Origin of the sequence: Peptoniphilus olsenii, from assembly GCF_040545475.1 — a bacterium.
GTDB classification, from domain to species: Bacteria; Bacillota; Clostridia; order Tissierellales; family Peptoniphilaceae; genus Peptoniphilus_A; species Peptoniphilus_A olsenii.
Genome location: NZ_JBEPMA010000015.1, coordinates 1 through 42,261 on the forward strand (window position 1 = coordinate 1; position 42,261 = coordinate 42,261).

Consider the following 42,261-nt stretch of genomic DNA (forward strand, 5'->3'; position numbering starts at 1 on the left):
TGTCACCATGTGAAACTTGCAAGTTGCTATGGGATTCGTCGACAACTACGCTCCTTAGGGAATTTCACCCCAGCATTAGAACATGCCCGTCATACATAAAAAAGATGTTGCAAAATCACAACATCTTTTTATATCTTATTCTTCTTCTGAAGCAGCTATTTCTTCTTTTAATTCATTTTTGATTTCTTCTTTAGAAATAACTTCAGAATTTTCTAATATATCATAATCTTCTTTCAAGCTTTCGTCTATTCCTATTTGAACATTAGAATTAATACGAGCTCCTGTTCCTGCAGGAATAAGTTGACCGATGATTATATTTTCTTTTAGTCCTTGCAATGTGTCCTCTTTACCTTTTATTGCTGCATCTGTAAGAACTCTTGTTGTTTCTTGGAATGACGCTGCTGATAAGAATGAGTCTGTTGCAAGTGATGCTTTTGTAATACCTAGAAGGTTAACTTTACCTACAGCAGGTTCTTTGCCTTCTTCTTCAGCTTTTTTGTTTGCTAACTTATAATCAACAACATCAACAAGTGAGCCAGGGAGTAATTCTGTATCGCCTGCTTCTTCAATTTTACATTTTGACAGCATTTGTCTTACTATTATTTCAATGTGCTTGTCGTTGATGTCTACACCTTGAAGACGGTAAACTCTTTGTACTTCTTTTACAATATATTCTTGAACGCCTTTTTCGCCCTTGACACGAAGTAAATCTTGTGGGTATACGGAACCTTGTGTAAGTTCATCCCCTGCTTCTACTTCATCTCCTGTTTTGACTTTAAGTCTTGAACCATAAACTATATTGTATGAATCTACCGTGCCGTCTTTTGCAGTTATTACAACTTCTCTTTTCTTGTTTGACTCTGTTATCTCAACAACACCAGCATGTTCTGCTATTACTGCTAGACCTTTTGGTTTTCTAGCTTCAAAAAGCTCTTCAACCCTCGGAAGACCCTGAGTGATATCGGCTGCAGCCGCTACCCCACCAGTATGGAATGTTCTCATTGTAAGTTGTGTACCAGGTTCTCCAATGGATTGAGCTGCAATTACACCAACTGCTTCGCCAATTCCAACTTCAGATCCTGTTGCAAGGTTTCTGCCATAACAATGTGCACAAACTCCATTTTTAGTTTTACATCCAAGTACTGATCTTACTTTTACATCAGTTATTCCAACTTCTTCTATATAAGCTGCATCATCATCAGTTATTGTTTCATTAGCCTTAACTATAACTTCACCAGTTTCTGGATGAACTATATCTTCAAAAGCAAATCTTCCTTCAATTCTATCAGCAAGTGACTCAATAAGTTCTTTTCCATCTGTGAAAGCTCTAGCTACTAAATATTCATCAGTTCCACAATCTTCTTCGGTCACGATTACTTGTTGTGAAACATCTACAAGTCTTCTTGTTAAATATCCTGAATCGGCAGTTCTTAGGGCTGTATCTGCAAGTCCCTTTCTAGAACCGTGAGCTGACATATAAAACTCAAGTACAGTAAGTCCTTCTCTAAAGTTAGAAGTGATTGGAACTTCTATTGTTCTTCCTGATGGAGATGCCATAAGTCCACGCATACCTGCTAATTGTCTAATTTGGTTTTTAGAACCTCTGGCTCCAGAATCTGCCATTATATAGATATTATTAAGTGAATCGAAACCTTCCATTACATCATCAGTTAAGTCATCAGTAGCCTTATTCCAAATTTCGATTACTTTTTCATATCTTTCTTCATCAGATATTAAACCTCTTCTGAATGCTTTTTCATACTTGTCTACTTCTTTTTCTGCAACTTCTAGTATTTGAGGTTTTGTATCAGGAATTTGAACATCACCCATTGAAATCGAGATTGCCCCGATTGTTGAATAATGATAACCTGTAGCCTTAATATTGTCTAGAAGTGTTGCTGTAACTAAGTTTCCATGTTTTTTATAAGTTTTTTCTATAATTTTACCCAGTAATTTTTTATCAATTACACGGTCAATTTCTAGAGAATATTTATCCTCTTCACGATTAACAAATCCTAAATCTTGAGGTATAAATTCATTTACCAAAAATCTACCAACTGATGAAGAAATTATTTTACCTCTAGTGTCATTCTCGTCTGCAAATCTTCTAACTGATACATGAGATTGTAAATGCAAGAATCCTGATTCATATGCATGAAACATTTCATCATAATTTCTATACACTGAACCATCGCCAGGTAATTTTTCTTTTCTATCAAGTGTAAGGTAGTAACAACCCAAAACCATATCTTGAGTTGGAGTTGTAATTGGTTTACCATCTTTTAATGCCAAAATATTATTAGTTGAAAGCATCAAAAGCCTAGCTTCAGCTTGTGCTTCTGTAGAAAGTGGTAAATGGACAGCCATTTGGTCACCGTCAAAGTCGGCATTATACGCTGTACAACTTAGTGGATGAAGTTTTATTGCCTTACCCTCTACTAGCACTGGTTCAAATGCTTGAATACCAAGTCTGTGAAGTGTCGGTGCACGGTTAAGAAGTACTGGATGGTCTTTTATAACATCTTCAAGCACGTCCCATACTTCTTCTTTGCCTCTTTCTACCATTCTTTTTGCAGATTTTATATTATGTGCCAAATCTCTTGCCACTAGCTCTCTCATTACAAAAGGCTTAAATAGCTCAAGTGCCATATTTTTAGGCAAACCACATTGATAGAATTTTAACTCAGGTCCTACTACAATTACTGAACGCCCTGAATAGTCAACTCTCTTACCAAGAAGGTTTTGACGGAAACGACCTTGTTTACCTTTTAACATTTCTGAAAGTGATTTTAAAGGTCTGTTGCCAGGTCCAGTTACAGGACGACCACGTCTACCATTGTCAATAAGTGCATCTACAGATTCTTGAAGCATTCTTTTTTCATTTCTCACAATGATATCAGGTGCATTGATGTCCATTAGCTTTTTAAGTCTGTTATTTCTATTTACAATTCTTCTATATAAATCATTTAAGTCAGATGTTGCAAATCTACCACCATCTAATTGCACCATTGGTCTTAAATCAGGTGGTATTACTGGAATTGCATCTAGTATCATCCATTCAGGTTTGTTTCCTGATTGTATAAATGCATCAATAACTTCAAGTCTTCTAGTAATTCTTACTCTCTTTTGTCCAGTTGCAGTCTCAAGTTCTTCTGTCAATTCATCATTTACTTTTTGTAAATCTACTTTTTGAAGAAGTTCTCTTACTGCTTCTGCACCCATTTTGGCTTCAAATTTGTCGCCAAATTCTCTTTTAAATTCTCTATATTCTATTTCAGTTAATAACTGTTTATCATAAAGTGAAGTTTCGCCTGGTTCAACATATGTTACAACATATGAAGCAAAGTAAAGAACTTTTTCCAAAGCTCTTGGACTCATATCTAAAACAAGCCCCATTCTTGAAGGTATACCTTTAAAATACCAAATATGAGATACTGGGGCAGCAAGTTCAATATGTCCCATTCTCTCTCTACGCACTTTTGCTTTTGTGACTTCTACACCACATTTTTCGCAGACTACACCTTTATATCTAACTCTTTTATATTTGCCACAGGCACATTCCCAATCTTTAGTTGGTCCAAAGATTTTTTCGCAGAACAGCCCTTCTTTTTCCGGTTTTAACGTTCTGTAGTTAATTGTTTCCGGCTTTTTCACTTCTCCATAAGACCAAGATCTTATTTTTTGAGGTGAAGCTAAACCTATTTTTATTGAATGGAATAATTCATGTTCGCTCAAGGAGCACTCTCTCCTTTCCTAAAAACTATAAATACTTCGTATATTATTCTTCGTCGTCTTCGTCTTCGTAATAATGACTGCTCTCAAAAGATTCAACTTCCTCAGTAGAAATTGTTCTTATTCCAACTGTAGTATTTGCAGATGTCTGTTCGATTAATTCTGTAATATCTTCTTTTGGCTCTTCTGCTCTGTCGTCCATATTGTCAATTCTTGTAAGTTCATCTTCATCAGCTTCAAGGTCGACTTCGTATCCATCATTGTCTAAAACTCTTACATCTATGGCAAGAGATTCAAGTTCCTTTATTAAAACTTTGAAGGATTCAGGCACTCCTGGTTGAGGAATATTTTCACCTTTAACAATAGCTTCATAAGTTTTAACACGTCCTACTATATCATCAGATTTTACTGTTAACATTTCTTGAAGAGTATAAGAAGCGCCATAGGCTTCTAGAGCCCAAACTTCCATTTCTCCAAATCTTTGTCCACCAAATTGTGCCTTACCACCAAGTGGTTGTTGTGTTACAAGAGAGTAAGGACCAGTAGAACGAGCATGGATTTTTTCGTCCACCAAATGGTGAAGTTTTAACATATACATATATCCTACTGTAACAGGGTGATCAAACTCTTCACCTGTTCTACCGTCACGAAGTTGGATTTTACCATCACTTGAATAACCCGCTTTTTCAAGAGTTTCAAAGATATCTTTTTCGTTTGCGCCATCAAATACAGGAGTAGCTACATGCCAACCTAATTTTTTGGCAGCAAGACCAAGATGCACTTCAAGAACTTGTCCAAGATTCATACGAGAAGGAACGCCAAGTGGATTTAGTACAATTTGTATTGGAACACCGTCAGGAGTATAAGGCATATCTTCCTTAGGTAATACTCTAGATATAACCCCTTTATTACCGTGACGACCACACATTTTGTCCCCAACTTGAATTTTTCTCTTAGTTGCGATAAAGACTCTTACCATTTCATTTACGCCAGGTTGAAGTTCATCTCCTTCAACTCTATTAAATGTTTTAACATCTACAACTATACCATGTTCACCGTGAGGAAGTCTCAGAGAAGTATCTCTTACTTCTCTAGCTTTTTCACCAAAAATGGAACGAAGTAGTCTCTCTTCTGCAGAAAGTTCAGTTTCTCCTTTAGGAGTAACTTTACCAACTAGAATGTCCCCCGGCTTAACTTCAGCACCAACTCTTATAATTCCTCTTTCGTCAAGGTCTTTTAACATATCGTCCCCAACATTTGGGATATCTCGAGTTATCTCTTCAGACCCAAGCTTAGTATCGCGTGCTTCTGATTCATACTCTTCTATATGAAGTGATGTAAGAACATCATCTATTACAAGTTCTTCACTGACAAGCATGGCATCTTCGTAGTTATATCCTTCCCAGTTCATAAATGCTATGAGGATATTTTTGCCAAGAGCCATTTCACCCATATCAGTACTTGGACCATCGGCTATTATTTCGCCAGCATTTACCTTGTCACCAACATTTACTATTGGTCTTTGATTTATTGTAGTACCTTGGTTACCACCCATAAATTTATGAAGCTTATATCTATCTATAGACTTATCTACTTCATTTTCAATTTCTATATTTCTTGCATCAACCTTAACTACTTTGCCGGCATTTTTAGCAACAATTACTACACCAGAGTCTTTGGCAGCTCTATATTCTATGCCCGTACCAACAATTGGAGCCTCAGTTTTAAGAAGCGGAACAGCTTGTCTCTGCATGTTAGCTCCCATGAGTGCTCTGTTGGCGTCATCATTTTCTAGGAAAGGAATCATTGATGTACCTACAGCTACGATTTGTTGAGGTGAAACGTCCATGTAATTAACATCTTTAATATCAAAGATATCGGCATTACCACCATGACCTCTAGCAGCAATTCTATCTTCTAAAAATCTTCCATCTTCGTTTAATGCTTCATCTGCTTGAGCGATGATTTGCTCATACTCAACATCAGCAGTTAGGTAGTCAATCTGATCTGTTAGATATCCATCCACTACTTTTCTGTAAGGAGTTTCAATAAATCCATATTCATTTATTCTGGCATAGGTTGTTAGTGATGTTATAAGCCCTATATTTGGCCCTTCAGGGGTTTCAATAGGACACATTCTTCCATAGTGAGAGTTATGGACGTCACGCACTTCAAAACCCGCTCTATCTCTACTCAACCCACCAGGTCCAAGTGCAGATAACCTTCTTTTGTGAGTTAATTCTGATAGGGGATTGTTTTGATCCATAAATTGCGAAAGTTGTGAAGAGCCAAAAAATTCCTTAATAGCTGCAGTAACTGGTCTTATGTTAATTAGCGATTGAGGAGTTGTAGCATCAGCATCTTGCACACTCATTCTTTCACGAATGACTCTTTCCATTCTAGAAACACCAATTCTAAATTGGTTTTGTAATAATTCTCCAACTGAGCGAATTCTTCTATTGCCTAAATGGTCAATATCGTCATCTTCGCCAATTCCGTTTTCTAGTCCAAATTCATAATTTATACCAGCAATTATATCATCAACTAAAATGTGTTTTGGAGATAGCTCTTTATGAGCTTTTACAAGTTCTTTTTTAAACGTTTCAGTATCATCACCATATTCTTCAAATAATTGATCGAATAATGGTTTGTATACTTTTTCCTTAAAACCTAGTTCTTCCATATCGAAGTCCAAATCATAAGCTGTAGTAAATGTAAAATTATTACCTATTACTATAGTATGTTTTGAATCTTCTCCAGCAGTTTCTTCAGCCCTAACTAGAATTTTATTAAGACCAGAAGCTTCAATTTTTTGTGCTATAGGTCTGTCTATATATCCGCCCTCTTCTACTAGTATTTCACCAGTAAGTGGATCTACAACATCTTCAGCAGCAAATGTATCTTCTACTCTTGATGCAATACCTAGTTTTTTGTTGAATTTATATCTGCCAACTTTTGCCAAATCGTATCTTCTATCATCAAAAAACATATTTTCGAAAAGTGATACGGCAGAATCTATTGTTGGAGGTTCACCAGGTCTAAGTTTTTTGTAAATTTCAAGCATCGCTTCATTTCTATTAGAAGTGATGTCTTTTTCAAGTGTTTTTGAAAGTGCTTCACTTTCGCCCAACACATCTGTAATTTCTCTGTTAGATTCAACACCAATAGCACGCAGTAAAATTGTAATTGGAATTTTCCTAGTTCTATCGATTCTAACATTAATTACACCTTGAGCGTCAGTTTCAAATTCAAGCCAAGCTCCTCTATTTGGAATTAAAGTTGCAGAGTAAATTTTCTTACCTGTTTTGTCTCTTTCTTCCTTATAATAAGCACCTGGACTTCTTACTAATTGAGATACAACAACACGTTCAGCACCATTGATTACAAAAGTACCTGTTGGTGTCATAAGAGGAAGATCTCCCATAAAAACTTCTTGCTCTTTAACTTCACCAGTTTCAGTGTTAATAAGTCTAACCTTAACTTTTAAAGGTGCACTATAATTTGTATCTCTTTGTTTGGATTCGTCGATATCATATTTGATTTCATCAGAAACATAATAATCTCCAAATTCCAAAATCAAGTTACCAGAGTAATCCTCAATAGGTGAAACATCATCAAAAACTTCTCTTAACCCTTCATCAATTAACCATTGAAATGATGAAGTCTGCACGTCAAGCAAGTTTGGCAATGACATTACTTCTTCTACTCGAGAAAAACTCATTCTCTCACGTTTCCCATATTTCACAGGATGTACCATTAACTTTTCACCCTAGCCTTTCAAATGAGTTTAGTTACTAAATTAGAGAACACTACGCCACTCTAATTATTATTATGCAATTAGCTATTTTATCATTTAACGATAAAAATTTCAAGGAAAACTTATAATTTTTTTCTAAAAAAAATTCCACCCAACAGGCGGAATTTTCAAAATTCAAATTATTAATTTTACTATTTATATCAAATAAAAATATTTGAATGATTCTCAATCATTAAATAGTAGTAAGTACCAAATTAAAATGAATTTTTAATCTTCTTAAATTATAGTCTAATATAACCATAGCCTTCATTTTGTAATTTTACAATTTTAGTAATTACAAGTGGCTCTACCTGTATACCTTGAGGTAGCATATCAGGTGTCAGTCTATGTTCTTCAAGTGCTTTTTGGCCAATAGTTATATTTACTTTTGGGTTACCCATTATTCCACTGAAGTCTGTACCAGAATATGAACTAAATAAACTAGCTGCCTTTGACATTGCAATTATTTCAATACGGCAGTCAGGTTCAGTAGCTAGGATATCTCTAACATTGGATAAAACACTATCCCATTTGTCCTTATCTACAACGTGAAAAATTACTTTCATTATAGTCAACTCCTTTAGATTAATTCTTATAATATATTTTTACCCATTAAAGCAAAAATTAAAAGTATTTACCTAATTAAGCAAATATCCACGTAATACATTGTAAATATCAAACTGATTTTAGATTTATAATTGATATAATCATAAAGGAAATAATCCTTAACTTTTTTTTACAAAGCTATTATATAATTCTTTGATTTCATCAACTCTAAGAAGAATAAGGCTCAATAAATAAACTACACCAGCGACAAGTATTGCTGCAATTAAAGATAAATTTGAACCAAGCTTATCGTATAAAAAGTTGTAAAAATATTTAGATATAAAACTCATCAAAACTGAAGCAATAGTGATTTTTATAATATTTATTATAAACTTCTTGTCAAAAATATTGCCAATAAGTTTAGTAGAAGAAATATAAAGTGCAAATGCTCCAACTATAAATGATATTGTAGTCGCAAGTGCCAACCCTTTAATCCCTAAAATATTAGAAAAAATAAAAGACAATGCTATATTTATTCCAACTATTATTATTGAGTTTATTACAGGTGTCTTACTGTCATCTAGAGAATAAAAAACTCTAGATATTATTTCACGAATACCAATACCTATAACACCAAAAGCAAAGAATGATAATACTACAGCAGTTATCTTGGCATCTTTTAAAGTAAACTCTCCACCAACAAATAATAAATTGACAATTGGAAGAGAAAAAGTAAATAATCCAAAAGCTGCCGGTATAACTAAAATTAGCATAGTACTAAGCGCTTCAGTTACAGATGTTTTTAGTCCATCTTTATCTTTAATAGACCCAAACTTTGCAATTTTGGGATAAGTTGCAGTAATAATTGATGTTACAACAATACCTGTAACAAAGGACTGCAATTTATATGCATAATTTAAAGTAGAAATTCCACCCACAAAAAGTCCAGACGAAAGAGATCTAGATATCATGAAATTAATTTCAATAGCAGAAGTTGAAATTAAAATCGGAAGAATATCATGAAACATCTTCTTTATATTAGAATCTTTCATATCAATTGCAAGTCTGTATCTGTAGCCAGTCCTTCTAATAGGCAAAATAAATATAGAATATTGAAGTATAAAAGCCAGTAATATGCCAACCGCCAAATAATTTATGCCCATTTTATAAGAAATTGCCATGGCAGCTATTACGATAATATTCATCAGTATAGAATGCAAAACAGATACAATAAATTTTCCATATATTTGAAGATATGCCTTGTAAATTGAACTAACAGCAGTAATAGCAATTGATAGCATAGCAACACGGGATACAAAAACAGCCAGTTCAAGTTTTTCACCAGTAAAGCCTTCTGCCATAAGTTTAACCAATGGTTTGGCAAAAATTATGGAAAATACAGTAACAACTAAAGAAATCACAAATAAAATATTAGCAAGATTTGTAGTAAATTTATCGGCCTTCACTTTACCATCGTCACTTTTAATCCTGTCATACATTGGAATATATCCATTGGCAACAGCACCGCTTATTACATTAGTAAAAGTCATAGGAAGTTGAAAAGCGATTAAAAATATATCAGCAACAAGCCCTGCACCAAAAAAATAAGCTAGAGCTTTTTCCCTTAATAATCCAAAAACTTTAGACAGTATTGTGATTATCATAAGTATATAAGAAGTTTTCATATTATTCCTTTCAAAAATTTATCAATATTTTCATAACATTACCTAAAACATTATATATTTATTATTTAATTATTACAAGTAAGTTGTGATAGAATCACCTTTTAAGAAATGTTTAAAATATAGAAAAAAGGATAAATAAAAACTAGGTGATATTATGAAGAAAATCAAAAATTTTATAGATAGATTGGCAAAAGCAAATAAAAACACTTTTGGAAATAATACATTGAGTTGTTGTAATTTGGATAAAGATTGCGTCAAAACTACAAGAAACACTGATAAAGACAAGAAGTATAAATAAATATAGAAATCAAAACCGGCTTACAATGGATAATTCTCCACTGTTTAAGCCGGTTTTGAACTTATCAATAATTTATTCGTTTCTTATTAAATCAATAATTGGTTTTTTTAGTATATTACTTAGTGTCATCCTATAAATAATAATATTTAATCCATAAATTATCAAACTAAATAAAATAAAATATTTGTATTCAAAATATTTAGTCATAATTTTAAAGTTAATCGTAGGTGACAAAAATGCTATTATAGAAATTATAATAATGGTCAGTATTAAAACTATAATAAAAGATTTTAATTGTTCAAGACAAAACTCCTTTGTAAACTTATTTTTCAAATCATTTTTTTCAATTCCACAAGAACTCAAACTTCCTATCTCTCTCTTTCTACTTAATAGGCTTAGATTAATCGAAGAATAGCCATTTGTAACATTAAAAATAAATATTATAAATGCTATAAATAAAATCATTAAACTAAAAGTTTTGATATCTGTACTCTGACCTTCTTTAATCAAATCTCCAGTAATAATATTATAAGATTCATAATAAGAAATTGAACTATCTAATTTGTTATTTAATGTTTCTTTTAAAGAATCCAGATTGTCGTCATCAACTTTCATTCGAAGTTCGTAGGTATTTCTAAATTTTTCGTCATTATTTTCAATATAATACTTGTTCCATTCATCTAGCAGACTAAAATAAGTATCAAAATCAACAAATATTAACACATCATAAGGTAACAATCTTTGCCTATAATCTTTCAAATTATTTATTAATTTATCAATCTTTATTGAATAGCTATATTCCTTTTTTTGATTTATTGAATAATTTAATTTTTTTATATCCGAAAAATATTTTGTGTACTCTGCAGTAGATAGCGGTTCTGTAGGATCAGTTTGTACTTGGTTATAAAGAAGAGCTTCTCCTTTTGTACCTCCTAAATATTCAAATGTTTTATCATCAAGTGCCGTTATATATCCGTCGAGATATAAATCTTCACCTTGATCGAAATATTTTTGCATTTTCTCTTTAAGCTTTAAATCTTTAAATTCTTTAGAAAAATTTAAATTAGGGGCAAGGGATATATATTTTGTTGAGGATATAACTGCCTTATCGTTTTTGGTGTCTTGTATAATATTTTTTAATACTTCCGGCACATTTTCATCTTTGCTGTGATAATAAATATAAACATTTGTATCATATTCATAATAACTCTTAATCCTATTGTACTTTGCTAAAGTCAAAATAATTAGAAATATTGATATAATTAAAACTCCTAATGTTGAAATATAACGCTGCGAACTAATTGATTTTAGATTATTTATTCTCAATTCTTTCCATATATCTTTATTTCTTTTTAATTTTATGTCTTTTATATCAAAATTACCTTTTAATCCTTCTACAATATTTATCTTTGATATTCTTTTTGAAGGTGCAAATATCGCCACAAAAATAATTAAGAAACAGAACACAATAACTATAGCCGACAGAATAGGTTTAAATTCTATAAATTTTAGAACTTCGTCGTAGCCCTCCATTTTGCTGTAAATATTTTGTATCAAAATATACAATAAATTAATCGAAAAAAAACCTAATATATGACCTATAATTATTGGGATAAAGGATATCTTTATTCCTTCTTTTAGCAAGAGTTTAAATATTTGAAAATCAGTTGAACCTATAGATTTATACATGGAAATCTCTTTGATTTTTTTAAGACCCCATACAGTGAATATATTTTTCACAAAGAAAATGAAAATTGATAAAGTCACTAATACTGCAAAACCATCCATTATTTTATTTGTATTCTGTCTTATGAATGACTCATCAACATTATAATAATTTTTCATAGTATTACTAAATTCAAGTTCAACTTTATCTTTGTTTAAAATAGTTTTTAATTGTTGTTCGAGAATATCTTTTTTTTCGTATGCTTTTTTAAAATTTTCGAATCTAAAAAAAGTATATGCGGCTTTACTACCCTCTAAAGAAGTAGTGGCATAACTTATTTTCATATTTTTATTTACAGTATTTCTAGTAATCCCTGTTATCAAAAATTCCTTTATATAATCTGGTTTAAACTGTTCATCTTTAGTAACACTGGATACTGGATCAATGACAACACCCTTTGAGATTCTATCTCCAATTTGTAGTGCAATTTTATCTCCGACTTTCAAATTTAATTGGTCGGCTATATCATTAGAAATTGATATTTCATTATCTCGAGTTGGAAACTCCCCTTCTCTCAAGATGCCATCTTCTAGCATTTTATTAAAACCCAAATCTTGATAATTTAAAAATAGAGTTTTGTCATCTAGCTTTGCTGATTTATTGACGACTGCTAATTGTCCTACTTCTGCTATATTATCAATGTTTTTTAATTTGTCCACAACATCTGGTGTCGTCTGTGTTTTAATTTGAGCATCGTATATAGAGCTATTTCTATATGAATTATAATTATCTGTAAAATTTTTATAACCGAAATAAAAAACAAAAGTAAAAAATAAAGAAGTGATTAGTAAAGATATTGAAATAGAAATGTTTTTATTATTCATTTTTCTCATCACTCACTATCTTTCCATCTACAATTGTGATAACTCTTTGTGCTTCAAGATCCAAACTCTCATCATGAGTAATCATAATAATAGTTTGTTTTTGCATTCTATTAAAATATTTTAAAATTTCAAGAATTTCTCTCGAGTTCTTTCTATCTAAATTGCCTGTAGGTTCATCAGCCAATATTATAGAGGGATGATATATAAGACTTCTAGCTATAGCAACTCTTTGCTGTTGCCCACCAGAAAGAGTAGATGGAAAATTTTCTAATTTATCTCTTATTCCTAATTTATCAACGATATCTAATAATTGTTCTTCTTTAACTTTTTTGTTGTCTAGTTTGAGTGGAAGTTCTATATTATGTCTTACGGTAAGATTTGGTATTAGATTATAAAATTGATATATCAGTCCTACCTTTCTTCTACGAAATAGTGCAAGTTCTTTTGATGAATATTTAGATATATCATTATTATCAATATAAATTTTACCAGAAGTCGGATTATCAACTCCTCCCAATAAATGCAATAAAGTTGACTTGCCTGAACCACTTGGCCCAACTATAGCTACAAATTCACCTCTTTCCATACTTAGACTCACACCATCAATAGCACTGACTAAATTTTCTTTATCTCCATAGGTTTTGACTAAATTTTCTGTTCTAACTATTTCCATTCTATTAATTACCTCCCAATTTCACTTTAATGATAATAATTTAAAATGACATTTAGGTGACATTATAGAATTTTATATCAAAAACAGCTCCTTCTTCTGCATTTTTAACCGAGATATTACCATTATTGTTTTCAATAATTGTCTTTGCCATAGCAAGACCAATACCAAATCCGTTAGAGTCAGGAGTTTTATAAAAACGTTGAAATACTTTGTTTAAGCATTTTTCATCTATTCCACCGCCATCATCTTCTACTAAAATTTGTGTATATATGGGATTTTTACTAGCACTAACCTTTATGTATGAAATATTCTTTAAATTAATCGCATTTTTTAAAATATTAATAAAGGCTTCACAAACCCAATAATAATCCGCATTTATAATATAATTATGAACATCTGAAATAATGGAAATATTTTTATATTCTATATCATCTCGTAAAATATCAACTGTATAATCAATAACTTCTGAAATTAATACTTCTCTTTTTTGCATATTATCTACATTGGAATCCAAACTCGACAGCTTCAATAAAATATCAGAAAGTGAATTTAGTCTATTTAACTGAAATTCAATTCTACTTATTTTTTCTCTATTATCTTCATTTGTGCTGAGAGTTTCTAAATCAAATAGCATTGAAGTTATTGGCGTTTTAACTTGATGTGCAATGTTTTCTAGATTTTCAATTTGCTTTTTTGAATTTTTATCCAACTCTTCTCTTGATTCTATGAGTTGTGTGAATATTTTATAGATTTTATCCTCAAGTAAAGAAAATTCATCTTGAATCATTGGTATTGAATAGTCTTTTTTTCCTAACCTATCTATCAAATTTTCTAATTGCTTTATTCGGTTTTGTTTTTTCCTATTCAAAAAATAATATAAGAAAACCAGACTGAGTATGTATAATAAGTAAATCATTAGTCCAACCTATATCCAATTCCACGTATTGTTGTTATTATATCTCTCGAACTCTTATCTCTAATTCTTTTTATTGTTGCAGTAAGAGTATTGTCATTTACAAACCTTTCTCTTTTATCCCAAAATCTTTCGAGTAAATAATCTCTTGTAAATATTCTATTTGGATTATTGATAAAAAGAGACATTATTTCGTATTCTAAAGCAGTCAATTCGAGTGTCTGTTTTTTATAATAAACAATTGCCCTCTTTTTATCCAAGTATAAATCCTTAAAAATCACTTCATCTTCCATTATTGGTGCAGTTCTTAGAGTTTTATCTATCCTTGCCCTTAAAATTGAAAGTTTAAAAGGTTTTATTATATAATCATCTGCACCATTATCTAAAGCCTTAACAATAAATTTTTCATCATTTTTCACAGTTGTTATTATAACTCTTATATCATTTTCCCTAAGAATATTGAGTAAATTAATACCCTCATTATCTGGCAAATTGATATCTAAGAGAGCTAAATCATATTCAGAATTAACTTTATTTAGCACGTCTTTATAAGAATAACATTGAGTAACCTCATATAAATTTTCATTTAGATATGCATAAATTTGTTCTGATAAATTAGTATCATCTTCTATTAATAAAATTTTTTTCAAAATTATTCTCCTCTTATTAATCAATTTATATAAAATACAGTTGTCTTTATTATAGATTATATACTAAAACAAAATTAATTTAGATAATTTATTAATTTAGCTTAAAGGACTTTTAAACATAAAAACAGCTCTACCTAGTATGATAGAGCCATTTATTTTTTATACAAAATTATTCAATAAAAATTAAAATATGCAGTTTAATTATAATCCAATTATTTAGCTTGACTACTTGCATCATTAGCAGCTTCTACAAATTGGTTATAAGAAGAAGTTGCACCACTTATTGCTTCTACTTCGGATACTTCACCTTTTTCTGTAAGGCTTTTACCATATTCTTTAGAAGCTTCTAGTGTTTTTTGTGCTATTTTATATCCATCTTCTCCAGCTTCTTTTCCATAGTTTTCATCCTTTTCGGTTCCATCTTTGTTAAAATTTTTAACTTCTGTATCTGTTATTTCTCCACCGGAAACTGTTATTATAACTTCTACATGTCCACCGTGGTCATCTTCAGATGATTTACCTGTGTATTTACCATCTTTTAACTCTGGTGTTTCCACAGTTTCTTTTTTATTGTTAGTAACTTCTGTTGAAGTCTTTGTATTGTTTTCAGCTGCTTCATTTGCTTTTTTATTATTAGGTGATGAACACAATTGAAAGAGCTGTTGTAAGTGCTATAGTTATTATTTTTTTATTCATCTTTTTACCTCTTTATTTATTATTTTATTTTAAATAGTTATTTTTAAAAGTCTTCCCTTTCTTTTTTCTAAATCAAGCTCGACTAAATGAATACTTCCACGTGAAACTATTACATTTTCATTTGTCAATTCTCTTATCCAGTTAGAAATTAAAGGCTCATGACCTACCAATATATAGTTTGAATTAGGTTCAAAGTCATCTAAAATTTGATTTAATGGACCTGTTGCTAAATATTCTTTTATTCCAAAATCTTTTTTTAAATATTCGCTCAATATTTCTGCGGTCTGTTTTGCTCTATTAAGGGGAGAGCTATAAATTTTGTAATCTTCTAATTTTGAAAAAAATTTAGCAAAAGCTGCAAAAGTTTTGTGAAGTTTGATTCTGCCAGCAGTTGTTAGATTTCTTGTAAAATCATTTTCGTAAGAAGACTCAGCCTCTCCATGTCTTATAAAATATATTCTCATTATTTTAAATTGAAAAATGCGTCCATTCCAGGATATTTTGATAGGCCAGAAAGTTCATCTTCAATCCTCAAAAGTTCGTTATATTTAGCGACTCTCTCGCTTCGAGCAGGTGCGCCCGTTTTTATAAATCCTGCATTAGTTGCTACTGCAAAGTCTGCTATAGTTGAATCTTCACTTTCGCCTGATCTGTGAGAAATTATTGAAGTTATATTGTGAGTTTTGGCAAGTTCAATTGCATCCAAAGTTTCTGTTACAGTTCCTATTTGATTTAATTTAATAAGAATTGAATTTCCTGCTTTTTCATCGATACCTTTTTGAAGCCTCTTTGTATTAGTAACGAATAAGTCGTCTCCAACTAATTGAACTCTATCGCCCAATAACTCAGTTAAATTTTTCCAACCTTCCCAATCATCTTCATGAAGTCCGTCTTCAATAGAATAAATTGGATATTCATTTACTAATTCTTCATAAAACTTTGAAAGTTCTTCTGAAGTTAGTTCTTTGCCTTCACCTGCAAGTACATATTTTTTCTTATCATCATCATAAAATTCAGAAGCTGCAGCATCAATAGCAAGAACAATATCTTCGCCTGGAACAAGACCGGCTTTTTTTACGGCTTCAATTATACAATCAAAAGCTTTTTTATTGGAATCAAGGTTTGGAGCAAAACCACCTTCATCTCCAACACCTGTTGAAAGACCTTTTTCATTTAAAACTTTTTTGAGTGAGTGGTATACTTCAGCTCCCATTCTAAGAGCTTCTTTGAAGTTTTCTGCTCCAACTGGCATTATCATAAATTCTTGAATATCAACATTATTATCAGCATGTTCTCCACCATTTATGATATTCATCATTGGAATAGGAAGTACTTTTGCATTAATACCACCTATATATTGATATAGAGGAAGACCTGCTTCATTGGCAGCTGCTCTTGCCACTGCAAGTGATACACCAAGAATTGCATTAGCTCCAAGTTCAGTTTTATTTTCTGTGTTGTCGAGTTCAATTAACATTTGATCTATTCCAATTTGATCGAAACAGTCATAATACACGAGCTCTTCTGCGATTTTTACATTGACATTTTCTACAGCTTTTTCTACACCTTTGCCGCCATATCTTTCGTCTTTGTCACGCAATTCACATGCTTCGTGTATCCCAGTTGAAGCACCACTTGGAACAATTGCTCTTCCAAATCCGCCATTTTCTGTACCTATTTCTACTTCAACTGTAGGGTTGCCTCTTGAATCAAGCACTTCTCTTGCATAAACATAATCAATTAAACTCATTTTATCCTCCTAGAAATTAATGTTTTCCCTGTCATTTTTTCAGGTTTTTGAATATCCAATATATCTAAAATAGTTGGAGCAATATCACAAAGTGCTCCATCACCTCTAAGTTCTACATCCATTCCCTTTACAAAAAGAGGGACTGGATTAGTACTATGGCGTGTAACCTTATTACCTTTATCATCTAACATATATTCACAATTACCATGATCTGCTGTGATTAATGCTACTCCACCAATTTTTTCAAGTTCATCTAAAATTTTGGCAAGTTCTCTATCTACAGTTTCTACAGCTTTTATAGCAGCATCTATATCTCCAGTATGCCCAACCATATCTGGGTTGGCAAAGTTCAATATTATTACACCATATTTATTTGAAGCTATACCTTCCCTTACTTTTTGAGAAACTTCTTCGGCACTCATTTCAGGTTTTAAGTCGTAAGTGGCAACTTTTGGTGAAGGGACAAGTATTCTATCTTCGCCTTCAAAAGGTACTTCTCTACCTCCATTGAAAAAAAATGTCACATGAGCATATTTTTCTGTTTCAGCGATTCGAAGCTGTCTAATTTTGTTTTTTTCCAAAACTTCACCTAAAGTATCTTCTGGAATTTCATCCTCAAATGCTACTATTTTATTTGTTATTGTCTTATCATATTCAGTCATTGTAACTGTAACTAAATCATTTATCTTTTGTCTAATAAAACCTGTAAATTTTTCATCTGTAATAGCTCTTGTTATTTGCCTTGCTCTATCAGGACGGAAATTAAAAAATATTACAGAGTCATTAGTTTTAATATCAGAACCCTCTACAAATTTAGCTGGTTCTAAAAATTCATCTGTGATTTCATTATCATAAGACGACTCAATATACTCAAAAACATTTTTGCCAGTTAAATATATATCTGAAGTCAAATTATTATAATATTTTTCAGTTCTTTCCCAACGATTGTCCCTATCCATGGCAAAATATCTGCCTGAAATTGTCGCAATCTCACCTATACCAATTTCATTTAATTCATTTTCAAATTCTTTTATATCATCACGAGAAGCAAATGGTGATACATCACGCCCATCTGTAATTGCATGTATATAAACTTTTTTGATATCATTTTTTTTCATTAGTTTGACAAGTGCAATTAAATGATCCATGTGAGAATGCACTCCACCCTTAGAAAGGAGTCCTATTAAATGCATACTTGAGTTATTTTTATTTACATTATCCATTGCCATTTTAAATTTTGGATTTTTGTCAAAAATACCAGATTTAATGGCAGCAGTTATTTTTGTCAAATCTTGATATATAACTCTGCCTGCACCAATATTTAAATGACCAACTTCAGAATTACCCATTTGGCCAGCAGGTAGCCCTACATACTCTCCACTCGCCATAATTTGTGTGTTACTTGTTTGTGCAAAGAGTTTATCTAAAGTAGGTGTGTGGGAAAGTTTTACCGCATTTCCTGGATAGTCTTTGTTTAAACCCAAACCATCCAAGATTATTAACATAACCGGTTTCATGATTGCTCCTTATAATTTATTATTCGAACAAAATCGTCAACTTCTAAACTTGCTCCACCAACCAAAACGCCGTCTATATTATCCATACCGAGAATTTTATTTGCATTATTTGGTTTTACAGAACCACCATAAAGGATTCTTAAATCTTGTGCAATATCTCCAAAATTATCTTTAATAGTTTTCCTGATATTTGCACACATTTTTTCTGCATCAGAAGCTTCACAAGTTTTACCTGTACCAATTGCCCATATAGGCTCATAAGCTATTGTCAGTTTGTCAGATGGACAAACTCCTCGTAATGCTTTTTTTAATTGGTCGCTGACATAATCAAAATGTTTTTGCTCATCTCTAATTTTTCCTGTCTCGCCAACACAAAGTATCACATTCATATCATCATCTAAAGCACGCTTAACTTTCGCATTTATCATATCGTCTTTTTCACCAAAGATTTCACGGCGTTCAGAATGTCCTATTATCACATCAAAAACTCCAATAGCCTTTAACATACCTGTTGAAATCTCTCCAGTATATGCTCCATCACTAAATTGTGAAACATTTTGTGCTGCAATTTTTATATTGCCATCTATATGTTTTTTTAAACATTTTAAATTTGTAAAAGGTGCAGCTATTAAAATATCTACATCGTTTAATTCTTTATTATTAATCTCATCAGCAAAAACCTTAGAATCATCAATAGTCTTGTTCATCTTCCAGTTTCCACAAATATATTTTTTACGCATTTTCTCCCTCTTCTACAGCATCAATGCCCGGCAATATTTTGCCTTCAAGCATCTCAAGACTTGCTCCTCCGCCAGTTGAAATATGTGTTAAAGCATCCGCAACACCAGCTTTTTCAACAGCAGAAACAGAATCTCCACCTCCAACAATTACAGTTTCATCAAGATTTGCCAAAATTTTTGCAAGTTCAATTGTGCCATGTGAAAACTGTTCTATTTCAAAAACACCACATGGTCCATTTAATATCACAGTTTTAGCATTTTCTAGTTTATCTTTTATGTTTGCAACAGATTTAGGACCAATATCCAAAATCATATCATCTAAACTTACATCATCAACTTCCACAGTTTTTGCTTTAGCTTCTTCGGATACTTCAGCAGCAACAACTGCATCAACAGGAATTATTAAATCTACAGATTTTTCAATTGCATTTGCCATTATACTTCTTGCTAAATCAAGTTTATCATTTTCAACCAAAGATTTACCAACTTCAAGTCCCTTTGATTTCAAGAAAGTATTAGCCATCGCACCCACAATTACAAGAGAGTCAACTTTATCTAATAGATTTTCGATAACTCCTATCTTGTCAGAAACTTTAGAACCACCTAGAATAGCAACAAATGGTCTTTGAGGATTTTTTAAAGCCTCATCAAAATATTTAATTTCTTTTTCAATCAAAAATCCCGCTGCTGAAGGCAAATATTCAGTAACGCCAACATTAGAAGCATGAGCTCTATGAGCTGTGCCAAATGCATCATTTACAAATATATCTCCAAGAGATGCCAATTTTTTTGAAAAATCACTATCATTTTTTTCTTCACCAGGATTAAATCTCAAATTTTCAAGAAGAGCAACTTCACCAGCTTTAAGATTCTTTACTTCTTCCAATACTTTTTCATCAATAACCTCTTTAGATGCAATAAATTTAACATCTTTTCCCAATAATTCAGAAGTTTTTTTAGCCACTGCTTCCATTGACATATCTTTGTTGTACTTGCCCTTCGGTCGTCCCAAGTGACTCATAAGAACAACTTTTGCACCATTATCCAATAAATAATTTATTGTTGGAATTGCCTTTACAATTCTGTCATCACCTGTAACGACACCATCTTTTAAAGGTACATTAAAATCTACTCTAACTAAGGCAGTCTTGCCATTAAAATCATAATCTCTAATAGTTTTTTTCACGTCACACCTCTAGTTTATTTAATCATCATTATTTAAATTATAACACAAGAAAACTGTGTTTATAAAACATTGTAAAGTTTTATTATTAAAAAAACTCCGATCCAAAATGAATCGGAGTAAATATTAACAAATTTCAGCTTTTATTTTTTCTGCTCTTTCAATTAATTTATCTTTTCCTATTAGATAAATAATATTTTGCATTTCAGGGCCATGTACATTTCCTGATATAGCAGCTCTAACTGGCATGTAAAGTTTTTTGCCCTTCACACCGGAATCTTTTTGTACTTCTTTCATGAGTCCTTTAGCAATTTCCATGTCAATTTCATCGTGTGCTTTTACTATTTTTATAAAAGAGTCTAAAAGTGTCGGCACATGTTCTTGAGCAAGCTCGCTTTTTGCATCTTCTTCCGTGATTTTGATATCGCCAAAAATGAATTTAATATGTTCTGGAATGTCTTCGAGTTTATCAATTGCCTCACGTACAGTATCGATTAAAATTTTAAACCAATCAAAGTTTGAATTAATTTCTTCTTCAGTCATGAGTCCAGATTTAACTACAAATGGAATTGAAAGTTTGGCAAGTTTGTCTAAATCGTAAGATTTGATATAGTGGGAGTTAACCCAATTAAGTTTATCTGTGTCAAAAATTCCACCACTCTTGCCGACTCTGTCAAAGTCAAATTTTTCTTTTAGCTCGTCCATTGTTAAAATTTCATTGCCATCTTCTGGAGACCAACCAACTAAAGCTAAATAATTTACAATTCCTTCTGGTAAATATCCTCTCTTTCGGAAGTCTTCTACAGATACATCGCCTTGTCTTTTTGAGAGTTTCTTTCTGTCTTTATTTAAAACTGTTGGAAGATGAACAAAAGTCGGAGCGTCCCAACCAAAACATTCATATAAATAAACATGTTTTGGAGTAGATGGAAGCCATTCTTCACCTCTAACAACATGAGTTATGCCCATTAGGTGGTCGTCTACAACTACTGCTAAGTGGTATGTTGGAAACCCGTCAGATTTCATAAGAACTTGATCATCCATCTCGTCAGAATTAATTCTAACTTTGCCACGTACTAAATCATTAAATATAATATCTTTATCTTTAGGAAGTTTTAGTCGAACTACATAATCTTCTCCAGCCTCTATTCTTTTTTTTGCTTCTTCTAGAGGTATTCCTCGACAAAGACCATCATATTTAGGAACTTTACCTTTAATTCTTTGTTCTTCTCTTAAATTATCTAATCTTTCTTTAGAACAAAAACAATAATAAGCGTGACCTTTTTCAATTAATTCATCTACATATTTTTGGTAAATATCAAGACGTTGCGATTGAATATATGGTCCAAATTCTCCTCTCTGAGTTACTTCTCCATTTTCAACACAAACACCCTCATCATGAGATATGCCTGCCCATTCTAGAGACTCAATTAAATTTTCGATTGCCCCTTCTACATATCTAGTTCTGTCTGTATCCTCAATTCTTAAAATAGCTTCTCCGCCATGTTTTTTGGCATAAAGATAATTATAAAGTGCCGTTCTAAGTCCACCAATGTGTAAATAACCTGTTGGACTTGGTGCAAATCTAACTCTAACTTTTGACATATTTACTTCCTTTCTAATTTGCTGTAATTTCTATAATTTGATAATAAGCCCAGTGATCTTTATCTAAATCTTTATAAGGGTTTTTAGAATATTTATCTATAAAAGACTTGTTAATATTTCTATTTAGTATCTTGTTAAAAATTGTAGCAGCTTCCGCCCTTGAAATTTTCTTTTCTGGGAAAAACTCATTTTCACTCTTACCTACCATTATTCCATTTGCAGATAACATATCAATGTATTTCTTTGCCCAATGATTATCTTTAACATCTTTAAATTTGATTCCATTTCCTTTATCATCAAGCTTTAGATAACCTGCAATTAGAGCTGCAAACTGAGCCCTCGTCATTTCTCTATTTGGCTTAAAGGTGCCATCTTCATAACCTTTTATCAAGCCTTCTTTTTCAATAAAAACAATATCATCATTATACCATGCATCTGATTTTATATCCGAAAAAGAAGAAAAATCGTTAGCTATTTTATTTGGCGCAATTATTCTTTTTAAAACAGAAGCAGACTCTGCCCTTGTCATTTTCTTATCAGGAGAAAATTTTGTTTCAGATATACCTGACATATAGGGAAGTCTTACCTCTTTTATTGCACTATCAAGCTCTTTTGTGCATTCGTCAATTTCTTTGGAACTGACTTCATCTTTTACTATAACATATTCACTTGAAGCAATGGCGGCTTTGAGTCTTTTATCATTTTGAACTGTTGCTTTAACTGTAGGTATATCTTTTGAAAAGTTTACTAAGTCTTGCAATTTATAAAGGGATTTTATAGTCTTATATAAATCTTTGTCATTGTTTTCTTCTGTCACCAGATCACTTGCCTTATAAGAATCTTCTGCGGGCTTTATTAGATAATCCAGTGTTGCACTTGTATTTTTTGTTGTAGATACAAAATGAAGAAGTGTTCCTTCTTTCAAATCATTAATAGCAATTTTAAAATTGCCATTTTCATCAGCATTTGTTTCCTTGTAAAATTTAGAATCTACTGCAAGTCTTACTTTTGCATTCTTTTCAGTGATTCCAACTATTTCTTTTGAATTTGTATAAACGTCCTTTATGCTGAGAGTCCCGTTTTGAGTCTTAGTCGATGATTCGAGATTTTTCTGATCAGAAGTGGGATTACCTTTTTTATCAACATAAGATAGAACAAAAGAGTTTTTTAAATTATTGCTAGATGAAATATCTTTTTTAACCTTAGTTGTAATTTCGAGATTAATTCTTTTATCTTTAATTTCGGACAAATCATTTACATTTAAAGTTACAATATTTTGGTCTTTACCACTAATAGATGTTGTTTTCACATCAACCTTTCCTTTAACTTCTTTTTGAGAAATAAGGGATGTGTCAGTAACCCCAAGACTTTTATCCATAAGTACAGTTACAGAAAAAGAAGAAAATTTATCCACATAAGCATCAGGTAAAGTTACAATCAAATTATATTTTAAAACCTTTCCACTGTCTGCAGATGAAAAAGCAGGTTGTTCAAGTACAACTTGAATATCTTCAGCTGCCCATACACCTGTGAGTAATATTATAAATAAGGCCAAAAAGCCTGTGTTTTTTTTCAAAAAAATACCCCCTTTATCTATAATATTATACTCTAAACCTTATATTCATTCAATAAATTAGAACTTATAGGGAGTTTTGTAATCAAAACATAATTTTACAGAAAAAAAAGATACAGACTGTATATAATGAAATATATAAACAGTCTGTATCTAATAAATTAGTTTAAATGTTGACTTCTCTGCTATTTACAAAATATAGCATAAATATCGAAACCATTATTGTATTTAGATATGTCATATATAATTTATAAAAATCCAGATTATATACACAGATTTTTAAAATTATCCAGAGAAATAATATAAAAACAGAAAAAAATATATTTTTAAATTCAAAGAAAAATCTTTTAATCTTTTTCATACTTTGCTCTTGTATAACTATAGCAAAAAAACATAGTAAATAAATTAAAATTTGAGAATAAATACTTATAGATTCTATCAAACGTTCATTATTTGTAAATTTCACATCAGTATATTTATACCATCTTTCTAAAGTTGTCGGTTGAATATTTTTTAGTGGAAACTATCCAAATAACCATATCTAAATACTACAAATATAAACAACATGAGAGATAAAATTAAACAAGTATTAATAAATTTTTTATATCTCATGTTGTCACCTCAAAATTAAAATGGAAGTATTGGTCTTAAATATCTAAGAGCAAATATTAAAGCTAGAACATACATTACTGCAGATACTTCTTTGTGCTTGCCAGTGCAAACCTTGAGAATAACATAAGTTATCATACCCACAGAGATTCCTTCGGCAATAGAATAAGCAAAAGGCATAGTGACCATTGTCAAAAATGCAGGTACAGATTCTGTAAAATCGTCCAATTTGATTTTAGTAATTGGAGTAATCATAAATAAGCCTACCATAATAAGAGCAGCTGCAGTCGCTTGTGCTGGAATAATAGAAAATAATGGGAATAAAAATAGTGAAACAAAGAAGAAAAACGCACATGAAAGAGCAGTAAGTCCTGTTCGTCCACCTTCAGCTACACCCGAAGCACTTTCTACAAAAGTTGTAATTGTACTTGTACCTAAAAGAGCACCAGATACAGTCCCGATAGCATCTGCAAGAAGAGCACGTCCAACACCAGGAAGATTTCCATCATCTTCAATTAAATCAGCCTTAGTTGCAACACCTGTTAGAGTGCCTACAGTGTCAAATAAATCTACAAATAAGAACGTAAACATCACAGAAAACATATCAAGAGTAAAAATATTTTTCCAATGCAGTTTAAAGGCAACTTCACTAATTGATGGCGGCAAGGAGAATATTGCACCTGTTTCGGGTAAAGTAGTTACACCTAATATAAGTGCAAGAACAGTACCAGCTAAAATTCCATAAAGTAAAGCACCTTTTACATTTTTCGCAGTAAGTATGGCCATCAAAAGCAACGAAAATATTGCAACTGCTGATGGTCTCGAAATTAGATTACCCAAAGTCAAAAATGTCGCTTCATTTGCAACAACAAGACCCGAAGTCGTAAGCCCAATTAAAGTTATAAACAAACCAATACCGACAGAAACAGCATTTTTAAGAGAAGAAGGAATAGCAAGAAATATAATTTCCCTAACTCTAAAGAAGCTGAGAATTATAAAAATTATCCCTTCCAAGAAAACAGCAGTAAGTGCATATGACCATGGGTGACCCATAGTTAAAACTACTGTATAAGTAAAAAATGCATTAAGTCCCATACCTGCAGATAGTCCAAAAGGCAAATTGGCAAAAAAGCCCATAAAGAGCATCGCGATGATTGACGCAAGAATTGTTCCTGTAAAAACTCCACCACGATCCATGCCGGCTTCAGCGAGCATATTTGGATTTACAGCCAAGATATATGACATCGTCATAAAAGTAGTTAAACCAGCTAAAAATTCCGTTTTAGCATCAGTTTTTCGTTCACTAAGAGAAAATGTTCTCTCTAAAAAACTCGTATTTGAATTCATAATCTCTCCTCCTAACATTGTATTTACTTCTGATTTTATCACAAAATTAGAAAGTTTGTAGAAATACTTGCATAAAGATTCAAAAAATAATTAAAAACATTTAAAATAAAAATTTATTTTCTAAATATTTGACAAATAGTAAGATTAATGATAAAATTTCATTGTGAAAACGTAGCTACATTCATAAATATCGTAAATTATTTTAAGTTTTCAAATTTAGGAGGTAAAAATGAAAAAACGTACACAATTAATCGCTTCAACACTAGTATTAACAACATTATTAACCACTAATACTTTTGCAGTATCATATAGTCTAAATAACGAAACACCTACTGCACAACAAGAAATTTTAAATTATGATAACGATAAAATTGCACTTAGAAATAATCCTTTTTTCTATGAAACAGAACAAGATCCATGGACTTATCAAGGTAAAAGAAAAGTTAGCCAAAAAGAAGCTAGCGACGAAGCTTTTCTTTATGGTCTTGTTTCAGATTTATTAGTTTACCCATTAGTTGCACCAAAATTTGTGATGGATATAATTGGGCATGCAAATCATGTTGGAGAAACTGGTACAATTGAATCTTGGAAATCCGAAAAAAGAAGATATAAAACTTCCCAAATAACTGGGAAAAAACAATTAGATGCTAAATGGGAATTATATAGAGTTCGCTTTACAAATAGCGATGGAGAAGTTCTAAGTGATACAACGAATTCTTATAAAGTATATTAATAAATGAAAAAATTTAATTTATTGCTACAAAATTTTATTTTAAAACATTATAAAAATATTGGTAAAACTGATAGTATCTATTCTTATATATTATATGTATGGAAAGTGACTCTATTTTTTTTAATTCTAGCGATATTTTTATTGATGTTAAATAAATTATTAGATATTAAATATTTGTTTACCCTTAATGTACTAAAAATTGCTAAAAGCTCTTTCTCAACAAGTATATTTGGGTTTGGTATTTGTTCTTTGTTATATTTGTATAATAAATCTGACAAAAATTAATACTCTTACCTAAATATTTGAATATATTAAGTAATCTATACAATAATTATGGCTCTATAATATCTGTTGGGGAGTAAATCTCTAACAGATATTATAGAGCCTTTTTAAATTAGTTATATTAATTTTTTCTAAATCTAATTTTCTTTTGTATTTCTCCTGCTACTAATGGTATTACTGATGCTCCAAGCACTACTCCTATTTCTTTTGGTCCTAGGTTCATCAGTCCAAAGGCTTCGTTTAATACTGGTACATAAATTACCACTAACATCAACAAGAATGATACAAATGTTGCAAGCACTAATTTTTTATTTGTAAATACTCCTATCTCAAATACTGTCTTATCAATTGATCTTGAAGTATATGATCTAAGTAATTCACAAATTATTAGTGTTGAGAACGCCATTGTTCTTGCATGGTTAACTCCACTTTCCATTCCATACCATTTTAGACCTACAAAGTACGATAAAAGTGTAGCCACTGTTATGGCAATTGATTGAATGGCAACTGTAATTCTAATTTCTTTATCTATTATAGCTTCATTTGGATCACGAGGTGGCTCATTCATTATATCAGCTTCGCCTTGTTCAACTCCAAGTGCTAATGCTGGGAAAGAGTCTGTCACTAAGTTTAGCCATAGAAGCTGTATTGGTATTAGCGGTACTGGCACATCTAATAGAATTGCAATTAAAACTATCAAAACTTCACCAAGGTTACAAGAAAGTAAATATGCTACGAATTTTTTAATATTAGAATATATTATTCTTCCTTCTTCTACTGCATTAACTATTGTTGCAAAGTTATCATCTGTCAGTATTACTTCTGCTGTACTTTTTGCTACGTCTGTTCCTGTAATACCCATAGCAATACCAATATCACCTTTTTTAATGGCAGGTGCATCGTTAACTCCATCTCCAGTCATAGCTGCTATATGGCCATTTTCTTTTAGAGCTGTTACGATTTGAACTTTATTTTCTGGAGATACTCTAGTATAAACTGTTTTATGTTTTACAACTTCTCTAAGTTCTTCTGGTGTCATTTCATTTAACTCACGACCCATTATGGCTTCATCATCTGATTTTGCTATGCCCAAATCTTTTGCTATGGCAAGTCCTGTTTCTAAATAGTCTCCTGTTATCATAATAGGTTTAATGCCCGCAGTTTTACATTCTGCGATTGCATCTCGCACTTCTGGTCTTGCTGGGTCAATCATACCTGTCAAGGCAACAAATACCATCTCGTTTTCGATTTTTTCTGATGATATATTTTCTGGTAATGTCTCGTGAATTCTAAATGCATATGCTAAACATCTTAAAGCACTTCTAGCAAATTCTGTATTTTTCTCTAATGCTAGTTCTCTTTCTTCGTCAGTAAAGTCTTTTATTTCTCCGTCAATCAAAATCTTGTCACATTTTGATATTACAATATCTGGTGCGCCTTTGGTAAAGGATACAATTTTTTCATCGAAAAATTTATCATGAAAAGTTGTCATCATTTTTCTATCTGAATCAAAAGGTATTTCTTCAATTCTTTCAAACTGCTTATTTAGTTCTACAATAGAACCACCAGCTTTTTCTGTAAAAGTTAAAAGTGCTCCTTCTGTAGGATCTCCTGCAATTGTCGCGTCTTCACCTTCAACTTTAAGTTTTGCATCATTTGTTAGGGCAGCTATAGAAGATAACATCCTTAAATTATTTTCATCCTCTATACTTACTTTTTGACCGTCAATTGTAACATCACCTTTTGGTGAATATCCTGTTCCTGAGACTTCAAATACTTTTCCATCTGTAAATGCTCTTGTAACTGTCATTTCATTTTGAGTTAGTGTACCAGTTTTGTCTGAACAAATTACAGTTGTTGTCCCAAGTGTTTCTACTGCCAATAGTTTTTTTACTATGGCATTTCTTTGAGCCATTTTACCCATACCAATTGAAAGTACAATTGTAACAATTGCTGGTAATCCTTCGGGCACTGCTGCTACTGCAAGTGATATAGCTGTCATAAACATTTCTAGTGGGTCATTTTTATAAAGTATACCTACTGCCATTACTGCTATACATATAACTATAACTAAAATTCCAAGTGTTTTTGAAAGTTTTGCTAATTTTTTTTGAAGAGGAGTTTGTTCATCGCCAACTGTAGAAATTGAGGTTGCGATTTTACCAATTTCTGTGTTGTATCCAGTTTCAACAACGACACCACTACCTCTGCCATAAGTTACTATTGTGGAAGAATATGCTAAATTTTCCCTGTCTCCAATTTCTACTTTGTCATCATATTTTATTTTGTAGTCTTTTTCAACTGGCACAGATTCTCCAGTAAGAGATGATTCGTCAATTTGCATATTAGAAGATGATATTAATCTTAAATCTGCTGGAACAACATCACCAGTTTCTAAAATTACAACATCTCCTGGCACAAGGTCAGCTGAATCAATTTCAACTTGTTCTCCACCTCTTAATACTTTAGCTTTTGGAGAAGACATTTTTTGAAGTGCAGCTATGGCTTCTTCCGCCTTACCTTCTTGGTAAATTGATAAAAATGCATTCACTACTACTATTGCAATAATTATTAATGTATCAACGCCCTCACCTATGACAAATGATACAATAGCTGCTGCTATCAATATCAAAATCATAGGATCTAATAATTGATCTTTTAATTTTTGAATAAAAGGTTTCTTTTCTTCCTTTTTAAGTTCATTTTTGCCATATTTTTCTAATCTTTTATTGGCAATTTCACTTGGCAGACCAGAGTTCGAAGTTTCAAGCTTTTGAAGTGCTTCATCTGGGGACTGATTGTACCAATTTTCAAATTTTTCCATTTTTTCCTCCTTAAGATTATAATAAAAAACAATAAAAAAAGACCGATGTAATAAACATTCGGTCTCACACACTTGAAATAAAGTTTTTCAGCCGGGCATAGCCGTATTGACGACTGAAAATTTATAGTTACTCCCCTAAGTTCTTTAAATTATAACAAATTTTGGAGATATTAACAATATATTATTAGTAAAAACGAAGTTTATACTTTTAGTTTAATACCCATTTTTGCTAATAATTTTGCAAAAAATACTTATATTTTACTATTAATTATTTATTAGTTTTAGGAACTATTTTATCCTTGCCACCCATATACATTTGTAATGGTTGTGGAATTTTAACTGTTCCATCTTCTTGTAGCAGATTTTCTAAAAATGCTATTAACATTCTTGGCGGTGCTACTACAGTGTTATTAAGAGTATGCGCTAAATAAGTTCCATTTTCGCCACGGAGTTTGATATTTAATCTTCTTGCTTGTGCATCTCCTAAGTTTGAACAAGAACCCACTTCAAAATATTTATTTTGTCTTGGAGAGAAAGCCTCTACATCTAGAGATTTTACTTTTAAGTCAGCTAAATCACCTGAGCAGCATTCTAGTGTTCGTACAGGTATTTCTAATGATCTAAAAAAGTCTACTGTGTTTTGCCACAATTTTACAAACCAATCCTTAGAATCCTCCGGTTTACAAATAACTACCATTTCTTGCTTTTCAAATTGGTGAATTCTATAAACTCCTCTTTCTTCAATCCCATGAGCTCCTACTTCCTTTCTGAAACATGGTGAATATGAAGTAAGTGCTAGAGGCATCTTTTCTTCAGGCGTAATTGTATTTATATATTTACCAATCATAGAGTGTTCAGAAGTTCCAATTAAATATAAATCTTCGCCTTCGATTTTATACATCATATTTTCCATTTCAGCAAAACTCATAACTCCTGTCACAACATCAGATCTAATCATAAACGGAGGAATATGATATTCAAAACCTCTATCTATCATAAAATCACGAGCATATGCAAGAATTGCAGAGTGAAGTCTAGCTATATCACCTTTAAGATAATAGAAACCTGCACCTGAAGTATTTCTTGAAGAGTCTAAATCTATTCCATCAAAACTTTCCATAATATCAACATGGTACGGAACTTCAAAGTTTGGAATTATTGGCTCCCCAAATTTTTCTAATTCAACATTTTCGCTGTCATCTTTGCCTATAGGTACAGTTTCGTCCATCATTTGTGGTATAACCATCATTCTTGTTTTTAATTCTTCTGCTAGAGTTTTTTCACTTTTTTCAAGTTTTGCAATCTCTTCATTTATATCAGCTACTTTTTTCTTGGCTTCTTCAGCTTTATCTAATTCTTTATTTTGCATGAATTTGCCAATTTCTTTGGAAGCTTTGTTTTTTTCTGCTCTTAGATTATCTCCATCAGTTTTAGATGCTCTTAGTTTCTCGTCAATTTCAATAACTTCATCTACTAATTTTAATTTTTCATCTTGAAATTTCTTTTTAATATTTTCTTTAACAGCTTCAGGATTTTCCCTTATAAATTTAATATCTAACATATGTCCTCCAAATAAAAATAATTAAAAAAGGCCTCTCATCCCTAAAGGGACGAGAGACCCGCGTTGCCACCCTAATTAACCAAATGGTTCACTTAATATATATAGACTATGAGGTGGATTCATAATAAACAAACTACAATTTTACACCATCCAACTGCTCTCTATAAGTTTATTTAAGACTACTATTCTCAATCATCGTCTTATGAAATTATTTCCATTATAACATATAAATTGAATTTTTCAACACTCTTTGTAATCATTAATCATGAGTTGAATTTTTAATTAATTAATAGTAAATTTTGTTATAAATATAAAATCTTCTATCTATTATATTAATTAACGATAAAATTTATATGTAAAAATCATAAAATAATTTAATTTAAATATTGACTATATTATTCAAGTCGGCATTAATAGCAACATATTTTTTAAGATATAATTATAGAATTTGATCCAATAATTCTTTTTTCATTTTAAAACTATGCTCTTCTGTTGGGAAAGTTTTTTCTTTTACTTCCTTGTCATAATTTTTAAAAGCTTCTACGACTTCATCTCCAATTTGAGCAAAATGTTTGATAAATTTTGGTTTAAAATCATCATACATTCCAAGCATATCTTGGTATACAAGAACTTGTCCATCACAACCATTACCTGCACCTATACCAATTGTAGGAATTTCTAGCATTTCAGTGATTTTGTCTGCCAATTCTTTTGGAACACATTCAAGCACAACTGCAAATGCTCCAGCTCCTTCAACAGCTTTTGCATCCGCTAAAAGGTTTTTTGCAGTGTCAAGATTTTTTCCCTGAACTTTAAAGCCACCTAATTGATTTAGTGATTGTGGTGTTAAACCGATATGTGCACATACTGGTATTTTTGCATCAACAATTGCTTTTATTATTTCTTTTACTTCTGTTCCACCTTCAAGTTTAACACAATTTGCTCTACCTTCACTCATGAGTCTACCTGCATTTTCAACAGCCTGTGGAATATTCGTGTTTGTATAAGACATAAAAGGCATATCACATACAACTAATGTATCTTTTACTCCACGTGATACAGCTCTTGAATGGTGAATCATATCTTCTAGTGTGACGCTTATAGTATCTTCATAACCTAGCATTGTCATTCCCAAGCTATCTCCTACCAAGATCGCATTTATACCAGATTTTTCTACAAGTTTAGCTACTGTGTAATCGTAAGCTGTCACCATAGATAGTTTTTCGCCTTTTTGTTTTGCTTCCTTAAATGTTAATGTCGTATTTTTCAATTTTTACCTCCTGATACAGTTCCTCAACAGGATACTGTTCAAAATTTTCAATTAATTTTTCTTAAGTTCTTCTTCTAAAATATTATAATCTCTGTTAGGATTTTTCTTTTTAGAAATTTCTAATAATAATGTGCTAATTTTTGAATAAACTTCTTTTTCTATCTTTAAGTCATGTTTGTCAAGAAAATCAAAATGTGAGTTTATAGTATTATAATCGCCTCTATCAACAGGACCTGTCAATGAATTGATTGCTCCCTTGTCAAAAAAGTTTTCTAAGTTTTTCTCTCCTAAAACTTTTAATGCATCTAAAGCTTCTCTTTCGCTAAAATCATAAATTTTTAATAATTCTGTAGCCATATATCCAAGACCTATAACTAAATTACTCACACATACAGTTGACAGATGATATCCACTTTTATCTTTGGTTTTTAAAATTTTATATGGATTTTTTAACCTATCTAGATTTTTGGTCAAGATATCTAACGCTTCTTTATCGCCTTCAATTGTAAAAAATGCACCATCTAAATCCTTATAAGAATTTTCTTTGCTGGAAAATGCAAGCGCCGGATGCATAGAACAAGAAAAAAAGTCTTTGTTATCTCTTGAAAATATATCTGATGATAAACTGCCACTACAATGACATATTACTTTATTCTTTAAATCATATTTTTTTATACAATCCCAAACTTTTACTATTTCATTATCTGGAGTAGTAATAAAAATTACATCATTATTAGAAACAGCATTTTGAATATTTTCAAAAGATTTGGTGTCTGTAAGTTTCGAACTATACTCTGCACTTTTAAAAGTTTTACTGTAAAATCCATCTAGAATTAAGTAATCGTTATCAAAAAAATAGAGCCCAAGTGATGTTCCTACTCTTCCAGCACCTATAATTGCCGCTTTATAAATATAATCACCTCCGTATTTAATTTTTACTATTAAAAAGGGTTACGATTTAATGTAACCCTTAATTTATAGTATCGGAGCAATTATACTTAAAATTATATAATTATTCAAGGTGATTATGGATTTTAAATGCTTTCAACTCTTGTTCTGTAAGTTTAATCTGTTCTTTAACTCTATTTGGGCTAGGACCTCCAAATACATCTCTTTCTTCTAATATAAATTTCAAATCTATATATTGATAGTAATCTTCATCAAATACTTCCGAAAAATTTTTATAAGTTTCTAAATTTATTTCATTTAAACTCAAATCATTCTCTATTGCATAATTTACAATAGAACCTGTTATATAGTAAGCATCTCTAAAAGCGAGACCTTTTTTTACTAAATAATCAGCGGTATCTGTTGCATTTATATAGCCTTTATGAGCCATTTCAAGCATTCTGTTTTTGTTAACTTTAAGTGTAGAAAGCATACCAATTAGTATTTTTACAGTGATTTCAAAATTTTCAAATGAATCAAATAAATAATATTTGTCCTCCTGCAAATCTTTATTATATGAAAGTGGAGTTGCTTTTAATACTGTTAGAATTCCAATTAAATTTGAATTGAGCCTAGCAGCTTTTGCTCTGATTAGCTCTGCCATATCAGGATTTTTCTTTTGAGGCATTATTGAAGATCCGCTAGAATATTCATCAGCTATTTCGATAAATCTAAATTCTTGTGATGAATATATTATCATCTCTTCTGCAAGTCTTGAAAAATGCATAGAAGACATTGCCAAAATATTTATAAACTCAATTACATGATCTCTGTCTGATACAGAATCCATGGAATTTAACGTAGGTTTGGTGAAACCCAACTCTCTTGCAGTAAATTCTCTATCGATTGGATAAGTTGTGGCAGCTAATGCACAAGAACCTAATGGAGATGCGTCAAGGCTTTTTAGTGAATCGTCAAGTCTTTTTATATCTCTTAAAATCATTTGAGCATAAGCCATAATGTTATGAGCATAAGTTACAGGCTGTGCAATTTGTAAATGCGTATATCCCGGCATAATGGTATTTAAATTATCTTTTGCCAATCGGATAATTGTTTTTTCAAGTTCGAGTAAAAGACCAATTGATTTTTTAGTCTTATCTCGTATATATAATTTTATATCTAGAGCCACTTGATCATTTCTCGATCTTGCAGTGTGTAGTTTTTTGCCAGCTTCGCCAATCCTTTTAGTTAATTGTTCTTCCACAAACATATGGATATCTTCGGACTCTATTGAAAACTCTAAAACACCATTTTGTATATCTTCAAGTATTGAATCTAGACCTTCTTTTATTTTTTTATAATCAGATTTTGAAATTATGCCGCATTTTTCTAGCATTTTTGCATGAACTTTAGAACCCATTATATCGTATTTATATAATTTATAATCTACTGTTATAGAACTATTAAATTCATGTGCTAAATTTGAAGTTTTATTATTGAAACGTCCTTTATATAAATCCATTACCATTCATTCTTTCTTTTTTGTATTGCTTCTATCTTTTGTGGCAAAGCAAATAAATTTACAAATCCTTGGGAATCATATTGGTCATAAACTCCATCTTCACCAAAAGTAGCAAACTCTTCAGAATGAAGTGAATATTTTGAACTTACTCCATTAGGAATAATATTTCCTTTAAATAATTTGAGTTTTACTTTGCCTGTCACTCTTTCTTGAGTTTCATCTACAAATGCTTGAAGAGACTTTCTTAGTTTTGAATACCAAAGTCCTCTATACACTTCATTTGCATATTTTAATGCTAATATCTGCTTAAATTTTAATGTATCACCATCAAGAGTTATACTCTCTAGTATTTCGTGTGCCTTATATAAAATTGCTCCAGCTGGATTTTCATATACGCCTCTTACTTTTATTCCTGTTATTCTGTTTTCGATAATATCATCAATACCAATTGCGTGTTCGCCGCCTATTTTGTTCAAATATTTGATAATATCTATGCCTTTCATCTCATTGCCATTTATTGCTACAGGTATTCCTTTATGAAATTCAATTTCTAACTCTTCTGCCTCATTTTTTGCATCTTTGTAATTTTTACAAAAAGTCAAAAAATTGTCGTATTCTAAACTGTTTTCTGGGTTTTCAATCTCTAAGCCTTCATGAGATATATGCCAAAGGTTAGTATCTTCCGAATATGCACTGCCATTATTTTTATTTATAGGGATATTTCTTTTGGCTGCATACTCTTCTTCATCTTCACGTGATTTTATTTCCCAAAATCTCCATGGAACAATAATTTTTATATCTGGATCAAAATGTCTAATTGTTGTTTCAAATCTAACTTGATCATTGCCCTTGCCAGTGCAACCGTGAACTATAGCATCGGCACCTTCTTTATGTGCTATTTCTACAATTCTTCTAGCAATAATTGGCCTTGCAAAAGCAGTACCTAGAAGATATTGATTTTCGTATTTTGCTCCTGCCTTTAGAGTATTAAATACAAAATCTTCAACAAATTCTTCTTTAATATCTTCAATGTATAATTTTGATGCTCCAGTAGCAATAGCTTTTTCGTGTAGTCCAATAAGTTCTTGCTCTTGCCCAACATCGCCTGAAACCGCTATGACTTCACAGCCATAATTTTCTTTTAACCAAGATATCATAACTGATGTATCAAGACCACCTGAATATGCCAAAATAACTTTTTTAAGTTTCAAATTTTTCATCTTATCTTCCATATTTACCTCCATAATAAAAAAAGTCTCTTTTCTTAAACAAGAAAAGAGACGAAAGTTCCGCGGTACCACTCAATTTAGGATAATCCTCACTCAAAAGTTTAACGATAACTCTACGGGCATTGCTAAATTACTTCACAATACCATCTCCATGGTCCTACTGCATTTCTCCTTCTAACTTCTGACTCACACTCTACTCAGATCGCTTTAGTTATTATAGAGAAGCAACCACTTCATCGAATTTAAATTTTGATAAATTATAACGAGAATTTTTAAACATGTCAAGTATTAAAACGAAATTTTGTATTTTAAATTTATTTTATGATAAAATTAATACCTTGAAAACTTTAATTAAATCAATCTCTTAAAGATATAAACATTATAAAAATAAAATTGGAGGTATAAATGAAGGATTTTTTAATAAAACAAGGTGTATCAGAAAAACTTTTAAATGAAGTTGATAAATTCACTAAATTTTATAACCTAGATAAAGAATATGAATATAGAATTCCTAAAATTAAATATAGATATTATGGCAGAGAAACTTGGGAAAAAGCTATAGCTGCTATATTATCGGGCAATCACATACTTCTATCAGGACCAAAAGCCACAGGCAAAAATGTCCTTGCCGAGAACCTAGCATATTTATTTAAAAGACCTCTTTGGACAATTTCTTTAAATATTTCATCTGATCCAGCAACATTAATAGGCACAGATACCTTTAAAAATAACGAAGTTGTACTCAAAAAAGGTCCAGTATATGAAGCTGGCCTTGCAGGTGGGTTTGCAATTTTTGATGAAATAAATATGGCAAAAAATGAGGCTCTTTCTGTAGTTCACTCTGCTCTTGACTATAGACGTGTGATAGATATTTCTGGTTATGACAGGCTAAATCTAAACGAGGCCACAAGATTCATCGCCACAATGAACCACGGATATATTGGCACTCGTGACTTAAATGAAGCTCTCGTTTCAAGATTTCTCGTGATAGATATGCCAACCATTAAAGACAATGATTTGAAAAAATTGATTCTTGAAAATACAAATTTAAAAGAAGACTATGTCGATATTTTTGTAAAACTCTTTTTGGATTTACAAGACAAGTCATTAAACTCTGAAATATCTTCTAAATCAATTGACCTTAGAGGAATGCTATCTTCAATTGATTTAATGGAGAAAGGTTTATCTATTAAAAGTTCGCTAGAACTAGGTATAGTGGACAAAACATTTGATGCATACGAAAAAGAAATTGTCTCTGATGTAATAGATACACTCTTTACTTCAAGATTAAGTTCGGGTGATTTATTTGTCAGATAAAAATAGGCTAAACAACATATTTTGGACTATTTCAAAAAATTATGAGATAGATATTACTAAATTTGAGTTTAGCCCAAAAGACTTTTATGAAGCAGCTATACTAGGTTTTGCTTCACAATTCTATGATTTAGAACTAATAAATAATTTCATAAAAAAATTTTTTTCTAGATTAAATAATAAAAAAGAACTGATTAAAATTGCAAAGCTCACAATAGAAAATGTATATTACGAAAAAATTATTGAAGATAGACCTGGAGTTTTGGATTTTAGAAAAATACACCAAAATAAGGAAATTTCTAAAACAAATCGCAGAAATTTAATCTTATCTGATGAATTAAAAATTGGTTTTATAAGACAAAAACATGGACAATACCCCAAAATACAAGCTACACTTGAAAAAATGCTTCAAGAAATACTTGAATTTCACTCTGACAATACATTAGATTATATTGATTTTATTGCCCATATGGCAAAAAAATATTTTCATATAAATAAAAAAATAGACTTGAATTTCAAAACAGAATACGAAGAATTTAAAGAACAAAATAAAAAGAATAAAAAAGTAAAAAAACAAAATAAATCGAAATTTATCGATGCACAATTCCTCGAAAAATACAGTATAGAATCAGCAGAATTCACTTTTTATTTAGATGGAAATGAAGATATTAGAGTAAAAGAAGATGCTTTTGCAGAAAAACCTGTATCAGAAGAAAATTTGTACAAAAAAGTGACAAAAAAATATGGGTCAGAAAATATTCCCAGATATATTTCAGACAAGATTGCCAATGAAATATCCACGGGCATTCACCAAGACATTAAACTATTTTTCCCAAGTGGAAAATTTAAGACAGATAATTCTTTTGATGAAGCTAAATTGCAAGATAATTATAATGATAATTTAACTTTTTACAATGAAAACTCACTTTTATACAAAAGAGCAACCCGGGAGCTCACTTCAGTGATAAAAAATTCTCTCTTAAAGGATAGCACTACAGAAATCACAAAATCTACCTCTGGAGATGTTATCCCCAAAGAAATTTGGCGAATGAAAAAATTAAATGACGGTAATATTTTTAAACGCATAAAGAGAAATGATTCCCCCGACATCTTTGTAGATATACTACTCGACTCTTCTGCCTCACAACATGAACGAAAAGAAATAATAGCTACAGAAACATTTATAATTGCAGAAGCACTAACAAATTTGAATATTAAAACTAGGATATATTCTTTTAACAACTACTATAATTATTTAGTTCTAAAAAAATTTAGAGATTATGGTGACCCTAAATACAAAAATAAAGAAATATTTAAATTTTCACCTAGTGGTTCAAATAGAGATGGACTCGCCATTAAATTTATGAGGCATCTCTTAAAAAAAGAGCTAGATGCACGCAGATTTTTAATTGTATTATCAGATGGATTTCCCTTTGATGAAATAAATGTTGGATTGATCGGAAAATCAACTATTCCAGGAAATGACTACAAAGATGATGATGCAATAATTGACAGTGCAAAAGAAATAATGCTAATGAAGCTAAGGAATATAAATACTTTTGGAGTTTTTACAGGAGAAGAAAAAGAAATATCTACTATCAAAAAAATTTACGGCAACGACTTTGCTTATATAGATAATATATCAAGGTTTCACAAAACTATAGGCACATTTCTCAAAATTTTTGCAAACAAAATTGAATAGTTGTGGAAATTTTCTTGTATTTAATCTGAAAAATTTATCATCTATTCTTATATGTTTATCAAACTAACTTGTAAAAGGTGATATGTTAAGTTAAAATAAAAATACGATAATATTGTTAATCTGAAAATAAGGAGAAATTATGAAAGTATATCTACCCTACGGAAAAGAAAAAATAGAACTCGATTCAGATAATGCAACTGTTTTGGAGAGTAAAGCAAAAACTTATACTGTAGAATCTTCACAAGAAGATATCGTAAGAAAGGCACTTAATAACCCTATTGGAAGCCCAAAAGTATCTGAACTAGCTAAAGATAAAAATAAAATTACTATAATAACATCAGACCATACAAGACCAGTGCCAAGCAAGATAACTCCGCCAATATTTTTGGAAGAAATCAGAAAAGGAAATCCAAATGCTGATATCACTATTTTAATTGCAACAGGTTTTCACCGTGAAACAACAAGAGAAGAAATGATTGACAAGTTTGGTGAAGAAATTGTTAATAACGAAAAAATAATAGTGCATAAATCTGGAGTAGATGAAGATATGGTAGAGCTTGGCAAGCTTCCTTCTGGAGGTACACTTCTTTTAAATAAGCATGCTATAAACTGTGACCTATTAGTATCTGAAGGTTTTATTGAACCTCATTTTTTTGCGGGATTTTCAGGTGGACGTAAATCTGTACTCCCTGGTGTAGCAAGCCAAAAGACAGTTTTTGCCAATCACTGCTCTAAATTTATTGCAAGTGAACATTCTAGAACTGGACTCCTCGATAAAAATCCTATTCACAAAGATATGAAATATGCTGCAGAAAAGGCTAATTTGAAATTTATTTTAAATGTAGTTATTGATGCCGACAAAAAAGTGATAAATGCTTTTGCAGGAGATAGTGTTAAGGCACACGAAAAGGGTTGTGAATTTGTAAAAGATATTTCGTCTATAGATGGAATAGGAGCTGATATTGTGATAACTACAAATGGAGGCTACCCACTTGATCAAAACATTTATCAATCAGTAAAAAGTATGACAGCCGCTGAAGCTTGTGCTGCACCTGACGGAATAATAATCGAAGTGTCTAGATGTAATGACGGCCATGGCGGTGAAAGTTTCTATGAAACGTTTAAAAATGCCGAAAGTCCAAAAGAAGTTGAAGACAAAATCTTACAAATTCCAATGTCCGAAACATTAGCAGACCAATGGGAATCTCAAATTTTAGCAAGAATCTTGGTGCGTCACAAAGTGTTTTTTGTTGCTGATGAAGAAAATAAAGATATATTAAAAGATATGCATATTGAATATTCACCAAGTATACATCAGGCTATAGAAAAAGCAATTTCAATAAAAGGAAAAGATGCTAAAATTGCAATTATCCCAGATGGAGTAAGTGTTATTGTAAATAAGAAAAATTAATATTTTATGTAATTCTAATAAGAAATTCGGGAAATTATCTACCTATATTGTAGATACTCCCGAATTTTTAAAGCTAAATTTTATTTAAATTATATATAATAAACGAAAATTCATTTTATAATTCATACTATGAAATTATAAATCTAATTTTAATAATTTTTAGTAAATTTACTAATAATTATTAAATATTTATATTTCCTTTAGCATGTCATTTGGATTCTCACTAGCTTTAACTTTATTGAAGGCTTTTTCTATATTGCCTTTTTCATCAATTAAATAAGTTGAGCGTTCTATGCCAAATCCAGTCTTGCCAAAAATCTTTTTTTCCTTCCATACATCATAAGCTTTTACAACTTCTAAATCTGGATCAGATAGAAGAATGAAAGGCAAATCGTGTTTCTCTTTAAACTTTTTGTGTGACTCTACACTATCTTTATTTATTCCAATAACAACAGCATCCTTTTCTTCAATTTGAGGATATAAATCTCTAAAACCACAAGCTTGTTTAGTACAACCAGGGGTGTTATCTTTAGGATAAAAATAAAGAATCACTTTTTTCCCTTTAAATTCATCTAGAGTTCGAACTTCACCATTGTCATCTTTTAAACTGAAATTTGGTGCTTTTGTTCCTATTTCTAACATTTAAATATTCACCTCGTAATTTGAATAAAAATAAATCTAAGAATCTAAATATGATAGTTTTTGAAATCTACTTCATACTTTAACTACTTTTTATACATTACCCCATTTTGAATTTAATATTGACTTTTAATAATTATATTGAAGCTATATTTCTCTATATTTTATAAAATAGATAAAAACTTCTATTTATTTTTACAGAGCGACTACTATAGAGACAGATTCCTCACTATTCGAGTACACGGCGATTACAGAAAAATCTCACGAATTTTCTTTCGCTCGGAATGACAGTTGTGGGGGTTGTTGCTCTTCCCAACTGTCATCTCGACTAAAAAGCGGCAGCGAAAGCATAAAGAATCTTGCTTGTAGTGGAGAGAATATTTCCCCTCCCATGTCATCCTGAGCGAAAGAAATCTGTCAAGATTTCTGAAGTCGAAGGATCTGCATGTGAGGGAGAGTATTTGTAAGGTTTAAATAAAAAAGTATTCAAGCACCTAAACCACGAACAATTATAGCAAAAAGTCGAAAATGATTTTTAACTGTTCGAGTGTAAGCGAGTTTTAAAAATCCGACTTTTTGCGAGTAAAAAGAAAAATTAAAGTGGTTAAAACTTTGGCTAAAAAAGGCGTGGGGGTTTGGTTGCTCGAAGGAAGAATAGAAGATTGTGGTATAGAAAATATTTTAAAAAAGGTTTTTTTATTATTCATACAGAACTACCCCTATACAGGCAGATTCCTCGACTACAAACCCTTCGGGTTTTCCGCTCGGAATGACAGTTGTGGGGGGTTGTCTTGTATATGCATTTCATTTCTTAATAGCTTTTCTTTTTATTTTTCAAAAAAATCTTATATTTGTTTTTACAAAACTACCCCTCTATAGGCAGATTCCCCACTCTTCGTGTACATGACGACTTTCTAAACCCTTCGGCTTTTCCGCTCGGAATGACAGTTGTGGGGGGTTGTCTTGTATATGCATTTCATTTCTTAATAGCTTTTCTTTTTATTTTTCAAAAAAATCTTATAT

29 protein-coding genes, 1 pseudogene and 1 other annotated feature are annotated in these 42,261 nt (G+C 31.2%); of the genes and pseudogenes, 5 read left to right on the forward strand and 25 right to left on the reverse strand.

Translation table 11 applies throughout. The features are described 5' to 3' along the window. Positions 1-135: 135 nt before the first annotated feature. The 4 genes from rpoC to murJ form a co-directional block, all read right to left on the reverse strand. Complete coding sequence (rpoC, locus tag ABID14_RS08485) at positions 136-3,735, reverse strand: DNA-directed RNA polymerase subunit beta' (protein ID WP_354369094.1); 3,600 nt, start codon at positions 3,733-3,735, stop codon at positions 136-138. Between the two features lie 43 nt (positions 3,736-3,778). Continuing rightward, on the reverse strand, positions 3,779-7,489 hold the full coding sequence (rpoB, locus tag ABID14_RS08490; protein WP_354369096.1) for a DNA-directed RNA polymerase subunit beta: 3,711 nt from the start codon (positions 7,487-7,489) through the stop codon (positions 3,779-3,781). Between the two features lie 281 nt (positions 7,490-7,770). Further along, the gene (locus tag ABID14_RS08495) at positions 7,771-8,094 is read right to left on the reverse strand and encodes a DsrE family protein (RefSeq protein WP_354369098.1); all 324 of its coding nucleotides are present in this window, start codon (positions 8,092-8,094) and stop codon (positions 7,771-7,773) included. 159 nt (positions 8,095-8,253) lie between these two features. After that, positions 8,254-9,759 (reverse strand): murein biosynthesis integral membrane protein MurJ, encoded by a 1,506-nt coding sequence (gene murJ / locus ABID14_RS08500; RefSeq protein ID WP_354369100.1) that lies wholly within the window; start codon positions 9,757-9,759, stop codon positions 8,254-8,256. A 154-nt stretch (positions 9,760-9,913) separates the two neighbouring features. Here murJ and ABID14_RS08505 point away from each other — a divergent pair, with 154 nt between their 5' ends. Further along, positions 9,914-10,057 (forward strand): LDCC motif putative metal-binding protein, encoded by a 144-nt coding sequence (locus ABID14_RS08505; RefSeq protein WP_354369102.1) that lies wholly within the window; start codon positions 9,914-9,916, stop codon positions 10,055-10,057. Between the two features lie 72 nt (positions 10,058-10,129). Here the strand turns inward: ABID14_RS08505 and ABID14_RS08510 are convergent, their stop codons facing one another. The 13 genes from ABID14_RS08510 to ABID14_RS08570 form a co-directional block, all read right to left on the reverse strand. Further along, on the reverse strand, positions 10,130-12,607 hold the full coding sequence (locus tag ABID14_RS08510) for an ABC transporter permease (protein ID WP_354369104.1): 2,478 nt from the start codon (positions 12,605-12,607) through the stop codon (positions 10,130-10,132). Next, positions 12,600-13,280 carry an ABC transporter ATP-binding protein gene (locus tag ABID14_RS08515; protein ID WP_354369106.1) on the reverse strand — a complete coding sequence of 227 codons (681 nt, stop codon included), beginning with the start codon at positions 13,278-13,280 and terminating at the stop codon, positions 12,600-12,602. The genes ABID14_RS08510 and ABID14_RS08515 overlap by 8 nt, the downstream gene beginning before the upstream one ends. A 52-nt stretch (positions 13,281-13,332) precedes the next feature. Then, positions 13,333-14,196: a sensor histidine kinase gene (locus ABID14_RS08520; protein ID WP_354369108.1), complete on the reverse strand. Its 864-nt coding sequence runs from the start codon at positions 14,194-14,196 to the stop codon at positions 13,333-13,335. Then, complete coding sequence (locus ABID14_RS08525; protein ID WP_354369110.1) at positions 14,196-14,843, reverse strand: response regulator transcription factor; 648 nt, start codon at positions 14,841-14,843, stop codon at positions 14,196-14,198. The genes ABID14_RS08520 and ABID14_RS08525 overlap by 1 nt, the downstream gene beginning before the upstream one ends. A 212-nt stretch (positions 14,844-15,055) precedes the next feature. Further along, a complete protein-coding gene (locus ABID14_RS08530) occupies positions 15,056-15,493 on the reverse strand; it encodes an FMN-binding protein (protein WP_354369112.1) in 438 nt (145 codons plus the stop codon). A 75-nt stretch (positions 15,494-15,568) separates the two neighbouring features. Continuing rightward, positions 15,569-16,003 (reverse strand): SixA phosphatase family protein, encoded by a 435-nt coding sequence (locus tag ABID14_RS08535; protein WP_354369114.1) that lies wholly within the window; start codon positions 16,001-16,003, stop codon positions 15,569-15,571. Continuing rightward, positions 16,003-17,289, reverse strand: a complete 1,287-nt coding sequence (gene eno, locus ABID14_RS08540; RefSeq protein ID WP_354369116.1) for a phosphopyruvate hydratase — start codon at positions 17,287-17,289, stop codon at positions 16,003-16,005. Before eno ends, ABID14_RS08535 begins: the two co-directional genes overlap by 1 nt. Continuing rightward, on the reverse strand, positions 17,286-18,806 hold the full coding sequence (gene gpmI / locus ABID14_RS08545; RefSeq protein WP_354369118.1) for a 2,3-bisphosphoglycerate-independent phosphoglycerate mutase: 1,521 nt from the start codon (positions 18,804-18,806) through the stop codon (positions 17,286-17,288). The genes eno and gpmI overlap by 4 nt, the downstream gene beginning before the upstream one ends. Further along, positions 18,803-19,546: a triose-phosphate isomerase gene (tpiA, locus tag ABID14_RS08550; RefSeq protein ID WP_354369120.1), complete on the reverse strand. Its 744-nt coding sequence runs from the start codon at positions 19,544-19,546 to the stop codon at positions 18,803-18,805. Before tpiA ends, gpmI begins: the two co-directional genes overlap by 4 nt. Further along, positions 19,539-20,732, reverse strand: a complete 1,194-nt coding sequence (locus tag ABID14_RS08555; protein WP_354369123.1) for a phosphoglycerate kinase — start codon at positions 20,730-20,732, stop codon at positions 19,539-19,541. Before ABID14_RS08555 ends, tpiA begins: the two co-directional genes overlap by 8 nt. A gap of 123 nt (positions 20,733-20,855) precedes the next feature. Further along, positions 20,856-22,334 (reverse strand): glutamate--tRNA ligase, encoded by a 1,479-nt coding sequence (gene gltX, locus ABID14_RS08560; protein WP_354369125.1) that lies wholly within the window; start codon positions 22,332-22,334, stop codon positions 20,856-20,858. A 13-nt stretch (positions 22,335-22,347) separates the two neighbouring features. Then, entirely contained in the window at positions 22,348-23,910 is a 1,563-nt protein-coding gene (locus tag ABID14_RS08565; protein ID WP_354369127.1) for an S-layer homology domain-containing protein, read from the reverse strand. Between the two features lie 624 nt (positions 23,911-24,534). Beyond that, on the reverse strand, positions 24,535-25,863 hold the full coding sequence (locus ABID14_RS08570) for an NCS2 family permease (RefSeq protein WP_354369129.1): 1,329 nt from the start codon (positions 25,861-25,863) through the stop codon (positions 24,535-24,537). 229 nt (positions 25,864-26,092) lie between these two features. Here ABID14_RS08570 and ABID14_RS08575 point away from each other — a divergent pair, with 229 nt between their 5' ends. Beyond that, positions 26,093-26,596: a hypothetical protein gene (locus ABID14_RS08575; RefSeq protein WP_354369131.1), complete on the forward strand. Its 504-nt coding sequence runs from the start codon at positions 26,093-26,095 to the stop codon at positions 26,594-26,596. 403 nt (positions 26,597-26,999) lie between these two features. On the opposite strand, the gene ABID14_RS08580 is transcribed toward ABID14_RS08575, so the two are convergent. The 7 genes and pseudogenes from ABID14_RS08580 to ABID14_RS08610 all read right to left on the reverse strand — a co-directional run bounded on the left by ABID14_RS08580 (position 27,000) and on the right by ABID14_RS08610 (position 36,175). After that, positions 27,000-29,702 (reverse strand): cation-translocating P-type ATPase, encoded by a 2,703-nt coding sequence (locus ABID14_RS08580; protein ID WP_354369133.1) that lies wholly within the window; start codon positions 29,700-29,702, stop codon positions 27,000-27,002. A 268-nt stretch (positions 29,703-29,970) separates the two neighbouring features. Then, positions 29,971-31,263, reverse strand: coding sequence for a serine--tRNA ligase (gene serS / locus ABID14_RS08585; protein ID WP_354369135.1), 1,293 nt, complete (start codon positions 31,261-31,263; stop codon positions 29,971-29,973). A 42-nt stretch (positions 31,264-31,305) separates the two neighbouring features. Next, positions 31,306-31,468: a binding site (T-box leader), on the reverse strand. 234 nt (positions 31,469-31,702) lie between these two features. Further along, positions 31,703-32,533, reverse strand: a complete 831-nt coding sequence (gene panB / locus ABID14_RS08590; RefSeq protein WP_354369137.1) for a 3-methyl-2-oxobutanoate hydroxymethyltransferase — start codon at positions 32,531-32,533, stop codon at positions 31,703-31,705. Between the two features lie 51 nt (positions 32,534-32,584). After that, entirely contained in the window at positions 32,585-33,106 is a 522-nt protein-coding gene (locus ABID14_RS08595) for a DUF2520 domain-containing protein (RefSeq protein WP_354369139.1), read from the reverse strand. Between the two features lie 81 nt (positions 33,107-33,187). Continuing rightward, positions 33,188-33,475 (reverse strand): annotated as a pseudogene (locus tag ABID14_RS08600) (NAD(P)-binding domain-containing protein); the annotation flags it as partial. Positions 33,476-33,545: 70 nt separating this feature from the next. Next, positions 33,546-34,943 (reverse strand): argininosuccinate lyase, encoded by a 1,398-nt coding sequence (gene argH, locus ABID14_RS08605; RefSeq protein ID WP_354369141.1) that lies wholly within the window; start codon positions 34,941-34,943, stop codon positions 33,546-33,548. Next, entirely contained in the window at positions 34,943-36,175 is a 1,233-nt protein-coding gene (locus ABID14_RS08610) for an argininosuccinate synthase (protein ID WP_354369143.1), read from the reverse strand. The genes argH and ABID14_RS08610 overlap by 1 nt, the downstream gene beginning before the upstream one ends. 402 nt (positions 36,176-36,577) lie before the next feature. On the opposite strand from ABID14_RS08610, the gene ABID14_RS08615 reads away from it, so the two are divergent. The 3 genes from ABID14_RS08615 to larA all read left to right on the forward strand — a co-directional run bounded on the left by ABID14_RS08615 (position 36,578) and on the right by larA (position 40,599). Further along, positions 36,578-37,489: an AAA family ATPase gene (locus ABID14_RS08615; RefSeq protein WP_354369145.1), complete on the forward strand. Its 912-nt coding sequence runs from the start codon at positions 36,578-36,580 to the stop codon at positions 37,487-37,489. Further along, positions 37,470-39,188, forward strand: a complete 1,719-nt coding sequence (locus ABID14_RS08620) for a vWA domain-containing protein (RefSeq protein WP_354369147.1) — start codon at positions 37,470-37,472, stop codon at positions 39,186-39,188. Before ABID14_RS08615 ends, ABID14_RS08620 begins: the two co-directional genes overlap by 20 nt. Before the next feature lie 139 nt (positions 39,189-39,327). Next, a complete protein-coding gene (larA, locus tag ABID14_RS08625; protein WP_354369149.1) occupies positions 39,328-40,599 on the forward strand; it encodes a nickel-dependent lactate racemase in 1,272 nt (423 codons plus the stop codon). 189 nt (positions 40,600-40,788) lie between these two features. On the opposite strand, the gene bcp is transcribed toward larA, so the two are convergent. After that, positions 40,789-41,241, reverse strand: coding sequence for a thioredoxin-dependent thiol peroxidase (gene bcp / locus ABID14_RS08630; protein ID WP_354369151.1), 453 nt, complete (start codon positions 41,239-41,241; stop codon positions 40,789-40,791). Between the last annotated feature and the right edge of the window lie 1,020 nt (positions 41,242-42,261).

Excerpts from the sequence above, each read along its gene's own strand:
- rpoB (WP_354369096.1), bottom strand. The coding sequence starts at position 7,489 with ATGGTACATCCTGTGAAATATGGGAAACGTGAGAGAATGAGTTTTTCT.
- ABID14_RS08495 (WP_354369098.1), bottom strand. The coding sequence starts at position 8,094 with ATGAAAGTAATTTTTCACGTTGTAGATAAGGACAAATGGGATAGTGTT.
- murJ (WP_354369100.1), bottom strand. The coding sequence starts at position 9,759 with ATGAAAACTTCTTATATACTTATGATAATCACAATACTGTCTAAAGTT.
- ABID14_RS08505 (WP_354369102.1), top strand. The coding sequence starts at position 9,914 with ATGAAGAAAATCAAAAATTTTATAGATAGATTGGCAAAAGCAAATAAA.
- ABID14_RS08510 (WP_354369104.1), bottom strand. The coding sequence starts at position 12,607 with ATGAATAATAAAAACATTTCTATTTCAATATCTTTACTAATCACTTCT.
- ABID14_RS08515 (WP_354369106.1), bottom strand. The coding sequence starts at position 13,280 with ATGGAAATAGTTAGAACAGAAAATTTAGTCAAAACCTATGGAGATAAA.
- ABID14_RS08520 (WP_354369108.1), bottom strand. The coding sequence starts at position 14,196 with ATGATTTACTTATTATACATACTCAGTCTGGTTTTCTTATATTATTTT.
- ABID14_RS08535 (WP_354369114.1), bottom strand. The coding sequence starts at position 16,003 with ATGAGAATATATTTTATAAGACATGGAGAGGCTGAGTCTTCTTACGAA.
- eno (WP_354369116.1), bottom strand. The coding sequence starts at position 17,289 with ATGAGTTTAATTGATTATGTTTATGCAAGAGAAGTGCTTGATTCAAGA.
- gpmI (WP_354369118.1), bottom strand. The coding sequence starts at position 18,806 with ATGAAACCGGTTATGTTAATAATCTTGGATGGTTTGGGTTTAAACAAA.
- tpiA (WP_354369120.1), bottom strand. The coding sequence starts at position 19,546 with ATGCGTAAAAAATATATTTGTGGAAACTGGAAGATGAACAAGACTATT.
- gltX (WP_354369125.1), bottom strand. The coding sequence starts at position 22,334 with ATGTCAAAAGTTAGAGTTAGATTTGCACCAAGTCCAACAGGTTATTTA.
- ABID14_RS08570 (WP_354369129.1), bottom strand. The coding sequence starts at position 25,863 with ATGAATTCAAATACGAGTTTTTTAGAGAGAACATTTTCTCTTAGTGAA.
- ABID14_RS08575 (WP_354369131.1), top strand. The coding sequence starts at position 26,093 with ATGAAAAAACGTACACAATTAATCGCTTCAACACTAGTATTAACAACA.
- ABID14_RS08580 (WP_354369133.1), bottom strand. The coding sequence starts at position 29,702 with ATGGAAAAATTTGAAAATTGGTACAATCAGTCCCCAGATGAAGCACTT.
- serS (WP_354369135.1), bottom strand. The coding sequence starts at position 31,263 with ATGTTAGATATTAAATTTATAAGGGAAAATCCTGAAGCTGTTAAAGAA.
- ABID14_RS08595 (WP_354369139.1), bottom strand. The coding sequence starts at position 33,106 with ATGCATCCGGCGCTTGCATTTTCCAGCAAAGAAAATTCTTATAAGGAT.
- argH (WP_354369141.1), bottom strand. The coding sequence starts at position 34,943 with ATGGATTTATATAAAGGACGTTTCAATAATAAAACTTCAAATTTAGCA.
- ABID14_RS08610 (WP_354369143.1), bottom strand. The coding sequence starts at position 36,175 with ATGGAAGATAAGATGAAAAATTTGAAACTTAAAAAAGTTATTTTGGCA.
- ABID14_RS08615 (WP_354369145.1), top strand. The coding sequence starts at position 36,578 with ATGAAGGATTTTTTAATAAAACAAGGTGTATCAGAAAAACTTTTAAAT.
- larA (WP_354369149.1), top strand. The coding sequence starts at position 39,328 with ATGAAAGTATATCTACCCTACGGAAAAGAAAAAATAGAACTCGATTCA.
- bcp (WP_354369151.1), bottom strand. The coding sequence starts at position 41,241 with ATGTTAGAAATAGGAACAAAAGCACCAAATTTCAGTTTAAAAGATGAC.